Source organism: Nocardiopsis sediminis (assembly GCF_042650565.1).
Classification (GTDB): Bacteria; Actinomycetota; Actinomycetes; order Streptosporangiales; family Streptosporangiaceae; genus Nocardiopsis_B; species Nocardiopsis_B sediminis.
In genome coordinates, this window is sequence record NZ_JBHSBH010000004.1 from 148,589 (window position 1) to 206,259 (window position 57,671).

Sequence of the window (57,671 nt, forward strand, 5' to 3'; positions counted from 1 at the left end):
GGCCGGCCTGCTCGACGGCCGTGAGAACCGCCGCGGCATCGACCCGCCGGCGGAGTGGGCCAGCTACCTGCTCGCCTTCGTGCCCGACACCGCCGAGACGGCGCTGCCCCCGCTCAAGGCGTCCCTGGCCGAGGCGGCCCCGGCGCTGCCCGGCCAGGCACCGCCCCCGCTCGGCACACCGCAGCACGACGTCCTCTCCGCCGAGCTGTTCGCCATCGGCATGCTCGCGGCCCCCGACGACGCCGGGGCCACGGTCGCACTGGCGCACGAAATGGCATCGGGCCACCTCTACAACGGGTTCGCCGCCGCCATGGCGCTCACCGTCATCCACGGGGAGAAGACCCCGGAGGAGTGCCTGGTGCGGCTGCGCGCCGCTGGCCGGACCAGCGTCGGCTACCCGGCCCTCTTCGACGACTCCTGGCCCCACTGCGGTGAGAACACCCCTGCGACGCTCGGCTTCCTGGCGCTGGGCCGCGCGGGCGAGCGGGCGCGGCCGCTGCGGCTGGCCATGCTGCCCAAGGTGCTGGCGAGCGCCGAGGGCACGGCGCGGGCGGCCGTCGCCGCGACCGCGCTCGAAAGCGTGCTGGGCCCCCGCTCGGCCGCCGAGGCCCCCGATCCCGAGGCCGACTTCGACGACGACACGCTCAAGGTCTTCTGGGCCATCGCCGAGCTCCCGGCCGATGGCTGGGACGACGGGCTGCCCGATGCACTCGCAGCGTGGGGCCTGCCCACCGGGCGCGCCGACTTCCGGGCCTTCGCCGGGGTCGAGGACGACGCCGGCGACGAACCCCCGGCCGACGGCGCCCCGGCGCAGGCCCCGGCCGGCGCGGCGCAGCAGCGCCCGCAGGGCGGCCTGTTCAGCCGCCTGTTCGGCCCCGGGTCCTGACCCGCGCGCCGGACCCGGGCACGCGTCCGCCCCGGCCCGCCGTAAGGGCGGGCCGGGGCGGTGGCCGGCCGGGCTTCCGGCGCCCCAAGACGCGAAAACGCCGGGGGCCGCGTCCGTTGCGGACACGGCCCCCGGCGCCGGGTGGGCGGCTGTGCCGCCGCCCTGGGCCTCTTAGCGCATGTACTCGTCGCGCACGCGGGCCAGGCGCTCACGCAGGGACGGGGCGCGGTCGCCGGCCTCGTCCGAGGCCTTGGCCAGAGCCGGGCGGCGGAGCTTGGTGACGATGACCGCCAGGGCCAGGACCGGCAGCACGGCCGCGGTCACCGCGCTCGCCGCCATCGGCAGGTCGGTACCGGTGATCCCGGTGCCGGGCACGCCGGACTGGATCCCCACAGCGGCGCTGGTCCCGGACCCGCCGCCGTTGCCGGAGACGGCGTCGGTGCACTTGGTGTCGGTGCCCATCGGCTGGGGCGCGCCCTCGGTGCCGTTGCCGTCGCCCCACTTGGTGATGGTGTAGTCGACGTCGATGTGGCCCTTGTCGCCGGTGACGGTGAGGTCGGAGTCGTTCCACTTCTCGCCGGTCAGCTTGGCGAAGGTCTTGCCGTCGAGGTCGAGCAGGACGTTGCAGTCGCCGGCGGGGTCACCGGGGCCGCGGTCGCCGATGAAGAACTTCTCCTTCTTGCCGTTGTACTCGACGTAGCCCTCGGTGCCCAGGGGCCAGGACGGGCTGGCCGCCAGGCCCTCCTGCATGGGCTCGCCACTGGCAGGGGCGCCGGTGTCGCCGTTGATGCCCGAGCCGTCGTCCCAGAAGTAGGACGCCTTCAGGTTGCCGTTCTGGACGCTGTCGGTGCCGGCGGCGGCGGTGGTGGCGGGCAGGGTGATGTTCGGAGCAGTCATGGTGAGTCCCCCGTAGGTGTCGGGTGCAGGGCCGAGAGGGGCCCGGGGCATGGCGGGTCCGGCCGGTGTCCGGGCACGGCGGGGCCGTGGCCGGGTGCGGCGGTGTGCCATGGGGTCGCTCTGGCGGTGCGCCAGGCATGCGGGCGGTCAGCTGTGGTGACCTCGGTGGGGCGGCGCTGGAGCGCGGCCCGGCCCGCGTGAAGGGGCCTGATCTTCCCGGGCGGACGAAGTGCCCGGGCTCGGCTTCGGTGGTTGGTCTGCGGTTGACCGTCAGATCACGAACCGATCACGAACCACCCTAGTCAACGTGCAAGTAAATTGCGAGGGTGGGGCGGGTAAAACCGCAGATCAATCTGGGTGATTTCGGTGGTCCGGGGCTGGATGCCCTGCGTGCGCGGGGATCCGCGCCCTCAGTGGAGCTCAAGGAAATCCACCCGTAAACCCAAGCGACGGTCTGTTTTGCCGTGCTAGGGCAACGGTTCGTACAACAGCGATGGGGGTGGTGTCATTCCTGCGAGAGGACATTTTTCCGGGCTTTCTGAAACCCCTGCGCCGAGGGGGATCCGGCGGCCGGACGGGGCCGGTGCCGCCCCGATCCGGCGTCCGGGCCGGTGGCGGACGCGCTCAGCGCGGGGCGGCCAGCGCGTCGTCGACCCCGGGCTCGCGCGGCCCCAGGAACCGGGGTTCCGGGCGCAGGAGGGTGTCCGACACGGCCTTGAACGCCGCCGGGAGCTCGCGCACGTAGCCGTAGACGGTCGCGGTGGTGCGCACCCCGATGCTGCCGTCGCCGACCCCCTCGGTGTCGATCCCGGCGGCCCGGCACAGGGCGACGGCGCGCGGCAGGTGGAAGTTCTGCGTGATGACCGCCGCCGCATCGACCCCGAACACCTCGTGCGCCCGCACGCACGACTCCCACGTGCTGAAGCCCGCGTAGTCGCCGGCGATCTTGGCGGCGGGCACGCCGAGGGCGACCAGGTAGTCGTGCATGGCGTCGGTCTCGTTGTAGGACTCGACGCTGTTGTCCCCGCTCACGAGGACCGCCTCGATCCGGCCCCGGTGGTACAGCTCGGCGGCGATGTCCAGGCGCCGCGCGAGCAGGGTGGTGGGGCGGCCGTCGTCGCGCAGCCCGGCGCCCAGGACCAGCGCCACCGGGCGGGGATCGGCGTCGCCGACGGCGCCCCGCCGGTCCGCGGTCGAGACGGACAGCCAGGTGAAGGGCGCGACCCCGATCAGCGCGGTCAGCAGGCAGGCGGCGACCCACGTCTTGCGGTACGACAGCAGCTTCGTCACACCCTGGTCGACGCTCCGCGCCCCCGGCCGGGTTCCCGGTCCGGCCGTGATGTGGCGCCGGGATATCGCGGTCTGGGCCCGGCCGTGCCGCCGGGATAAGGTCCCGCCCATGGACGACTTTCCGGCGCGGCTGCGCGCCATCGCCGACCTTCAGGCGGCCGAGATGCGCGAGGCCGCGGGGCGCCACGAGTACGACGGCCGGATCACCGACCTCTCCCCTGAAGCCGTCCGGCAGGGGCTGGCCCGCCTTGGCCAGGGCGAACGCTTCGCCGACCCCCACGACGACGCCCATGCCACCGCCGCCGAGGACGCGCTGCGCGTGCAGCTGGGCGACCTGGAGCTGCACCGGTCCAACCCGCTCTGGCACATCGGGGAGCTGGACCTGTCGGTCTACGACAAGGACTACGCACCCGCCGAGCAACGGGACGAGGCGCGCCTGCGCCACCTGGCCGCGTGGCCGGATGCGGTCGGCAACGCGGTCGCCGCCCTCGACCGCGTGAGCGCCCCCGTCGCCGGCTCCCTGCTGGCCTCGGTGCGGGGGCTGGCCGCCGGCGTCCCCGCCGACGCGCCGCAGGACCTCCGCGAGGCCGCGCTGGCCGCGCACCGCCGCCTCGTCGGCCACCTGGAGGCCGCCGCCCGCGACGGCGACCCCAGCGCCGCGCTGGGCGGGGCCGCGCTGACCCGGCTCATGGGGACTTCGGAGGCCACAGCGGTCGACCTCGGCCGCCTGGCGGAGCTCGCCGACGCCGAGCGCGACCGGCTCGCCGGACGCATGGCGGAGTCCGCCGCGCGCATCGACCCCTCGCGCGCACCCCTGGACCTCGCCCGGGAGCTGGTCCGCGACCACCCCGACGCCGACGGCGTGCTCACCGAGGCGCGCCGCTGGACCGCGCACGCCATCGCCTTCACCCGCGAGCGCGATCTCGTGCCCTACCACGACGGCGAGTGCGTCGTCGGGGTCGCGCCGGAGTCCGCGCGCTGGGGGACCGCGATGCTGTCGTGGGCCGCGCCGGCCGAGGCCGACGGCAAAACGCACTACTACGTCACCCCGCCCGAACCGGAGTGGGAGCCGGCCGAAGCCGAGGAGTGGCTGGAGGTGTTCAGCGCGACCACCCTGCCCGCCATCAGCGTGCACGAGGTGGCGCCCGGCCACTTCTCGCACAGCCGCGCCCTGCGCCGGGCGCCCGGCGCGGTACGGCGCACGCTGTTCTCGTACGCCTTCATCGAGGGCTGGGCGCACTACGCCGAGGAGCTGTGCGTCGACGAGGGCTTCGGCGACTACGCCGAACAGGCGCTGGGCGACCCCCGCTTCACCTCGGCCCACTTCGAGCTGGGGGTGTGGCTGGAGGCGCTGATCCGCGTCACGCGCCTGGCCGCCGCCATCGGGGTGCACACCGGCACGATGACCGTCGAGGACGCCGCGGCGCGCTTCGCCGCCGACACCACGCTGGCCGGCCCGGCGGCGCTTTCGGAGGCGCGGCGGGCCACGTTCGACCCCACTTACGGCCGCTACACCTGGGGCAAGCTGGAGATCCTTGCCCTGCGCGACCGCGCCGAGGAGCGCTGGGGGTCCGGCTACACCACGCGGCGGTTCCACACGGCGATGCTCGACCTCGGGGCGCCGCCCCTGGGCCTGCTGGGCACCGCCGTCGACCGCGGCTGAGGGCGGGCGGGCCCCGCTGCCCCCGGCCGTGGCCGCGCCGTCAGCGCTGCCGGTCCTGGCCGCGCGGGCGGCGCTTGTCGTCGCCGATGCGCAGGCCCCGCACGGCGTCGTAGGTGGTCTCCAGGGCGGTGCGGCTGTCGGCGTAGCGGAGCTGGGCCAGGCCGACGAACAGGCAGTCGATCACGGTGAGCTGGGCGAGCCGGCTGGCCGTGGCCCCGGAGCGGAAGGTGGTCTCGCGGGCGGCCGTGGTCAGGATGTGGTCGGCCGCCTCGCTGATCGGCGACCGCGGGAAGTTGGTGACGGCCACCGTGGTCGCGCCGCGCCGCTTGGCCTCGGCCAGCGCGTTGATGGTGTCGATGGTGGTGCCGCTGTGGGAGATGGCCATGGCCACGTCGCCCTCGCCCAGGAGCGCGGCGCTGGTCAGCATGACGTGGGTGTCGGACCAGGCGAAGGAGGTCAGCCCGATGCGGTGCAGCTTCTGCTGGAGGTCGGCGGCGACGAAGGCGCTGGCGCCGACCCCGTAGATGTCGGTGCGGCGGGCTGTGGCCATGCGCTCCACGACCGCCTCCAGCACGGCGACGTCGAGCTGGGCCCCGGTCTCCTCGACCGCGCGGGCGTCGGTGAACGCGATCTTCTCCACGACCGTGACCAGGGTGTCGTCGGCGCTGATGTCGCCGGGGACCTCGCGCGTGCCGCCGCGCGCGCCGCGGGCCTGCCCGGCCTCGGTGGCCAGGGTGAGGCGGAGCTCGCGGTAGCCCGTGAAGTCGATGGTCCGGCAGAAGCGGATGACGGTCGCCTCGGAGGTGGCGCAGTCCTTGGCCAGCTGCGTGATGGACGAAGCGGCGACGCGCTCGGGGTCGTCGATGATGCGCTGGGCCACCCGCTGCTCGGCCGGGGCCAGCGAGGGCAGCAGGGAGCGGATGCGCAGCACCGTGGTGGGTGCGGGGTCGTCGCGGACCGCGGGCGTGCCGTCGTCGCCGTGCGCGCTCCCGCTCCCCTGGGACGTAGGCTTCGCCGTTTTCGCCATGTTGGAAAGTTTCTTTCGCTCTCTGCCTGTAGTCAATGCGTAGCCCGGAGGAATTCCCGGTTTCCGGCAGTGTCACAAGTACGACCGCCGGCCCCACCCGATTGCGCGGCCCGGTGCCGCCCGGCACTGTAGGGGGCGGACGCCGATCCCAGTGTTCGACCGTCCGGTCGCTGGTTCGCGCGAAGGGGGAGGTCCGTTTCCGGGGGCGACATTGTCAGACATCTCGTTCGCAGTGCTCGGGCCGCTCACCGTCCAGGCAGGTGACACCCCGGTCAGGCTGCAAGGCAACAAGCGCCGTGTCCTCCTGGCCACGCTACTCCTGCGGGCGAACCGTACCGTGCCCATCCCCGAGCTGGTCCAACGGGTGTGGGGTGATGTCGATCCCAGCGCCTACCGCAGCGCGCTCCAGGTACAGGTGACCCGGCTCCGGGCGGTCCTCTGCCCCCCTGGGCCCGGCGCCCCGGCGGGCGCCGCCCCGAAGCACGGGCCGCCGCTGCTGGTGAGCGGGCGGCACGGCTACCGGATCGAGCTCGACGAGCGCCAGCTCGACCTTGCGCGCTTCCGGCGGCTGGCCGCCGCGGCCGGGCGGGCCGAGGCCGACGGCGACCTTGCGGGCTGCTGCGACCGCCTCGCCCGCGCGCTGGAGCTGTGGCAGGGGCCGGTGCTGCACGACGTGGCCTCCGACGGACTGCACGAGCGCGACGTCGCCGCGCTCCTCGACGAGCTGCTGCGCGCGGCCGAGCACCACGGGACGGTCGCGCTGGCGCTGGGCCGCCACGAACGGGTCGCCGACGCGCTGTCGGGGCTGACCGCCAGCCACCCCCACCGCGAGGCACTGGTGGGGCAGCGCATGGTCGCGCTGTACCGCTGCGGCCGCGCCAGTGAGGCGCTGGAAGTCTACGGCCGCACCCGCCGGTTCCTCGCCGACCGCCTGGGCACCGATCCCGGGCGCGGCCTCCAAGAGGTCTTCCACGCGGTGCTGCGCGGGGACCTCGACGACCGGCCCCTGGTCCCGCGCCAGCGGACGGTGTACCGGCCCCCGGTGGTGCGGGCCCGCCTCGTCCCTGCCGAGCTGCCCGCCGACCCGCCCGGCTTCGTCGGGCGCTCCGAGGAACTGGCCTCGCTCGACCGGCTGTTCGCCTCGGGCCCGTCTTCGGCCCGCCGCGCGCTGGTCAGCGGACCGCAGGGGGCCGGCTGCACGGCGCTGGCGGTGCACTGGGCCCACGCGGCCGCCGCCGGGTTCCCCGACGGCCAGCTCTACGTCGACCTGCGCGGGGCGGGCGCCGGCCCCCGTTCGGCGTTCGACGTGCTGAGGCGGTTCCTGCGGTCGCTGGGGGTCAAAGGCGCGCTGCCCCCCGATACCGACGAGCGTGCGGCGCTGCTGCGCTCGGTGCTCGCGGGGCGCCGGGTGCTGATGGTGCTGGACAACGCCCATTCGGCCGAGCAGGTGCGGCCCCTGCTGCCGGGCGCCCCCGGCTGCGGCGCTGTGGTCACCAGCCGCTACTGGCTGGTCGACCTGATCGTCCGCGAGGGGGTACCGGCGCTGGCGATCGGCGAGCTGCTCGAATGTGAGGCGGTGACGCTCCTGCGCGACCTCGTGGGGGCGCGCCGCGCCGCCGCGGAACCGGGCGCGCTGCGCCGATTGGCTGAGGCGGTCGAGCGGCTCCCGCTGCCGCTGCGGCTGGCCGCCGCCTGGCTGGCCACGCACCCCGAGGCGCGGATCGCCGCGCTGGCCGGCAAGGTCGAGCGGCGCTGCGAGGACTCCGCGCTGGCGCGGCTGAAGGCGGTGCTGGGCGGCGATCCCAGGTTCCTCATGGGCGGCCGCCGGGTGAGGGAGGGTAGTGCCTGGCGAGAGTGAAGGTGCCCCCGTCCACCTCGCCAGGCACGCGGCGACCCGCATGCGGGCCCCCTCCCCCCACGAGCCGGCCGTCCTCCGGCCCCTGGGGAGCCAGAACCCGACGGCTCCGGCCCGCTTTGGAGGCGCTCACGGCCGCGGGGAAGTACCGGCCGGGAGACGCCCACGACAGACAGAGTGCAGGACGGTGCTTACAGTGCACTGGCGGTTCGCTTTCACAAAGCGAACGCCGCTCGGTTTCTCCGGTTCCGCTTCCGCGGGCGCGCGCTACGGAGCGGCATCGCGTCGTCGCACGGACCCCCGTTTCGGCGGGTGCCCCGTGCGCGCATCGGATCGGCGCGGCGCACCCCCGGAAAGGGTGTCGGCGGGCATGTCCGGTGAATAGCGGATGGAACGGAGATAAGCCGAGGAGCGCCATCATTCATCGCTTTTGCCGCACGGGGCCGTCCGGCCGCGGCACCGCACGGCGGGGGCACCGGCCGCGCCCCGGTCGGCATTCCGCCGGCGGGACCCGGTTTCGGTCGCGACCAAATGACCGGCTTCTTCCGCGGCTCGAGCGTGACTCGAATCGCGGCGCGTCGGTTTCAGGCGGTCCCGGGCGGCCGCGCACCGCATCCGGAAACCCGGCGCCACGCGGCCGCCCCGTGCCCGGCTCCCTCGGGGGTTTGCGGGGGCGGAACGGCTAGGCTGCCCTCCATGACGCGTCATGTCGTGATCGGGGTGGACGCCGGCGGGACATCGACCCGCTGCGTCGTCGCCACCCTCGCCGGCGAGGTGGTCGGTTACGGGCGCGCCGGCGGCGCCAACCGGTTCTCCAGCTCCGACCCCGAGGCGTCGCTGACGGCCGCTCTGGGGCAGGCGCTCGCCGGGGCCGCCGATATCACCGTGGACCAGGCCGTGTTCGGGCTGGCGGGGGCGGCCTCGGGGCGCGACCGCGCCCTGGACCTCGCCGGGCGCGCGTGGGCCGCGCACGGGCTGCCCGGGCAGCCCCACGTCACCGACGACATCGCGGTCGCCTTCGCCTCCGGCAGCGCCGCCCCCTCGGGCAGCGTGCTCATCGCCGGGACCGGCGCGGTCGCCGCCCGCGTCCGCGACGGCGCCGTGGAGCGCCGCTGCGACGGCCACGGGTGGCTGCTGGGCGACGAGGGCTCGGCGGTGTGGATCGGCGTGGCGGGGCTGCGCGCGGTTCTGGCCACGATCGACGGCCGCGGCCCGGCGACGGCGCTGGGCGCCCGGCTGGCCGCCGCGCTCGGGGCCGGCCCGGGCGACGCCGGGGCGCTCGTCCGCGCGGCGCACGCCCGCCCCCCGGCCGACCTGGGCGCGCTGGCCCCGGAGGTCACCGGCGCGGCGGCCGAGGGCGACCCCGTCGCACGCGGCATCGTCGCCGATGCGGCCGGGCGGCTGCTGGCCGACCTGGAGGCCGTCGCCCCGGACACCGGGCAGGGCGCCGGCCCGGGGGAGCCGGTGGTCTTCGCCGGGGCGCTGCTGGCCGGCGGCCCGGTGGCCGACGCGGTCCGCTCCGGCCTGCACGAGCGGCGCGGAGCCGTCCCGGTGCAGGCGGTCGACGGTGCGCGGGGCGCCGCCGGGCTCGCGCTGCGCCGCGCGGGCGGCCCCGCCGAGGCGCACGCCGCGGTGTTGGCGGCGAAGGGCCCGTCCCTGGAGGGCCCGCCGCCCGAGCGCGTGGGGTAGGTGGGGTTCGCCCTGGTGGGGCCGGTAGCGAGGGGCGATCGAGGCGGGTGCGGAGGCGCATGCCCATGACCTCTCACGGCCCGTTGCCGCGGTTTCTGCGGTGGCCCCTGCGGATGGGGTGAATCATGGTGATCCGTAACTACCGGGGGAGCGCAAACGGGTCAGAGTCGCTAGTGTCAGCACATGCCCGACAACAATGTGAACGAAGAGCCCCAGCCCGACCCCGCGGGGTCGACCACCATGTTCCGCCGCTTCGTGGCGGACAACAACGAGCCCGAAGTCGCACCCAAGCGGCCCGTCACCCCCTATGTCCTGGCCGCCGTCGGCGCGCTGGTGGCCATCGGCCTGATCGTCGCCGTGGTCGTGATGTGGTCCTGATGCGCCTCCGTGCGCGGCCCGGACCGCCGGCCCCCCACCTCGCATGGGCGGGAGTGGGGGCCTATGCCCGGAAACGGTTCGCGGCGGCCCTGCGGTGCTGCTAAGGTTGTGCACGTCGGAAGGCAGGGCGGAGTCCGCCCGCACCGGCGAAGCGGTCACAGCACGCCGCGCGCCATTAGCTCAATTGGCAGAGCAGCTGACTCTTAATCAGCGGGTTCGGGGTTCAAGTCCCTGATGGCGCACATTCACAACCCCAGGTGAAATCCCGCCTGGGGTTTTTCTTATGCCCCGGCCGCCCGCGCCGCCGAAACATTCGGGCGCCGACACGAAACGACCCCGGCCGGGCATCCGCCGATGCCCGCCGGGGTCCTCTGCCTGGTCTCGTGTGCCGGTTCTTCGCAACCGGCGGTCGACCGCCCCATGATCGATGAAACGCCCCGGTGACCATGGGACGGCCGCCCGGTTGTACCACCCCCGGCTTCCACGGCCCGGCTTGTGCCGGGCCGCCGTCCTTGGAAGGACGAGGGTGCCATCTTCCCGCCGTCGCCTCGGCCGTCTCCGGCCGGGCACCGACGCGGGTATCTGCGCGAAAGCCCTCTACTTTGCGCCCGTTATGTATGAGCCTGGACCCGTCCGGCTGGAAAACGGTTGGAAGACGGTTGAGGGCGAACCCCGATTCCTGCAAGTCTGGTCGGCGGTGCCGTTCGGTGCCCGCGGCCGCGCGACCGAGAGGGCGTCGGCGGCCGGCCCCACACGGCCGATGACCCGCCCCGGCATCGGTCCAAGGAGAAGACGACATGGAGTTCGAGGTCCTCGGGCCGCTACAGGCGCGTGACCACGAGACCGCGGTGCGGCTCTCGCCCAAGCTCGCCGGCCTCCTGGCGGCGCTGTTGTGCCGCCCCAATGTCACGGTCGCCGAGGAGCGCCTGATCGACGCCGTATGGGGCGAGGAACCGCCCCGGTCGGCGGTGAAGAGCCTCCAGATCTACGTCCACCACCTGCGCCAGGAGCTCGGCGACCCCGGCAGGGTCGAGCGCGGCGCCATGAGCTACCGGCTGATCGTCCGCCCCGGCGAGCTCGACGCCGGCCGGTTCGAGCAGGCGGTCGGCGACGGGCGCAACGCCCTCGCCGAAGGCGACCCCGAACGGGGGGTGGACCTCCTGCGCGACGCGCTTGCGCTATGGCGCGGGCCGGCCTTCTCCGGGCACGAGACCATGCCGCTCGTGCGCGAGGAGGCCGCCCGCCTCGACCAGCTCCGCCAGACGGTCATGGAGGAGCGCTTCGAAGCCGAGCTCGCCCTCGGCCGGCACAGCGGCATCATCGCCGAGCTGGCCGCGCTGGTCGCCGAGTACCCGTTCCGCGAGCGGCTGCGCGCCCAGCTGATGATCGCCTTCTACCGGCTGGGCCGGCCCACTGAGGCCCTGGAGACCTACCGGCAGGGCCGCGAGGTGCTGATCGGCGAACTCGGCCTGGAGCCCGGGCGGGAGCTGGTCCGGCTCGAACAGGCGATCCTCACCAACGACCCCTCGCTTGACGCGCCCGCCACCGTCCCGCGGCGCCGCACCGAGCCGGGCGCCGGTGCCGCCGCCGAGCCCCCCGGGTTTCCGGTCCCCGCCCAGCTCCCGCCCGACATCGCCGATTTCACCGGGCGCGGGGACCTCATGGCCGTCCTCGCCGAGCGGCTGGCCGGCGCCGGGGCGCCCGGCAGGCCGGTGGCGGTCACGGCCATCGCCGGCATGGGCGGGGTCGGCAAGACCGCCCTCGCTCTGCACGCGGCGCACGCCCACGCCGGCGCGTTCCCCGACGGCCGGCTCTACGTCAATCTCCGGGGGGCCGAGGCCGACCCGGTCGACCCGGCACAGGCCCTGTACGGGTTCCTGCTGGCCCTGGGTGTCGAGGGATCGGCCGTGCCCGACTCCGTGGACCAGCGCTCGGCGCTCTTCCGCAGCCGGCTGGCCGACCGCCGGGTGCTGGTCGTGCTCGACAACGCCGCCTCCGAGGCGCAGGTCCGCCCCCTCATCCCGGCGGGGGCCGGCTGCGCGGTGCTCATCACGGCGCGGACCCCGCTCACCGGGCTGGAGGGCGCCCGCCTGATCGACCTGGACGTCTTCGACCCGCCCCAGGCGGTGGAGCTGCTGGGGCGGGTCGCGGGAGCGGACCGCGTCGCCGCCGAGCCCGAGACCGCGGAGGAGATCGTCCGGCTGTGCGGCCACGCCCCGCTGGCGGTCCGGATCGCCGGCGCGCGGCTGGCCGGGCGCCCGCAGTGGACCCTGGAGCGGCTCTCGCGGCTGCTGGGCGACGAACGGCGCCGGCTCGACGTCCTCGCCGCCGGCGACCTCGCGGTGCGCGCCAGCTTCGCCCTGAGCTACGCCGGGCTGGCCCCCGCCACCCGGCGGGCCTTCCGCCTCATGGGCGCCCTGGAGGTCACCGACGTCGCGTCGTGGGCCGCGGCCGCCCTCCTCGACGTGTCCCTGGACGAGGCCGAGCACCACATCGAGGCGCTCGTCGACGCCCGGCTGCTGGACATCGCCGGGACCGACACCACCGGCGAGCTGCGCTACCGCATGCACGACCTGGTGCGCCTGTTCGCGCGCGAGCGCGGCGAGGACGAGGACACCCCCGAGGAGCGCCGGGCCGCCCTGGGGCGGGTACTGGGCGCCTGGCTGTGGCTCGCCGAGCAGGCCACCGAGTACATCCCCGGGCCCTGCTACGCCACCATGCACGGGCCGGCCCCCCGCTGGCCGCTGCCGACGGCCCACGCGGCGGCGCTGCTCATCGACCCGATGGCCTGGTTCGACGCCGAGGCCGGGCACATGGCCACCGCGGTCGGCCACGCGTGCGCGCTCGGCCTGGACGACCTCGCCTGGGACCTCGCCGGCTGCCTGGAGAAGTACTTCGACGTCCGCGGCCGCTTCGACGACTGGCGGTTCACCCACGAGACCGCGATCGCCGCCTGCCGGGCCGCCGGCAACGTGCTCGGCGAGGCGGTGCTGCGCCGCGGCATGGCCGACCTCATCACCTGGACCACGCCGCAGGCCCCCGGCAACGCCATGGCGGGCATGTTCGACCAGGGCGAACTGGTCCTGGACCTCTTCCAGTCGGTGGGCGAGCGGCGGGGGATGGCCGACGCCCTGGTCATGCGCACCTGGGGGCTGATCTCCCGGGGCGCGCTGCGCGCGGCGGTGGAGTCGGCCGAGGCGGCGCTCGACCTGGCCGAGTCCGAGGACTACCTGGGCGGGCGGGCCCGGGCCTACCAGGTGATGGCGGTCGCGGCCTACAGCGACGGCAAGGCGGCCGTCGCCGTCACCCACCTGACCCGGTGCCTGGAGCTGGCCCGGCTGCTCGGCAACTCCCGTTACGAGGCCACCGCCATGCAGTTCCTCGGCGCCGCGCAGTGCGAGGCGGGCCGGGTGGACCGGGGCCGCGAGAACCTGCTGGGCTCCCTGGCCATGACCCGGGCGATCAAGGACCGCTACGGCGAGGTGTTCTCCCTGCTCTACCTCGCCCGCCTGCACATCCGCCTGGGCGAGCCGGAGGCGCTGGCGACCGCGCGCGAGGCCGCCGGGCTCAGCCGCAGGCACGGCATGAACCACCACCTCGCCGATGCCCTGGGGCTGGTCGGCGAGGTCCTGCTCGACCAGGGGCGGGTGACCGAGGCCGTGGCCGAGCTGGAGGAGTCGGTCCGCGTCTGGCGCACGCGCGGCTGGCCGTCCTTCATGGTCCCGGTCCTGCGCACACTGGCCCGCGCCCACCAGGCCGCAGGCGACCACGAGGCCGCCCGCGCCGCCCTGGCCGAGGCCGACGCCCTCACCACCCACCCCGCCGAGGCAGGGGCCGATTGAAGGGACCGGGGCGGCGCCCGTCCGCCCGTGAGCGGAGGACCTCCCCGGATCCGGTAGAGTCATGTCCGTCGCCGAGGCACATACGCGACACGCGCCATTAGCTCAATTGGCAGAGCAGCTGACTCTTAATCAGCGGGTTCGGGGTTCAAGTCCCTGATGGCGCACCTGAAAGTCCCCCGGGTCTACAGGGCTTCGCGCTCGCCGTCGTCCGGGGTTGCGTGTCGGATCGTCTTCAGATGCGCTCCGTAGCCGCAGAACCTGGCTCAAGGAACCCGGATTCCGCTTCTACCGGTGTGCCCAGCGCACTCGCAGGGGGAGTTCTTTGGCGCCGATGGTGTGCCGGGGATCTTCGAGTTTCACTCCGTCCAGGACGGTGAAGTCGCTCCAGCGGCGCAGCAGTGCCTCCATGGCGACCCTGAGTTCCAGGCGCGCGAGTGGGGCTCCGAGGCAGTAGTGGATTCCTCGTCCCAAGGCGAGGTGCCGGTTGGGGGAGCGGTGGATATCGAATCCGTCGGCCCTGGGAAAAGCGGTTTCGTCGAGGTTCGCCGATGCGAGCCACGCCAGGACGATCTGGTCGGCAGGGATCTTCACCCCGCACAGAGTGGTCGGCCTCGTCGTCCTTCTGGGGGCGGCAGGGAGCTGCCCCCTGTAGCGCAGCACCTCTTCGATCGAAGCCGGCACGGCATCTGGATCCGCTCGCAGCTCCGCCGCCTGATCCCGGTGCTCCGCCAAGAGGAGGACGGCACTGCTGAGCAGCATGGTCGTGGTGATATGGCCCGCGACCAGAAGGAAGCCGCACACTCCGAGGATCTCCTCGTCCGTCAACCGCTCCCCGTCGCTGATCAGGGTGGCCAGCCTGCTGACCAGGTCGGTGCCGGGACGCTCCCGACGCCGCCGGATGATATCCAGAAAGTAGGCGTTCATCTCACCAATGGTCGGATCGATGGAGCGCAGCATTTCCGGAGTCGCGACGATGACCGGCTGGTCGGTTCGGCCTTGGAAGAACAAGGCGTCAGACCATTTCCTGAAGCGTGAGCGGTCGACGGAGGGTATCTCAAGGATATCGACTATGACGGCCAGCGGCAGGGGGTAGGCGAACCGGTCGATGAGTTCAATCTGCTCTGCTCCCTGAACCGCGTCGAGCAGGTTGTGCGCGATCTCCGAGATACGCGGCTCCAGTTCGGCGATCATCCTCGCCGTGAACGCTTTGCTCACCAGGCTGCGAAGCCTCTTGTGCTGGGGCGGGTCGAATCCGAGAAAAGCGCCCTTAGCGACCTTGGCGAATTCTTTCGGCTGGGGGGTCAACTCCCGCATGTCGGAAGAGAATACACCGTGGTCGTTGAGAACCGCCGAAACGGCGTCATAGCGGAAAACGTGCCAATATCCCAGGGTCCTGTCATAGTGGATGGGAGCGGTGCCGCGCATGTGCGCCCACCACGCGACCAGATCCTCGTATCGTGCGGGCTGGTCGGCCAGGCTGAGACCGGATCGTCGACTGTCGATCATCGATATCCTCTGTTCATGGAGCGGTCCTGTCTGCCGCATGTCCGGCCTCCGGCCGTCGCCTGAAGGCATTCGACGGCGGCGTCGATATCGTCGGCCGAGTTCAGCACGCCTGGCGCGAATCTGACCGCGCTGCTGCGGTAGGGCGTCTGGCCCGCCATGATCCCTGCGTTCTCCAGGGCGGCGACGACATCGGCCGGGTCGAGGCCGGCGACGTCGAAGCAGATCATTCCCGAACGCAGCTCCGGATCCGCGGGGGTGCGGACCGAGACTCCGTTGACCTCCGCCAATTTCTCCCGGCAGTAGGAATTCAGATCGGAGATGCGGGCGGCGATCTCTTTTCGGCCAATGGCCAAGTGGAAATCGAACGCCTCGGCCAGCGCCCACCGGTGCTCATAGGCGGGGAATCCGCCAGGCGAGCACAGACGTGCGCGAGGGGCCTCGTTCTCGGGGACGCGCCCCAAATACCAGGGCCAGAACACCTCGACATCGAAAGAGGTGGTGGTCGGATCGATAGCGTTCCAACCCTCCTGTCCTCCCCATACGATCCCGGTTCCTCGGGGACCGAAAAGCCATTTATGGCAGCCTGCGACAAGGAAATCGCAGCCGAGCTCCTCGACCTCGAAGTCTTCGACTCCTAAGGCGTGAACAGCGTCGATACAGAGAATGATCCGCCGTTCCGGTGGGCGGATGGAATTGGCGGCCGAGACCACGTCGCCGATCCTCTTGATGGGGATCTTGACGCCGGTTCCGGAATGGACCCAGGTAAGGGCGAGAACGCGGGTGCTCTCCCGAAGTTCGCGTGTGATGGAGGTGATGATCTCGTCGCCGGTGGCGCCGGGGGCGTGCTCGTAAAGTCGTATGCGGCGGTGGTCGGCTCCACTGGCCGCCGCCTTGAAGCGCAGCAGTTCAGAGGCCGCGTAGTGCTCGTGTTCCGTGCTGAGGATCTCGTCGCCCGGCTTCAGCCTCATCCCGGTGTAGACCACGGCCAGACCTGCCGTGGTGCTCTCCGTGAGCGCAATGGAATCAGGGGCGGTGCGCAGATATTCCGCCGCCTTTCCCAGGACCCGTCGTACGTTGGCGTCTCTCTGGTGGAAGTGGAGTGCGGGGTTGGAGTCCAGTGCTCGGCGGTGGTGCTCGATCGCGTCGCGTACGGGCCGCGGGTGAGGGGCGAGCATGGACAAGGCCAGGTGGACATACGAAGGGTCCAGATCGAACTGCTCACGGGTCCATTCCCAGAGCCGGGAGGACCCCGGGCGGCGTGTCCCCGGCGGAGGCTTGTCAGGGGGCACGGCCGTCTCCATCGTGTCGGTCGAGGCGAAGCGGCCGGGTGCCCGGACGGCGCGCGATGATGTACATCACCGGTACCCGAAGCACGACGCGGTCGGGATGCTCGCTCCGAGAACGCGCCTCGGTCGCGATCTCCTGCTGGACGCGCCTGTGTTCGGCGGCGGGGACCTGCTCCCATAGCAGGCGCATTCCATGGGTGCGCGTCCACCGCAACAGCTGGTCCGTCGAGCCGGAGCTGATGAACGCGGGCTCCTCCACGACGTTGACGGAGGTGAATCCTGCGGCCAGCAAATCGGAACGAGCCTGCTCCGCTCCGCCGAACGCCTCGGAGTAGGGGTAGGCCCCTGATCCCGAGCCGTAGGCGGACACCATTCGCGCGATGGAACGCAGCCCGAAGACCTCGGGCCGTGGGTGGTCGACGCTCACCGGTGCCGACAGTCCCAGGCGGCCTCCCGGGCGAAGGAGCCGGAAATAGGAGCGGAAAGCGGCGGCGACGTCGGGGAAAAGATGCACGCTCATGCTTCCGGTGAGCACATCGAAGCTCTCCGGGGGAAAGCGGGGGGCCTGCGCGTCCATGACCGCGGCGTCGATCCGGCCGAGGCCCGAGTCGCGGGCGTCCTGGCGGAGCGAGGCGACCATGCTCTCGGACAGGTCGATTCCGGTGACGCTTCCGCGAAGCCCGGCGGCGCGGGCCGCAGGGAAGAGCGCTGCCCCTCGCCCGGATCCCACGTCGAGGACGGCATCGCCGGGCCCTACATCCGTGAGGCTGACGAGGCGTTCGCCCACGGGGGCGAAGAACTCGGTACCCGAACGGTCATAGTCCGGCGCCACCTCTTCGAAGAGGACACGCATGTCCCTTCCCTCTCGCTGGTCGGCCATGGGTTCCTCACCTGATCCTTGAGTGGTGCCGTCAGCCCCGGCACACGGGAGCCCCGGCGGGACGATGAGACGGGTCTCGTGGCGGTGGCCTTCCTCTGGGGGTTCGTTCCCGACCGCCCACGGGGCCGGGGTCGACCCCCAGGAGCCAGGTGCGTCCGGGAGTCAGGCGTGCGACTTCTCCGCGTCCATTACGGCGAACAACTCGTGGTGCAGGTCTCTCAGCAGGCTCTCCTCGCCCGGATCGTCCCCGTTCAGCAGGCCGATGCGGTCGGCCTTCTCAAGCAGATCCCGTGTCTCTTCCATGCCGTAGTGGGCGAGGATCCTGCGGACGGGGCCGGGATAGCGCCCGAGGGCGATTCCGCCAGGAGCAGCCGGCGGCTCGGTCCTGCCGTAGGCCGCCATGTCTGCGAGCAGTTCGGGGAGCACCTTCATGGTCCGGCTGTAGGTGGCCCACTCCGGCACCTGGTATTCCATGTCGCCTGCACGCCCGAGCACCTGGCGGCACACGTCGGCGAAGTGGTCCTCGCGCATCCGGGCGAACTCGTAGGGGTTGTCCTGAGGGGTGGGCAGGTAGTCCACGTCGACGAGTCCCCCGTTGCGGTCATCGACGTAGTAGGGGAAGCCGTCCCAGCGGGGAACGACCACGGGGACCCCGCAGGCGAGTGCTTCCAAGGGGGACTTGCCGTACGTCTCGAAGATGCTGGTCGCCCCCGAGACGAAGAGGTCCGCCGCGTTGTACAGGTCGACCGTCTGCTGCTTCTCCAACCGATGGAACAGCACCACACCCTGCATTCGAGGTGCCAGGCGGTTGTAGTAGGGCGGATCGATATGGGTGGCCGAGATCACCAGGAGGTGCCGCGGATCCGCTGCGCGCAGCCGCTGGAAGCCGGCCAGGAGGTGCCCCAGCCCTTTGTCGTTCATGAAGCGACCGGTGTACACCAGGATGGTGCGGTCCTGCGGAAGGCCCAATGCCTCTCGGCACCGGCGTTTGTCCTTCTTGTGGTAGATGGAGTCCTTGATGCCGAAGGTGCAGATGCTGTTCGCGCGGATTCCCACCATGTGCTCGTAGGCTCTCTTCGCGTTCTGCGATCCGCATATGACGAGGTCGCCCGGGTGACTGCGTTCGGCGATGAGCAGGAAGTAGAAGAGGATCCCGATCGGGTAGGGATTGGTGTGCGGAATCATGAGGGCGGGGCACGAGTACCCGTCTTCGCGCATGAAGTACAGCAGCGGAAGCGATTCGATGTACTCCGCGACCACCACATCGATCGTGGAGAGGTCGCAGGTGGACTTCAGCGTCCGGTAGATCTCCTCGAAGCGCTCGTAGGTGTGTTCCTCGGCGGGCAGTTGCCGCATCCTGAAGAGATACGTCTCAGCCTGTCCGCAGAAGTTCTTGATGTCCTCGGCCGAGTCGCTCAGGGCGAGGATTCTGTGCATTGCGCCTCCTGCCGTTGGGTTGCAGGTGGAGGGCGCCGCCTTTGCCGCCGCAAGGACCGGGGCGCCCTCTGAATCAGTCGCCGGGCAGCGTCTCGAAGTACATCTGGGCGTTGGGGAGCTCGCTCCAGCGCTGCGTGTCCTGAGCGCGTCGGGCCGCCCCGACCACGCGCCGCACGCCCTCGCGCACGTCGATCTCATGGCGGAACCCGAGGACATCGACGGCGCGGGCGGTGTCGGCCCACAGCCGCTCGGCGTATATTGCGATCGGTACGCCGACGTATTCGGGCTCGACCTGCCGGCCGAGCTCATCGCCGATCATGGACAGGACTTCGTTGAACGTGGTTTCCACGCCCGTTCCGACGTTGAATTCCTGAGTCGGGAGATCGCGCTCCAAAGCCGTTTGGAAGGCGCGGCCGGCGTCCTCCACGTAAATGAAGTCCCTGGTCTGGTTCCCGTCCCCCCAGACTACCGGTTTCAGGCCCTCCAGCATGGCCCAGGCGAACAGGGAGATGATATTCGCGTAACCGCCCTTGCTGAACTCATCGTGCCCATAGACGCTGAACGGACGAAGGCCGATGGCGGTCATCCCGTAGCGCTGCGAGTACTGCCGTGCGGCCTCTTCGTTCCACTTCTTGGATAGGGCCTTGAGGTCAGGTGGGATCAGCTCCATTTCCTCGACGTAGGGGACGGGGTTCCCCTCGTAGACGGCGCTGGTGCTGGCGTACACGAGTTTTCCGATGTCGTTCCTGCGCATGGACTCCAGCACGTTGAGGAGGCCGTGAGTGGTCACCGAAGCGCCTTCGACCGGGTCCTCCTCGTACATCAGGAAAGAGGACGGGGCCGCCAAGTGGATGACGGCATCTTTTCCTTTTACGAGTGGAAGCAGCGCGTCGAGGTCGCGGGTGTCGCCCTCGACCCATTCGACGTGGTCGCGAATGTCGCCGGGGATGTGCCTGCTCCCGCCGATCTTGAAATTGTCCAGGGAAGAGACCGTGTAGCCGTCACGGAGCATGCCACGGATCATGTTGCGGCCGATGAAGCCGGCACCCCCGGTGACCAGGATCTTCTTGGGCGTCATGCCTCTCCTTGTGCTGGTGTGAGGTTCGGGGGCGCAGCCGCCGCTACAGGGCGGCTGCGCCGCTCAGGTGGCGGTTCAGGAGATCCGGACAAGCTGGTAGTCGGCCGCGACCGCCTTGCCGTCCTCGGCCGGGGCCCACTGGACTCGCTCGGGTGCCCAGGCGGTGCGGGCGGGGGCCCACTGGGCGCGCTCGGGTGCCCAGGCGGTGCGGGCCGGAGCCCACTGGGCGCGCTCGGATATCCACATGCTCTGCATCGATTTCTCCGTTTCCGGGGAGAGATATGTCCCTAATTACGAAGAGCGGGATAGGTCGAGTCCGGCACCGGTGCGGTGCGGTTGCATGACCTGATAACCGTGCTCATGAGGGATGGGGGCCGAGGCTGGAGAATCGGTTTCTCCAATATTACTAAAACCTCTTGTGGCCTTCATTCATCGACCCGTTGGACAGCATGCAACACGTAGAGTGATCAAGTCAATACGCGGTTGGAATTCTTTTGAATCCGCTGGTGTCGTGGTGATTCCGGGTTTCTCCATGGTCCGCGGAGATGTGACCGGAGTTGGTGAACGAGGGTGTTCATGTGCGATTTCGGTCCCCAGGGTAAGTGGTGCGTCCTGGGTTGAATGATACTCGTGTGAATCGTGTTATGAAGATGAGTGATGGGAATCCCCGGCATCCCCGGCTCGTCTTTTATCTGCGATTATCCATCCTGCGCTGATTTCGGGATTGCGTCGGGCGGATGGTGGTGTTTCACTGGGTGGGATGTGCTCGCGAAAGCCGGGACTCGCCGGGGGCGTCGTTCGCACATGTAGCCGAACGAATGGGAGTTCGTGTGGAGCGTGGCCTGTCGCAACCGGGTCGAATGGAGAAAGTCGGCAGAGTTGCGTTCGTCAGTATGGTGGGAACCACGATTCAGTATTTCGAGTTCGTCAGCTACAGCCTTGCCGCTGTTCTCGTATTCCCGGACGTGTTCTTCCCCTATGCATCGGCGGCATCCGCCACACTCACAGCCTTCGCCTCGATCGGCGTCGCCTTCGTTGCGCGCCCGCTCGGAGCGCTGCTCTTCGGCCACTTCGGCGACAGGTACGGGCGCAAGTCCGTGCTGGTGGTATCGCTGGTGACGATGGGGGTCGCCACCTTTCTCATCGGTCTTCTCCCCGGGTTCGCCACTGTCGGCTGGGCCGCACCGGTGCTTCTCGTCCTGCTACGGATTCTGCAAGGGGCCGCGCTCGGTGGCGAAGGAATGGGGGCCACCGTCCTGGCGATCGAGCACGCCCCTCCGCGGCGCCGCGGACTCTACTCGGCGTTTCCGGGCGCGGGGGCGGCCCTGGGAGCGCTGGCCGCCAACGGATGCTTCCTCGCCCTCTCCGCGGGGATGGCCGACGACCGGTTCCATGACTGGGGCTGGCGTGCCCCGTTCGTGTTCAGCGCGGTACTCGTTGCCGTCGGCCTGTACGTGAGGCTGTCGGTGTCGGAGACTCCCGTGTTCACCTCGGCGATCGCCAGGCAACGAGCGCTTCGGGTGCCGATCGTGGAAGTGGTCCTGAATCGCCCAAGGGCGCTGCTCCTGTCGGTCGGAGCGCTCGTCGTCGGCAACGTCCTGTACTTCGTGACCCAGACGTTCGCGCTCTCGTACGGCACCGAGAGCCTTGGCATCTCGGACACGACCATGCTGTACGCCGCGCTCACCTCGATCGGCGTCCAGGCGGTCGCCGGGTTCGCCTCGGCCGTGTTCTCCGACCGGCTCGGGCGGCGGAAACTGTGCGTGCTGGGAGCCGTGCTGTGCGCGCTGTGGGCCGTGCCGTTGATCTGGCTGCTCCAGACCCGGCAGCCGACGCTGATCGTGCTCGGCTTCTCGGTGGCGATGCTCGTCTATGCGGTCTACTCGGGGCCGCTGAGCGCCTACCTGGCCGGTGTCTTCGACACGCGCTTCCGCTTCACCGCCGTTGCCTTCGCTTTCAATACCGGTGTCATGCTCGGCGGCGCTCTGGCGCCGACGCTCGCCGATCGTCTCATCGCCGTGACCGGCAGCATCTGGGCGGTGGCCGGAATGGTGGTGGCCACGGCGGTGCTGAGCATCGCGTCGCTGGCGGGGCTGCCGGAGACCTTCCCGGACCACCTCGGCCGGCGGAGCGGCGGCCCTTCCGAGCCGCCTGAAGAGGCGGCGGAGGAGGGGATGGGAAACCGAGATGACCGAGGGCGGACCGGAAACCCGCAGCACCGTCCATAAAACGGATACACGAGGAAGAGACGAAATGGAACCCGCCGAAGAAGAGCGGACCATGTCCGCGGTGGAGCAGGTCTCACGGATGGCGACGCTGTTCACTCCTTGGGCGTTGCGCGCCGCGGTCACGCTGCGTCTTCCCGACCTGGTGGCCAAGGGGGTCGTTCTGCCGGAGGAGCTGGCGAGGCGTTCGGGCGCCAACGGCGACGGTGTCGTGCGACTGCTGCGGCACCTGGCCAACCTGGGTGTGCTGACGGCGGAGGAATCGGGCGGCTATGGGCTGACCGACCTCGGACGGGTGCTGTGCTCCGACCACCCGTCGGGGATCGCGAGGGCCTTGGACCAGAGCGACGCGTGGGCCCGCGCGGGCGATCGGGTGCTGTTGGGGCTGCCGTACTCCGTCCGCACGGGCAGGCCGGCATGGGAGGAGATCTTCGGCCACGGCCTCTGGGACGCTCTGGCGGCCGACGAAGAACTCGGGGCGGCGTTCGACCGGGCCATGGCGGTGCATGCCGCCAACGTCGGTCCGTGGCTCGCCGATGCCTGGGAGTGGTCCTCCGTCGGCCACGTGGTGGATGTCGGTGGTGGAACCGGAGGGGTCGTGGCCACGCTGCTGCAACGCCACGGCCACCTGCGCGGCACGGTCGTCGACCTGCCTGCCACCGCCGAACGCGCCTCGGCCCTGCTGGTGCCGGCCGGGGTCTCGGACAGGGCGGAAACCGTCGGCCAGAGCTTCTTCGATCCGCTGCCCGCGGGAGCCGACGTGTACCTGCTCGCGCATGTCCTCCATGACTGGCCGGCCGAGGACGCCTCGCGCATCCTGCGCGGCTGCGCCGAAGCGCTCAGCCGGCGAGGGCGGGTACTGGTCGTGGACCGGCTGGTTTCCGCGGGAGGGCGGGCGCCCTTGTCCGTCACCCAACGGGACATGGCCATGCTCGTGGTGCTGGGGGGACGGGAACGCACCGCTGAGGAGTTCCGGCGGCTTGGAGGGCAGGCCGGTCTCCGGCTCGTGGCGGCACACCCGTCCCCCGAAGAGGGGCTCTACCTGATCGAGTATGCGCCTGTGCGGTGATCGGCCTCGCCTCCCCCATGCGGTGGCCCGGCCTTCACCGCACTATCCGTTCCTTGCCCGCACGGGACCGGACGGCGAGCGGGCTGAGCGCGAGCCCCAGCGCTGCCGCCGTCGCTGCGGCGGCCGGGATCAGGCCGGGGCCGACGGCGATCACGGCGCCGCCCACCGCGCCGCCCAGCGCCGCCCCGATGTAGCCGGCGCTGCTGTGGACCGCCATCGCCGGCGACGCGGCCCGCATGCCCGCGCGGGCGAGCATGAGTGCCTGGAGGCTGGGCGGCACCGCCCATGCGGCGGCCGACCAGACCACGAGCAGGACCGCGGCGAGGGCGACGGGGATGGGCCGGAGGACCCAGAGGAGGGCGAATGCGGTCATCGTGCCGCAGAACACCGTCCCTGCGAGGAGGAAGGTGCGCATCGGCCCGAAGCGGTCCACCAGCCGGCCGGACGCCTGTGTTCCGAGAATGCCCCCTGCTCCCGAGCACACCAGCAGTGCGGCCAGCATGGTCGGCGTCACGCCGGCGAGTCCGGAGAGGAGCACGGAGATGTAGGTCTGGAAGGCGAGGTTCCCGGCCACCGTGAGGACGGTGACGGCGAGGACGGTGGCCGTGGTCGTGTCGAGGAGCGGGCGGAGCAGGTCGGCGAGCGTCGCACGTTCGTCCTGTGCGCCGTACCCGGCCGAGGGCAGTGTGCGGGCCGCGAGAAGGAGGGCGGTGACGCCGAGCAGCCCGCCGAACGCGAAGGTCGCCTTCCAGCCGAGGACCGCTCCGATCCACGTGCCGGCGGGGACACCGATGAGGACCGCCCCGGTCATACCGGTCATGACCATGGCCAGGTAGCGGCCCTTGCGCTCGGGCGGTGCCTGGGTGCTGGCCGCCGCCAGAGCGGTGGGCAGCACCACGGCCGCGGACAGCGCGGCGACGACCCGCAAGACCATGAGCAGGGGGTAGGTGGTCACGAGCAGTACGGCGAAGTTGGCGGCCGCGAAGACGGTGAGCGCGCAGAAGAGGGTCTCCCTGCGCGGGAGGCGGGCGAGCAGGAGCGCCCAGAGTGGTGCGGTGAGAGCGTAGATCAGGGAGTAGACGGTGACCAGCTGACCGGCCGCTGACTCCGAGGCGCCTGTGCCGGAGGCGATCGCGGGAAGCACGCCGATGATGATGAAGTCGTCGGTCTGCACGGCGAACGCCGCCAGCGTCAGGGCGGCCAGCCACAGGGGCGGGCGCTGGGAAGAGCTCATGGAATAAGGGTAACAATCGTTTCCCTTATGGGTCTGGGAAAGTGTGAACCCAGGAGGTGGTGCGCCCGTGCCCAGAACGGTCGATCCCCGGCGCCGGCGCGAGGTGATCGACGCGGTGATCGAGCAGCTCACCCGTACCGGTATCGCCGATGTCTCGCTGCGTACCCTCGCCCAGGGGCTGGGGCAGAGCACTCGCGTCCTGACGCACCACTTCGCGGACAAGAGGTCATTGCTCACGGCGGTGTTGGAGCGATTGGACGAGCGACAGCACGAGGCGCTGCGCTCCACCCCGGGATGGGACGACCCGTCGATCGGTGTGGGCTCCATCGTCAAGGGCTCCTGGGAGAGGAACCTGGGACCTGAGGAGCTGGCCATGACCCGGCTCATCCGCGAGATCGAAGGGCTCGCAGCGGGCGGCAGGCTCTCCCTCCCGGTACCGGGCTTCGTCCGGGGACGGGCCGAGTTCGTCGCCTCCTGCCTGGTCCGGCGCGGTCTGGGCCGCGCCGATGCCCTGGCCAAGGCGACCCTGCTCAACGGGGCGTTCAGCAGCCTGGAGGCCGACTACCTCACCACTGGAGACAGGGAGAGGACGGAGGCCGCACTGGACGATCTGTGCGCCTGGATCGACTCCTGCGTCGAAGCCGTCTGCTGATCCGGCCCTATGGTCGTCCGTCGGTCCGCCCCTGGGGTTCCGGTGTTTCCGGGGCCTGCCCGCGGCTCAGGCCCCGGGAGGAGCCCGCGTGCATCAGAACAGCAGCCCCGGAGGCGGCGAGGCGGGGGTGGGGCGGGAGCGGCCTTCGAGGGCGAGGAGGAAGCGCTTGCGCTCCAGGCCGCCCCCGTAACCGGTGAGGGAGCCCGTGGAGCCGACGACCCGGTGGCAGGGCACGATGACGCCCACCGGGTTCCTGCCGTTGGCCAGGCCCACGGCGCGTGAGGCGCCGGGGCTGCCGATCTCCTCGGCGAGCTCGCCGTAGGTGGTCGTCTCGCCGTAGGGGATGGTGCGCAGGCCGGTCCAGACGCGGCGCTGGAACGGGGTTCCGTGGAGGTCCAGGGGGAGGTCGAACCCGGCCGGGTCGCCGGCGAAGTAGGCGGTGAGCTGTTCGGCCGCCGCCGCGAATACCGCGGCCGTCGTGGGTACGCGGTCGCCGAACGCCTCCTGCGGCGGGCGGTGGCGCTGGCCCTCCATGTAGAGGCCGCACAGGCCCGTGGGCGTTGCCACCAGGGTGAGCGGGCCAACGGGGCTGTCGGTCACGGCGTGGGTGTGAGGGGTCATCTCGGGCTCCGGTCCGGTGCGGCGGGGGTATGCGGTGGTCAGGCGGCGGGCAGGCGGTTGATGGCGTGGGCGCCGGTGGCCCAGAGGTACTGGGTCGCATAGGCGCGCCAGGGGCGCCAGGCGGCCGAGCGTGGGGTGAGGGCCGCCGGGGTCTCGGGCAGGCCCAGTTCACGGGCGGCCCGGCGGATGCCGAGGTCGGTGGCGATGAAGGCGTCGGGGTCGCCGAGGGCGCGCATCGCGATCGACTCGATGGTCCAGGGACCGACGCCGGGCAGCTCGGCGAGGCGGGCGCGGGCCTCGGCGCGGTCGGCGCCGACACCGAGGTCGAGGGCGCCGTCGGCCAGGGCCGCCACCAGCGTGGTGAGCGTGGTCCGGCGCGTCTGCGGGAACGCCAGCGCCTCCGGGTCCAGCCCGGCCAGCGCAGCGGGGGTGGGGAAGAGGTGGGTCAGGCCGCCCGCGGGGTCGTCGACCGGGTCGCCGTGTGCGGTGACCAGCCGTGCGGCGTGGGTGCGCGCGGCCGCGGTGGACACCTGCTGGCCGATGACCGCCCGCACGGCGAACTCCGGGCCGTCGGCGCTGCGCGGGACCCGGCGGCCGGGGGCCTTGTCCACCAGCGGCGCCATCACCGGGTCGGTGCGCAGCTGGGCGTCGATGGCGACGGGGTCGGCGTCGAGGTCCAGCATCCACCGGCACCGGCTGACCGCGATGGGCAGGTCCCGCAGGTCGGTGAGGGTGAGGGTGCAGGCCACGTGCTCGGGCAACGGGCGCAGCGCGACGGTGCCGTGGCCGCTGGGCAGGCGGAGGGTGCGCCGGTAGGCGCCGTCGCGCCACTCCTCGACCCCCGGGACGGCCGTTGCGGCGAGGTGGCCGAAGAGGTTGTCGGGGAACAGCGGCGAGCGGAAGGGCAGCCGCAGCGACAGCGCCCCCGGCCCTGCGGGCGGGCGCCCGCCCGCGGTGCGCTCCCGCAGCCCGGTGGGGGTGAGCGCGAAGACCTCGCGCACGGTGGTGTTGAACGCCCGGATGCTGGCGAAGCCCGCTGCGAACGCCACGTCGCTCATGGGCAGCCGCGTGGTCTCGATCAGCAGCCGCGCCGTCTGCGCCCGCTGTGCGCGAGCGAGGGCCAGCGGGCCCGCGCCCAGTTCGGCCAGGAGCTGGCGTTCGATCTGGCGGGTGCTGTAGCCCAGGCGGGCGGCGAGCCCGGGCACGCCGTCGCGGTCGACGACGCCGTCGGCGATCAGCCGCATCGCGCGGGCCACCACGTCGGCCCGGTGGTTCCATTCGGGCGACCCGGGACTGGCATCGGGGCGGCACCGCTTGCAGGCGCGGAACCCGGCCTGCTGGGCGGCTGCGGCGCTGGGGTAGAACCGCATGTTCTCCGGCTTGGGCGGCACCACTGGGCAGCTCGGCCGGCAGTAGATGCCGGTGGTGATGACCGCGGTGAAGAACCACCCGTCGAAACGCGCGTCCTTGGACCGGACCGCCCGTACGCACTGCTCCCTGTCGTGGTGCATGTGTCCAGCATCGCCGATGCTCACCGCGGGGGACCGGCCGAAATCCGACATGACCCTGACCCCGCGGCCGCGGGCCGACGCCGTCGCACGGTGGTGCGGCCGACGGCGGGCATACTCGCGAAGGCCGATCATCTTCGGTGATTGACTCGTGACCCTATGTGGTCAACTCTGGTGTGGCGCGGGGGAAAGGAAGGGCCATGGCCGGAGAGAACGACCTGGGGCGCCTGCTCGGGGAGCTGCTGGACGCCGGGGACTCCGTCGAAGGGGACGGCGGCGACGAGGGCGGACCGTCCGGCGACGTCCTCGGCGACCTGCTCAGGGAGCCCGGGGGGATCGGCATCGCGATCGGCACCGAGCTGATCGAGGACCTGATCCAGCAGCTGCGCCTGGGCGGGCTGGGCGAGCAGGCGCGCTCGTGGGTGAGCGCGGACGCCAACGAGGCCGTCAGCGGCGAGGAGATCGCCCAGGCGCTGGCGCCCGAAGAGCTCGACGAGGCGGCGGAGCGGGCCGGGATGTCGGCCGCCGAGGCCGCTGAACGGCTCGCCCGGATCCTTCCCCAGGCCATCGACGGGTTCACCCCCGAGGGCGATCTCCCGGAGATCTAGCGGCGGACCGCGGCGGCGGGGCGAGTGGCCCTGCTGTGCGAGCCGGCGGACTCGCACAGCAGGGGGGACGGCGCGCGCTGAACCCGGGCGCCGTCCGGGGGAGGGGACCTAGTTGGCCATGCCGGTGGAGGCGTAGCCGGCGACGAAGCGGCGCTGGAGCAGCAGGAACACCAGCAGCATCGGCGCCACCATGATCATCCCGGCGGCGCTGACCAGCGCGTAGTTGATCGCGTAGCCCTCCTGGAAGGAGAACAGCGCGATCGACGCGGGCAGCGACTCCCGGTCCTGGAGGAAGGTCACCGCGAGGAGGAACTCGTTGTACGCCTGGAGCCCCGCCACCAGCGCGGCGGTCAGGATGCCCGGCCAGATCAGCGGAAGCACGATCCGGACGAACACCCTCAGCTCCCCGGCGCCGTCGATGCGGGCCGCCGCCTCGTACTCCGGCGGGATCGCGATCAGGTAGGAGCGCAGGAGCAGCGTCGCGAACGGGCTGTAGAGCGCCCAGTAGATGACGATCAGCCCGAACTGCGTGTCGTAGAGGCCCAGGGTCGTCCACCACGACAGCAGCGGCACCAGCGAGAGCTGGATCGGCATCGTGGTGACCACGAGCAGGTACAGCATGATCACGCCCGGCTTGGGCAGATCCAGCCGGACCAGCGCATAGGCGGCGAGGCCGGAGATCACGCACACCCCCAGCACCGTGCCGAGCACGATGACGGCGCTGTTGAGCAGCCCCGTGTCCATGCGGGCGTCGGTCCAGGCCGTGGCGAAGTTCTCCCAGATGAACTCGCTGGGCCAGCTCAACGGGGAGGCGCTGACCTCGGCGGGCGACTTCACCGCGCTGAAGAACAGCACCAGCATGGGGCCCATGGCATAGACCGCCAGGACGACCAGCATCAGGTGGACACCGGGCCGGGCGGCCTTCCTACGGGTGCGCTGTGCCGCGCTCACACGTCCCACCTCATCCGCTTGCGCAGGATCAGGTAGCCGCTGACGGTGACGGCGCTGATCAGCGCCATGACCACGCCGATCGCCGACGCGTAGCCCGCCTGCTGCGAGCCGAAGGCCGAGCGGTACAGCAGCGTGCTGAGCACTTCGGTCGAGCCCGCCGGGCCGCCGTTGGTGAGGATATAGACGTAGTCGAACACCAGGAACGACCAGATGATGGTCATCAGGAACAGGAACACGAACGTGGGCCTGATCCCCGGCAGGGTCACGTGCCAGAACTCGCGCCACTTCCCGGCGCCGTCGAGGCGGGCGGCCTCGTACAGCGAGGGGTCGACCCCCTGCATCGCCGACAGGAACAGCAGCATCAGAAAGCCCCACCACTGCCAGTTGTTGATGACGGCGATGGACCCGAGGGCGAGGTCCCCGTTGCCGAGGAAGTTCACGTCCCCCGGAACGGGCAGCCCCATCCGGTTCAGGGCGCTGAGGACCCCCTCATCGGGGTCCAGCAGCTGGCGCCACACCGACGAGGCCACGATCGTCGCGACCACGTAGGGCACGAAGAACAGCAGCCGGAACAGCATCTGGAAGCGCCGGATCTGGGAGAGCAGGTAGGCGCCCAGCAGGCCCATGGCCATGGGGACGACCAGGAAGAACGCCGTCCACAGCAGGTTGTGCCACAGCGCCGTGCGGAACAGCTGGTCGCCGAACAGGGCGGTGTAGTTGTCCAGCCCGATGAACGACGGGGTGCTGAGCCCGTCCCAGTCGGTGAAGGAGTAGGCCACCGACATCGCGGCCGGGCCGGCGATCACCAGGACGTTGACCGTGAACAGCGGCAGGATGAACAGCCAGCCCACCAGCCGCCGGCGCGGGCGCCCCCGCGACCGCCCCGGCGCGGCGCGCGCCGGGGTGCGGTCGCTTACAACGAGCAGACTCATCGACGATCCGTCCCGGTCAGCCCTCAGGGGTGAACGGCGTGGGAACCGCCCGCTCGCCGACCTCGGCGGTGAACTCCGCGGCCAGGCCCTCGCAGTACGCCCGCGGCTCGACGTCGCCGGTGATGACCCGGTCGAACTCCTCGAAGAAGTAGGCGTTGCTGCGCGGCGGCAGGAAGGTCCAGCTGGTGTAGCCGAGGTTGGCGCTCTCGGGGATCGCCTGGTAGAGCCGGACCGAGCGCTCGTCGGCGTCCTCGGGGAACTGGTCCTCGGTGATGTTGATCGGCGGCGGGTTCTCGCCGGTGGCGGCGAGGTAGGACAGCGAGCGCTCGGGGTCGTTGACCATGAAGTCCAGGAACTCGGCGGCGCTGTCGCCGTTCTGGGTGCTGGCGGAGATCGACAGGCTGGTGCCGATGGCCAGCGGGAAGACCCCGGGCTCGACGTCGGAGCTGAGGGAGGGCAGCGGGGCCCAGTCCCATTCGGCGCCGTCGGTGAAGAACGTCGACATCGAGCCGAAGCTCCAGGTGCCGCTGATGTACATGGCGACGTCGCCGTTGGCCAGGCCGGTCAGCATGTCGGGGTCGGTATTGGTGAAGTAGCGCTCGGTGTCGCCGCCCCACCAGCCGTTGTCCAGCTGCTCCTTGTACATGGTGATCGCCTCGACGACGGCGTCGTTGTCCCAGTCGAGGCCGCTGGTCAGCGTCTCGTAGAGGGTGATCGGGCCGACCGCCATGTTGAGGAAGGCGGTGAGGTACCACTCGGTCTGCGCCTGGTAGCCGCTGTTGCCCGCGCCGACGGGGATGAGCCCCTCGCGCTTGGCGTCGGCGCACAGCGCCTCGAACTCCGCCTTGGTGGTCGGCGGCTCCCAGCCGTGCTCCTCGAACGTGGCCGGGTTGTAGTACAGCACCATCGACCCGTAGCTGGTCGGCAGCGAGTAGAAGGTGTTGTCGACCTGGCTCAGCTCGTAGGCCCAGGGCAGGAGGGCGTCGCGCCAGCCGTAGCCGCCCGCGTAGTCGTTGAGCTCGAGGATCTTCGCCCCGGCGGCGTAGCCGACCACGGTCGAGGGGCCCGGGCTGTAGACGATGTCGGGCGCCTGGCCGGCCGAGACGGCCTGGTCGGTCTGCTGCGCCAGCTCGGTGAGCTGCCGGACGCTCATCTCGACCTGGTTCTCGTCGGAGATGGCGTTGAAGGCGTCGATGTAGTTCTCGCGGAAGTAGTCCTCGGTCTCGGTGCTGGGGAACGCGCCCCAGTACTGCACGGTCGAGGAGGACGAGGAGCCGCCGCAGCCGCCGAGCAGGACGGCACCGGCGAAGGCCGAACCGCTTGCTTGCAGGAAATTGCGGCGGGTGAAGTGTCGGGACATGGGTGCGCTTCCAATGGCCAGGGGATGTGACGGATTGCCCGGGGATACCGGACCGTGGGGTCTATGAGGACTCACGCGGGATGAGCCGGTTGGGTAGCACGACGTCGCGGGGCGGTCCGTCGTAGCCGTCGGCGAGCCGGTCCAGCAGCAGGCGGGCGCAGGAGCGCCCTATCTCGCGGGCCGGGTTGTGCACGGTGGTCAGCGACGGCGAGAGCAGTGCGGCCGCCTCGATGTCGTCGTATCCCGTGAGGGCGATGTCGCCCGGGATGGACAGGCCGCGCCGGCGGAGCGCGTCCATGGCGCCGACCGCGATGAGGTCGTTGGCGCAGACGATCGCATCGGGCTGCCGCGCCCCGCGGCGCAGGAGGCTCTGGGCCCCGTTCATGCCGCCGTCGCGGGTGAAGGTCTCGGTCTTGACGAGGTCCTCGTCGTAGTCGAGGCCGGCCTCGCTCAGCCCGCGCCGGTAGCCGGCGATGCGCAGCCGCCCGGGCTCGGCGGTGACCTCGCCGTTGATGAAGGCGATGCGCCGGTACCCGCGCTCGACCAGGTGCCGCACCACGCCGGCGACCCCGGCGGTGTCGTCGGAGCGGACGATGTCGCCCAGGCCGTCGTCGATCGAGCCGCTGAGGCGGACCAGTTTGGCGCCGGACTCCGCGATCCGGGTATGGTGCATCGGAGTCGCGAAGTGGGGCGCCATCACGATGCCGTCCATGCGGCGGTCGAGCAGGTGCTGGACGACCGCGTCCAGGCTGCGGACGGGCAGTGCCGCGTCGCTCACCGAGATCAGGTAGCCCTCCGGGTGGAGGATGTCCTGCATCCCGGCCGCCAGCTGCGGAAAGAACGGGTTCGTGATGTCGGGCACCACGAGGGCGACGTTCTCGGTGCGCTGGATGCGCAGGCTGCGCGCGCTGGGGTCGGGCCGGTAGCCCAGCTTGCGGATGGCGGCCTCGACCTGGGCGCGGGTGGATGCCCGGACCGGGCGGTTGCCGCTGAGGACGTGTGAGACCGTGGTGGTGCTCACCCCTGCTGCGGCGGCGACATCGCCGATGCCGACGCGACCGCCTACTTTCGGCACGGACCGTCCTCCTACGCAAATCGTTTTGGCTTTTTATCGGATCCGATACTGCCGTTCATGGGCCAGGGCGTCAATACTGAGGGCGAAAGCGATGAACGTCCCGTAGTGCCCCCACAAGTCCCATATGAGGTTATGAGTACGTGGACACCATGAACCGACACCGAACACCGCACGGAGCCCCGCCGACGGACCGGTATCAACGGGCCCGCGGCGCGCTGCTCGGCCTGGCCGCGGGCGACGCGCTCGGCGCGCCCACCGAAGGCATGACCCTCGACGGCATCCGCGCCCTCCACGGCCGGGTCACCGGGTTCCTTAGCGAGGACGCCGCCGGCACCGACGACACCGAGTACGCGGTCCTGTGCGCCCGCGGCCTCCTCCGGCACGGCACCGCGCTGACCTCCGACGACGTCGCCGCCCTGTGGCTGGAGGCGGTCGAGGGGCAGGTGGGCGGCTTCCACGGCGCCGGCTTCAGCGAGATGGCCGCGATCGCCAACCTGCGCGCCGGCGTGCGCCCCCCGGTGAGCGGCTCCGACAGCTACGAGTCGTGGAGCGACGGCGCCGCCATGCGCGTCGCCCCGATCGGCGTGTTCCACGCCGGCGACCCCGAGGCCGCGGCGCGCACGGCCGCCGAGGACGCCCGGGTCAGCCACGCGCGCGACGGGGTCTACGGGGCCCAGGCGATCGCCGCGGGGGTCGCCGCGGCGATGACGGCGCACGACCACGGCGACGTGCTCGCCGCCGGGCTCGCGGCGCTGCCCGCGGACTCCTGGTCGGCGCGGCTTGCGCACCGCGCGGTGGGACTCGCCGGGAAGGCCGGGAGCCCGGAAGAGGCCGAGGAGGTCCTCTACCGCGAAATCCCGCTGTTCCACTACCCGTGGGCCGACGCAGCCCCCGAGGCCGTGGCGCTGTCGTTCGGGATCTTCGCCGCGACCGGCGGCGACCTCACCGCCGGCATCCTCAGCGGCGTCAACATCGGGCGCGACTCCGACACCATCGCGGCCATGGTCGGCGCGATGGCCGGCGCCCTGCACGGCGAAGGCGCCATCCCGGCCCACTGGCGCGAGCAGGTGACCAATGTCACGGGCCGCTGCATCACGGCCACCCGCGGTACCGACCTGGTGCGGCTGGCCGACGACCTGTGCGCCGCCGCGCCGGGGAACGGGAAGGTGGACCGATGACCGTCGACCGACACGATGCCGCCCGCGGAGCGGTGCTCGGGCTCGCCGTGGGCGACGCCGCCGGGCTGCCGGCCTGGTTCCACCGCGCGGCGCGGTCGGGCTGGAGCCGCTCGATGCTCTGGCGGCTCTCCGCCGACCTGGACGCCCAGCAGGTCTCGCGGCCGCTCCTGCCGTTCAGCCCGGCGGCGACCGGGCCGCAGCCGCTCTGCGGGACCGACGACACCGAGACCATGGCCGTCGCGGCGCTGGCGCTGCTCGACGGCGCAGCGCACGACGTCCCCGAGCTGTTCGCCGCCTGGCGCCGCTACTACGCCGACGACCCCGGCGTCTGGAGCGGGATCGCCGAGCGATCGGCCATCCGCAACGCCCGGAGCGGCCTCGTCCCGCCGGTGACCGGCGCGGACAACCCCGTGCACTGGGACGACAGCGCCGTGGCCACCGGCGTCGCCGTCGGGGTGCGCTACGCCGGCGACCCCGACGGAGCGGGCAGGGTCGCCGCGGGCTATGCGGGGATCACCCATGCGGAGGACGGCGTGTGGGCCGCCGAGGCGATGGCGCGCGCCATCGCGGCGCTCATCGGCGGCGAGACGTTGGAGGACGCCGTCGCCGTGGGGGTCTCACAGGTCCCGGAGGACAGCTGGCTGGGGCGCAATCTGCGGCGCGCGCAGCGGATCCGGGAGAGCGCGGAGTCGGCCTTCGCGGCCGTGCCGGAGATGACCCGGGTGCTGAGCCCGGACCGCTACAGCCACGCGGGGGTCGCTCCGGAGACCCTGCCCGTGGCCTTGACCATCGCCCGGCTCAGCGATGGCGACCCGGCGCAGGGCGTGCAGTCCGCCGCGCTCATGGCCCGCCAGTCCGACAGCGTGCCGGCCATGGTCGGTGCCCTGTGCGGTGCGGCGCGGGGGGCCGGTGCGCTGCCCGAGGCCTGGACCGCCGAGATCGACACGGTGCGCGGCGTCCTGGTGCCCGCGGTCGCGGGGCTGAGCCTGAGCGACCTGGCCGACCGGCTGGTCCGGCAGGGGAGCCCGCTCATCGGGGGGTGAACGGGCGGCGAGCGGGGGCGTGGCCTGGAGAGGAGGCCGCGCCCCCGCGCCGTGTCCCCTGTGGTGCGCTTCGAGGCGTTCGGGATGGTCGCCCGATTTCCGCTCCGCACCCCTCTGACCTGTGTTTTTAGGCCTAAACCGAAAGTCGTTGCCGGGTCGTTCGGGCGCGGGAAGAATCGGCGTGACGCCGGTTCCACGCGAGGAGGGGTCCATGGAGCAGAGCGTGTTCGGAGTGGTCGGCGCGGCGATCGGGCGCCGCGGCGTGCTGTGGGAGTTCGCCGGGGGCGGGCGCGGCTGACGGAACGGCGAGCCGATGAGCGAGCGGAGGCGGCGCTGCCTGTGGCCGGAGGCCCCGCGCAGGGCCGTTGGAGCGGAGTGAGGAGGGGAGCGTGACCAGGGAAATCGGAACGGCGAGCCGATGAGCGAGCGGAGGCGGCGCTGCCTGTGGCCGGAGGCCCCGCGCAGGGCCGTTGGAGCGGAGCTAGGAGGGGAGCGTGACAAGGGAAACAGGCAGGGTGGAGCCCGTGGCCGCGGGTAAGCGGGTGGCGGGAGGAGAGGCGCAGCCGCCGCCGTCCCCGCCCGGTGCCGTCGGCGCGGATGCCCGGGCGGCGACGCCCGCCGATCCCGGCCGGGAGACGCCGCCGGCGCGCGAGCCGGCCCGGGATCCGTCCGTGCGGCTGCGGGTCTGCTTCCGCCGCAGAACTCAAGGTGTGCGGCCCGGCTGACGCCGGGCCGCCGGTGCGGACACGGCCCCGGCGTCGGCCGGGGCCGGCCGGCGCGGCGGGGCCGGTGCCGTGGGCGGCGGCGGGGAAGGACGGTCCCCGCCACCGCTCCCCGGTGCGCCCCGCTGCCCGGCGGTACGGCGGCACTGCCGCCACAGGTCGCCCCCGGTGTGTGCGCCGGGGGCGTTCCGCAGGCCCGGCGGGTGCGCCCCGGTGACGCGGCGCACCGGCGCGGCGGGCATGGCACGGAGTGGGAGGAATGTTACGTTAAGTGAACGCATCCCCCGTGCTCGTCGGGGAGGGGTCATGGGGACGGTCGTTCACACCTGCGGCGGCGCCGTCGAGGGCTTCGACGATGACGGGACCGTCGCGTTCCTCGGGATCCCCTACGCGGCGCCCCCCGTCGGCGAGCTGCGGATGCGTCCGCCCCGCCCGCCCCGGCAGTGGAGCGGTGTGCACCCCGCCGACACGTTCGGCCCCACCGCCGTCCAGACCGCCCAGCACCCGCCCTACGACACCCTCTTCCCCTCGCCCGACGTCCCCGGGGACGCGTGCCTGAACCTCAACGTGTGGACCCCCGCCGCCGACGACGGCGCGCGGCCGGTCATGGTCTGGATCCACGGCGGGGCCTGGAACGAGGGCTCCAGCGCCGTCCCGCAGTACCGGGGGCAGCCCTTCGCGCGCGACGGGATCGTGTTCGTCTCGGTCAACTACCGGCTGGGGGCCGAAGGCCTCCTCTACACCGGCGACGACGACGCCAACTGCGCGCTGCTCGACATGGTCCTGGCGCTCAACTGGGTGCAGAACAACATCGAGGCCTTCGGCGGCGACCCCGAGCGGGTGACCGTCGCCGGGCAGGCGTCGGGCGCCATGAGCGTGGCGACCCTCATGGCCATGCCCCGCGCCAAAGGGCTCTTCGCCCGCGCGATCATGCAGAGCGGGTCGGCGGAGTTCACGATGACCACGCGGCAGGCCCGGCGCATCACCCGGCTGTTCGCCGACGACCTGGGCATCCCCGCCACGCGCGAGGCCTTCGTGACGGTCGCCCCGCAGCGGCTCGCCGACGCCCACGACCGGCTCGCCGCGGAGGTGGCGTCGTCGATCGACGTGGCGCGCTGGGGCGGGGTCCTCGCCAGCCGGATGATGTTCCAGCCGGTCACCGGCACCCCCACGCTGCCCGATCCGCCGGCCGACGTCATCGCCCGCGGCGACGCCGCCCACATCGGCCTGCTCATCGGCACGACCACCGACGAACAGCGGGCCTTCCTGGTGCCGGACGGCGGGATCGACCGCGTCACCTGGCCGGTGCTGATCGGTGCCGCGGCCGAGTACGGGCTGGGCCCGCTCGGCATCCGGTACTACGTCGGCACCGAGCACGACCGCGCGCCCGGCGACGTGTTCGCGGCCATTTCCACCGACTGGTTCTTCCGGGTGCCCAGCGTCCGCGTGGCCGACGCGCAGGCCAAGGCGGGCGGGGGACCCGGCGTCTACATGTACGAGTTCGCCTGGCGCCCGCCGACCTTCGACGGTCGGCTGGGCGCCTGCCACGCCCTGGACCTCGGCTTCACCTTCGACGGGCTCGGTGCGCCCGGCGTCGCGGAGCTGGCCGGCGACCGCCCCCCGCAGTCCCTGGCCGACCTCATGCACCGCGACTGGGTCTCCTTCGTCCGCGACGGCCGCCCGGCCGACGACGCGTGGCCGCGCTACGACGCGGTCGACCGCCCCGTGCGGGTCTTCGACGCCGAACCGGGCGTGGCCTACGACCCCTACGCCGACCGGGTGCGGCACTGGCACCACCGCTGACACCGCCCCCGCTCCAGGGCCCGGGCGCCGGTGCGGGCCGGCGGCCGGGGCGGCGGGTCAGCCGGTGCGGGTGGGCTGCGGGGTGCGCGCGGTGCGCAGGTGGCCCGTGTGCGGGCCGCGGGCGGTGTGCGTGGCGCGGGTCGTGCGGTCGATGACCGCAAGGGAGCCGGTGATCCCCTCGCGGTCGCCGATCTGGTGGAAGATCGCCAGCGCCGCGCGGAAGCGCGCCAGCGCCGCCGGGTGCGCCCCCTCGGCCGCGCGGAGCAGCCCGATCTCGTGCAGCACGTGCGCCTCGCGGTGCCGGTCGCCGGTGTCGCGGCTGAGGTCCAGGGCCGCCGACAGCCAGTCCAGTGCGGTGTCGGTGTCGCCGCGCGCCCGCCACAGCCGGCCGATGGACGCCCGGATCAGCGCCTCGCCGTGGCGGTCGCCCGCCGCCAGCGCACCCTCCAGGGCGCGGTGGCAGTGCTCCATGGCCTCCGGGTAGCGCCCGCGCATCCGCGCCACCGTCGCCAGGCCGCTGAGTGCGATGGACTCGCCGTGGCCGTCGCCGCACGCGGCGAACATCCGCCGGGACCGGTCGAACAGGTCGGTGGCGCGCTCGTGGTCGCCCTGGTAGGCCCGCAGCTGGCCCAGGCCGCGCAGCAGCGCCGCCTGGCCGCGGCGGTGGCCGGCGGCCTGCACGGCCGCCAGTGCGCTGCGGTGGGTGCGGTACCAGTCGCCGTAGTGCCCGTGCATGTCGAAGTAGGGGACCAGGGCGGCCGCGAGCTCCCAGGCGTGGTCGGCCAGGCCCGCCTCAGCCGCGCGGGCGACCGCTTCGACCAGCGCCGGGCGCTCGGCGTCGAACCAGGCACGCGGCCGCTCCGCCGCCCGCCGCGCGGCGGCCCCGCCGGGCGGGCGGCGGCGGGCGCCGCCCAGGCGGGCGACGAACGGGCTCACCGGCATCCCCGCATTGGCCGACTCCACCAGTGCGAGCCAGCCGCCGGCCACGCGCTCCAGGCAGGCGCGCCGCTCGGCGCGGTCGCCCGGCGCGTCGGCGAGCTCCCGGGCGTAGAGCCGCACGAGCTCGTGCATGGTGAAGCGGGGCTGGTCGATCGCGTCGACCCCGGCGGGTTCGATCGCGTGCGCCTCCACCAGCGCGTCCACCACGTCCTCGGCCTCGGCGTCGTCGCGGTCCACCAGCGCCCCGATCGCCCAGGTGGGCAGGGAGGACGCGGCCCCCAGCGCGCCCAGGGACGTGAAGGCCGCCGCGGCCGGGCCGGGCAGGTCGCCGAAGGCGGCGGCGAAGCCGGGCCGGACCCCCAGCGCGGTCAGCCGGCGCGGCTCGTCGGCCAGCCGCTCGGCCAGTACGCGCGGCGGCCAGGCGCGCCGGCCGGCCAGCCGCCCCCCGGCCTGGCGGATCGCCAGGGGCAGCCCCCCGCAGGAGCGCATGATGGCCTCGGCCGCCGCGGGGTCGGCGGCGGCCGCCCCGGGGGCGCCGGACGATTCCAGCAGGGCGCGCGAGGCCGCGGCGTCGAGCATGCCCAGTTCCAGAAGGCGGGCCCCCGCAAGGTCGGAGAGCCGGCGGCGGCTGGTGACGATCACCGCGCACCCCTCGGCCCCCGGCAGGAGAGGGCGCACCTGGTCGGCGCAGGCCGCGGCGTCCAGGATAAGCAGCATGCGCCGCCCGGCCATCCGGGAGCGGTAGAGGGCGGCCCGGGCGGCGACCCCGGAGGGCAGGGCGCGGCCCACGACGCCGAGCCAGCGCAGCAGGTCGCCGAGCAGGTCGTGGGCCGACGCGGGCTCGGGGCCCGTCCCGCCGAGGTCGAGGTGGAGCTGGCCGTCGGGGAACCGGTCGCGCAGGGTGTGCCCGGCGCGGGTGGCCAGTGCCGACTTGCCGACGCCCGGCGGCCCGGCGACCACCACCGCCGGCGTGCCGCGGCCGTCGCCGGCCAGGTGCCGCAGGTCGCGCAGGGCGGTGTCGCGGCCGTGGAAGTCGGGCAGGTCGCGGGGGAGCTGGCAGACCGCGGGGACCACGTGCGGCAGGACCGAGGCGAGCGCGGCGGCGACGGTCCTGGCGACGGGGTCGCCGCGGAGGACGGAGTCGTGGACCTGGCGCAGCTCCGCGCACGGCTCGACCCCCAGCTCGGCGACGAGCAGCCGGCGCACCTCGGCGTAGGCGCCGAGCGCCTCGGCGCGCTGGCCGGACCCGTAGTGGGCGAGCATCAGGTGCAGCCACAGCCGCTCGCGGAAGGGGTGGTCGGCCAGGAGCGCGCGCAGCGGGGCGATCGCCGCGGTGTGGCGCCCGAGGGCCAAGTGGAGGGCGGCGTGCTCCTCGGCGGCGGCCACGCGGCCCTCGGAGATCCGCCCGATCGCGTCCTCCCATGCGGCTCCGGCGGGCAGGTCCTCCAGGGGGCGCCCGCGCCAGTACCCCAGCGCGTCGTCCAGCAGGCCGAGGGCCTCCTCATGCCGGCCCGCCCCGCGTGCGGCCGCGGCGCGCCGCACGAGGTCGTCGAAGGTGTGCAGGTCGAGTTCGCCGGGTTCGACGCGGATGGCGTAGCCGCCGACCTCGGAGCGCAGGCGGTCGCCGCCGAGGGCGGAGCGCAGCGCGCTGGCGTAGGTGCGCACGTTGGCGACGGCGGAGCGGGGCGGGCGCTGCGGCCACAGCGCCTCGACGATGGTGTCCAGCGGCACGACCCGGTCGGCGTCGAGGAGCAGGGTGGCCAGGAGCATCCGCGGCTTGACCGCGTTGAGCTCCACGGCGCGCTCGCCGGCGTGGACCCGCAGCGGCCCCAGGACTCCGAACCGCAATTCCGGATGCGACATGATCGACCCTCCGCGACGGAACAGGTCCCCCCGGGACGAAGGTACAGGGGACGGCGGTGGAAGAAGAGGGTGGTGTGGTGGCTTTCGTCCCGAATGTGACTTCTTTGGTCCTGCCGGCCGCGCCGCCCCCGATGTAGCGGCGCTGTATGCCCGAACGCGATTCTGTCGGCCATGCGGATGATTGCGCGGACGAAAGCGCGGATGAAAGCGGTGGCGGCGACCGGTGTCGCGGTCCTGGTGGGCGCGGCCTGGCTGCTGGCCGGCGCCGCACCCGCCCAGGCCGCGGGGCCCCGGCCCGCCTTCCAGCTCCCCTTCCCCGCCGGCCAGACCTGGACCGGCAACTCCAGCAACAGCAGCGCCCACCGCTCCTACGAGATCGACTTCAACCGCGGCGGCACCCCCGATGCCGACTTGGGCGACACCGTGGTCGCCGCCGCGGCCGGGACGGTCATCACCTCGGCCCACCAGGGCGACACGAACGGCTACGGCAACCTGGTGGTCATCGACCACGGCGGGGGCTGGCGGACCTACTACGCCCACCTGCGCGTGCGGTCGGTGTCGGCCGGGGCGACAGTGGCCGCGGGGCAGAAGATCGGCGAGGTCGGCAACACCAGCCGGCCGGGCAACAACATCTCCCCGCACCTGCACTACGAGGTGCGCACCACCGACACCTCCTACCCCGCCAACATCGAGCCCGCCTACTTCAACGGGGCCCGGTTCGGCTACCCGAACCAGACGCTGACCTCGCGCAATAGTGGCGGCGGCAACCCCTACACCCCGACGGCGGTGTGCGGGTCGGGCTACTCGGTCATCGACTCCCAGGCGCTGGGGTCGGCCGGGACCGCCTACCTGCTCTACAACGCCTCCAACAGCTACAACTGCGCGGTCACGATCAAGGCCAGTTCGGTCGGCACGGCGTCGGCGACCTCGGCCTTCCTGGAGGTCCAGGGGGAGGCCCGGGTCACCGACTCCGGCTCCTTCGCCTACTACGCCGGCCCGGTGCGCCGGGCGGCCCCGTCGACCTGTGTCAGCTGGGGCGGGTCGGTGGGTTCGCAGAGCTACACCAGCCCCTTCGAGCACTGCGGCTGACGCGCCGCACCCGGCCGCGCCGCCATCAGGCGGCGGCGCACGGGCACGGCCACCGCGGGGGAACGGATGGCACCAGCCCTCCGCGGCGGCCGGGCCCAGTCCTTACTGCGGCCGAGCCCCGCACCGGTCCTCGCGGCGGCCGGGCCCCGCACCCGTACCTGGCCACGGCCACGGCCACGTCCCCCCACACGTGGCCGTGGCCGGGTGCGCCCGTTCCCGGGAGCCCGTCGGAAGACGGGCTCCCGGGCGCTTTAGAGCCAGCCGGACACCGAATCGGACAGCTCCCGGACGGTGGCGGACTGCGCGATCTCCGCCAGCGGAAGGTCGACCAGGCGCGGGTCCAGGGCGCGCAGCGACCGGGCCAGCTCCAGGCTCTTCATCGAGTGCATGCCCAGCGCCATCAGCTCCTCGGACGGGTCCAGCCGGACGTCGGAGGCGAGGCCGAGGGTGTCGGCGAGCACCAGGGCGACGGCCGCCGCCGGATCGCGGTGTATCAGCTCGGCCGCCCCCACCCGGTCGGCGTCCCCCTCGGCGCGCGAACGGTCCCACGCCATCGGTGGCAGCGTCGCCACCGGCGCATCCCGCGGCACCGCCCCCTCGGGGACGGGCCCGCGGGTGTAGAGCTCGGCGGCCTGCGCCACCAGCGCCTCGTACTCGTCCTCCACCGGTTCGACGGGGGTACGCGCCGGGCGCCGGGGATCGGACGGCCGGCGCGCCGGCACCACCGCGCCCGGCCAGCCGCCCTCGGAGAGGACCGCCTCGATGTTGGGGCCCACGATGCCGCGCGGGCCGACCTCCAGGAAGACGGGCTCGGTCCGGTGCAGGTTCTTGGCGTGGTCGGCGGCGAGGGTCAGCGCGTCGAACATCCGGACCCGGCCGCGTGCCTGGGCGGTCCAGTAGTCGGTGTCCAGCTCACCGCCGTCGACCGCGCGGCCGGTGTAGGAGGAGATCATGGGGGTCCGCACCGGCCGGGGGGCCATGGGCGCGAGGGCCTCCCGCAGCTCCGGCAGGTGGGGGTCGAGCAGGGCGCAGTGGCCGGGCGGGACATCGGTGATCCGCCGGGTCCACACCCCCTGCTCGGCGAGGCGCGCCTCAAGGGCGTCCAGTGCGGAGACGCGGCCGGAGACCACCGTGGCGGAGGGCCCGTTGTGGACCGCGAGGGCGAGGTCGTCGCCGTGGCCCTGGATCTCCTCGAGCGCCTGCGCGGGGGTGAGCGCGGTGACGAGCATCGCCCCCGTGCCGGCGGTCCGCCCGATCTGGCGCGACCGGGACACCACCAGGCGGGCCGCGTCGCGCAGGGAGAGCGCCCCGGCGACGTGGGCGGCGGCCACCTCGCCGAGCGAGTGCCCGATCACCGCGCCCGGCTCGATCCCCCACGAGCGCCAGACCGCGGCGAGCGCGACCTGCATCGCGAACACGCCGTGCTGCTTGGCCACGAACGGTTCGATCGAGTCGCCCGGTGACCACGGGTCCTCGGTGAACTCGCCGAGTGCCGCCCGCACCCGCTCCAGCTCCTCGGCGAAGGCGGGCAGACGCTCGGCCAGGCGCATCCCCATCCCCGCCCAGTGCGTGCCGTGCCCGGGGAAGACGAAGACGACGGGAGAGGCCAGGGCGGTGCGGGCGAGCCGCCGCGGGCGCAGGGTGAGCCGCCGCGGCCCGGCCAGCGCGGGGTGGGTCCGGCCCTCGGCGAGCGCGCGCAGGGCGTCCGCGGCCTCCGCGGGATCGGCGGCGTGCACGGCGGCCCGCGCCGCATGGTGGTCGCGGCCGTGCAGCAGCGTGCGCGCGGTGCCGGCGAGATCGGGCCGCGCGCCCACGGGCCCGGTGAGCCGGGCCGCGGTCTCACGCAGGGCGGCGGGGCTGGGCGCCGACAGCGCGAGGAGTTCGGGGCGCCGCTCCGCCCGTTCCCGCACCGGCCGGTCGGCGTCCGCCGGTACGCCGCGCAGTACGACGTGGGCGTTGGTCCCCGAGAAGCCGAACCCGGAGACGCCCGCGCGGCGGGGCCGGCCGCGCTCGGGCCAGGGCACCGGCTTCGTCGGCACCTCGAAGGGCAGGCGCCGCAACTGGGGCCGCTTCTCGTCGTGGTTGATGGTCGGCGGGATCTCGCCGTGGTGCAGGGCGAGCGCGGTCTTGATGAGCCCCGCGATCCCGGCGGCGCCCTCCATGTGGCCCAGGTTGGACTTCACCGATCCGACCAGGACCGGTGCGGCGGCCGGGCGGCCGGGGGAGAGGGCGTCGCAGATCGCGGTCGCCTCGACCCGGTCGCCGGCCGCGGTCGCGGTACCGTGCGCCTCGATGTAGTCGACCTCGCTCCGGTCGATCCCGGCGCGGTCGTAGACCTCGGTGAGCAGGTCCCGCTGCGCGTCGACGTTGGGGGCGTGCAGGCCGAGCCCGTTGGAGAAGCCGTCGGAGTTGACCCGCGAGGCCTCGATGAGCGCATAGGTGCGCAGGCCCCGCGCCACGGCATCCGCGTGGCGCATGACGATCACGGCCCCCACGCCCTCCCCGCGCACGTAGCCGTCGCCCAGGGTGTCGAACGGGCGGCATCTGCCGTGCTTCGACATCACCCCCGGAGCGTCGAGGGAGGCGGTGATGCGCGGGTTGGAGAGGATGTTGGTCCCGGCGACGATCGCCGCGGACACGTCGCCCGCCTGGAGCGCACGGCACGCCTCATGCGTGGCGACCAGCGAAGACGAGCAGGCGGTGTCGGTGGTCGTGCTGATGCCGCGCGCGTCCAGGGCGTGTGAGATGCGCCCGGAGAGCAGCGCCATGCCGGCGCCGGCGGCGGTCTGCATGTCGACCCGGCCGGTGCCGCCCAGGGTCAGGGTGGCCTGGTCGAACGATGCGGCGCCGACGAACACACCGGTGTCGGATCCCGCCAGGGAGCTGGGCCGGATGGCGGCGTCGGAGAGGGCCTCGTGGACGACCTCCAGCAGGATCCCGTGCTGCGGATCCATCTGGTCCCGTTCGCGGGGGCCGATGCCGAAGAAGGAGGCGTCGAACTCGTGGTCGATGATCCCGGCTGCGGGTGGGCTCGTGGGACGCTGGGTGGGGTCGATGAGGGGGGCGGTGCGTTCCCACCGCTCCGGGGGGTAGGTGCCGATGAGGTCGCGGCCCTCGGTGAGCGCCTGCCACAGGTCATGGGGGGTGGTGATGTTCCCGGGGAACCGGACGCCGATCCCCACAATGGCCAGATGGTCGCCGTCGGTGACGGTTTCCGCCATGGTGTGCCTCTCCGTTCGCCCGCGCGCCTGCTCCGCGCGCGGGGCCGACCGATTCGGCGCGGCCGGGTAAGGCCGCGTCGCACAGCGGAGGCCGGACCCTGAAGGCCGGGTCCGGCCCCACGTCCTCAAATGGCCGGGATCACCGGCCTGGGCCGCGGCCCTTCGCACTCCACAGCGCCATCGCGCCGCGCAGCTCCACGTGCACGTCGTCGAAGCGGCTCGTGAGCTCGCGTTCCAGGTCCTCACGCGAGTCGGAGAGGTTGGCGAAGACGCCCTGGTCGTTCATCTTGACCAGCAGGCGGCGGCCGAAGCCGCTCATCGGGACGTCGGCGCCGATGCGGTCCCAGCGCACCACGGTGGTCCCGAAGAAGGTGCCGCCCTCTTCGAGAACGGCGGCCACGTTGTCGAAGATCGGTGCCTTGGAGGCGATCCCGCCGCCGCCGATCCCCCGTACGCAGTGCAGCAGGTTCGCCGCTGCCACCGACTGCACGGTGCCGATTCCCGTGGGGAACGGGGCGAGGACGTCGCCCTGGTGGCGCTTCGGGCTGTAGCGCGCCAGCCGGCGCTCGCTGACGTCCAGTGACCCCTCGTGGAGATCGAGCAGGTGCACCTCGGGGGCGTCGCCGGGCAGGCCGACCTTGTTGGGCAGGTAAGCGGTGCCCGGCGCGACTTCGAGGTGGCGTTCCCGCAGGTTCTCCCGGTAGAGGGCGGCGATGTGCGGCCACCGGCACCCCCACGCCGCCCAGTAGGTCCCGTGCACCACCAGCAGGTCGTACAGCCATTGCATGTTCCGCCGGCTCCAGACCTTCGGCCGCGGGGTCGATCGCTGGGTGTGCGGTTGCTGGGGGTGGGCTCCCGGCATGGGGGCTCTCCTCTACTGGGGGAAGACAGGAGGGTCGGGGTGGGTCGGGGTGGGTCGGGTTACTGGTGTTGTGCGAGGAATTCCATTGCGGCCTGCTCGGAGAAGAACCAGCCGTAGGTGGAGGGGTCGTCGAGCCCGTGTGCGTAGGCGGCGGCGACCTTCTCGTTCTCGACAGCGGCCGCGATGATGGCCTGGAAGAACGCGGGGGGTTCCCCGTTGTCCCAGATCCCGTCGAGTGCGGCGCTCAGCAGCGCGGAGTGCTGTCCTTCGGCCTCGTAGTAGGCGTCGAACGTCTCCTGCATCCACGCGGCGTCGAACGGGCGGTCGCCGTGCGCGAGGATGCGTTCCAGGTAGATCCGCGCCGACATGGTCGACACGTTCCAGCCCTGGCCCGAGATCGGGTCGGTGGTCATGACGACGTCGCCGATCCCCAGGACCGCGCCGCCCGACGGCAGGTGGCTGACGGGCTTGCGGACCACGGGCGAGCTGGTGGTGACCAGCCCGCTGTTCTTCACCGGCTCGATGTGGTCCATCCGCGCCGCGGTCGCGGGGGCGTAGGTCCCCAGGGTGGTGCGGATCCACTCCGCGATGGCCTGGGGGTCGGGCCCGCGGTGGCCGCCGCCGGAGTCCGCGAGGTGCCCGCCGTCGAGCACGCCGCCCGGCTTGTCCAGGACGGTGATCGAGTGGACGAGCGTGTCGATCTCGTCGGTCTGGATGGGGGCGATGATGACCCGGCCGATGGGCGAGGAGATCACGTCGGCGTAGGCCCTGCCCGCGGGGCTGGGGGTGAGCCCGCGGACGAACACCTGGGTCACGACGCGCTCGCTGGCGCCCGAGAACCGTTCGCGGTCCGTGTCGAACAGCGCGCCCAGTTCGCCGCCGCCGGTGGCGATGACGATGAGGTCGTACATGCGGGTGAAGTAGTCGAGGGTGTCGATGGTGACACCGTTGATGACCACCTTGCCGCCCTTGTCCTCGAACATCTCCAGCCAGTCGGCCAGCTTGACGCGGGCGTCGACCGCGATCCCGAACGCGTGGTCGGGGAACGTCCCGGTGATCGCCAGCGGCTCCGACACGGGCTGGCGGAGCCCGATGATGCGGGGTGCGAAGCCCGACCACCGGTCGAGGTCGAGCCGCTGCTCGTCGCGCAGCGCCCGCGGCAGCGAGAACTGGGTGATGCGCGGCGTCCCCGTGCGCACCTCGTCGCTGGTCTTGCCGTTGATCAGGGTGACGTCGTAGCCCCCGTGCAGCTGGAGGCCCCTTGCCAGGGTCACCCCAGCCTGTCCTGCACCCACGATCAAAATCTTGCGCATGCTCTGCCTTCCTTTTTGGGGGTTGGGGGTGCGGATGCCGACCAGGAGGCGAATGACCTCGTCTGAGGCTTCACGTCCCCCGGAGGTCACGCGTGACAAACCAGGTCATCCCGGGTGATCCAGAGCACCTGTCGCACCATTGCACGTCTGGTCTCCCAGGGGAGACGAGCGCTCATACGCAATCCCGCCGAGCTGAAGAACGGGTATTTCCCCAGGTAGTAGCCGATATCGGCCATGGGGACCGTTTCAGGGCAGGGCTTCGGTGAGCGCCACCACGACCCCCTTCGCACCAGGGCACACCACGTGCCACGGTCCCGCGAAATCCTAGAATCTACGCGCGTTGAGAAGGGTAATGGTCGAGCCATGATCATCAAACATGACATGTCCGAAAAGCCGGTACGACACCGGCGTCCGCGTACGCGCGCCCGTGCGTGCGGGGGGTGGGAGCGGGCCGAACGGCCGCGCTGTCCGAGTCAAGATCGTTAGGGACCCTGGTCGCGCCGCCGCGTCCTCGGCACGGATGGGCCGGGCGATGGGTTCACCGTCGGTCCGGTGCCGTCCCGGTCGCGGCATCCCCCGGAGGCCGATTTCCCGGTTTTGGATGTCCTCACCGGAGGACGGGGCGGGACGGCGCCGGCCCCGGGCGCCGCGGAGTACGAGGGCGCACCGGAGCGCGGGCGCGGCGGATCGGGCCGGGCGCTTTTCGGGGTCCGCCCGCGGGCGTTGAATAGGCCCGGTTGGTATTCGCCGATCCCTTGGGCTTTTATGCGGGACCGGCGAGTTCGCAATGGGCTTCAAAACGATTGCGCGCGGAAGTGGTGTCCACAATCGGCCGCGGCCGCGCCGGCGTAACGCGTGGTCCCCCGCGGGGCGGAGGCGTGGAACCAGCGGGAATGGCCCGCGGCCTGAATCGGCCACGTGGGAAAAGCGACAGCGTGAGGCGAGTAGGGAATGGGTAGCGTGGTACGCAGGGAAGATGCATCGAACGCTGGCTGAGGTTGGTCGCGATGTTCTGCAACGTCAGGCAGATCACAATGCCGGAACTGCGAGCCTGGGCACGGGAGCATGGTGTGGAGATCGCCGAACTCGGATCACGCGACCTCGGTGGTAACCGCATCTTCTCGGCCACCCATGAAGATGAAACGCGCGTGGCGAAAATCCCCGCCGACGAGGCCCCGGAAATCCGTGCAATGTGGGACGCGCAATTGCGCGCAGAACTCGACCGGATGCCCGAATCCCATCTCCGCCGCCTGTTCATGGAGCCCCCGGTCCACGGGTGCGCCGGTCCGCCGGCCTGAGGCCGCGCCCGCCGCAAGAACCTCCCCGGCCGTTCGTGAGGGCGGACCTGCCGGGGGGACACGGCCCCGGGAGGCGTTCCGGCCCCCGGGGCCGGTGCGCGCGGACGCTTCCGGCCGACGCGGATGCCCGCGGGGACCGGAGACGGAACCGGCCGGCGCGGGGGCGAGAGGAGCCCCCGCACCGGCGCGGCGGCCCGGGCCGCGCGCGAGGCACGGCCGGGGAGATGGGGGCGGCGGCCGTGTGACGGGGGGAGGTGCACACGGCCGCCGCGGCACGGACGCCGGCGGATCGCCGGGAACCGGTGAAAGGCCGGCGCCAGTGCGTCAAGGGGCGCGGTGGCGGGGTCCCGGGCTCCGCCGAGCCCGGGACCCCTTGCGGTCGCCGCCCGACGATCGGCAGGCGGTTCCGCGTTAGGGGCACACGCGCGGGGGTGTCGATCTAGGATCTGCGGATCCCCGGGCGGGCACCGTCCGTGGCGCGCCCGGGTCGGCAGCGGGAGAGACGGAAGAAGTGGCAGGGGCGGGCCGGGGGCGACGCGGGCCGCGGCGGCGGGCAGCCGCCGTGCGGTGCCGGTGCGTCCATGCCGACCTCCCTGGCGAGCGGTGACAGCGGTCAGTGGCCCCGGCGCGGATCGGTGGGTCCCTCAGTGCCCCCCGGCCCCGTTTCCGCCGACGACCACCATCGTCGGCGCGCGCCGTGCGCGATGCATCCCGGAAACCATGTACATCGCCCCACGACATCACCGCACGTCACACGGGGTCCCCGCTGTCGTCGCGCAGGTGGGCGGCGAGCGCCGTGCGCGAGGAGACCCCGAGTTTGGCATAGACCCGGGACAGGTGCGTCTCGACCGTGTGCTCGCTGATCACCAGCGCGTCGGCGATCTCCCGGTTGGTCCGCCCCCGTGACGCGAGGGCGGCGACCTCGGATTCGCGCGGCGTCAGGTCGCCGCCGCTCTCGCGCGACCGGCGCGGGGCGCCCGGCCGCGGTACCCGTCGCCCCAGCCGGCGCTGCCGCCGCACGGTCTCCAGCAGCAGCCGCTCGGCCCCGCAGGCGGTGAACGCGCGGGCGGCGCGGTCCAGCTCGGCCAGGGCGGCGGGGCGGTCGCCGGCGGCCTCGCAGGCGCTCGCGGCACCCAGGTGCGCGACCCCGGCGGCGGCCACGGCCCCCGCCCGGCCGAACGCCTCGACCGCCTCCCGCGCGGCGTCGAGCGCCCGGTCTGCCGCCCCCCGGGCCGCCAGCACCATCGACCGCGCCAGCCGGGCGAACCCGGCGCTGCACGGCAGCAGGTCCGGGGGGCCGCCCGCCTGGGCCTCCCCGGCGAACCGCTCGGCGTCGCCGAGGTCGCCGGAGCGCAGCGCCGACGCCGTGAGGACGGCGTACAGGCAGGCCCGCAGCGGGTACTCCGGGAGCCGCAGCAGACCTCCCGGACCGGAAACCGGAGCCCGGTGCAGGACGGCCTGCTCGCCGGCCGCGAACCGCACGGCCCCGGCGGCGAACTCCGCGAGGGGCCGGAAGAGCGGCTGCCGGGCCCCGGTGATCAGCACCGCCTCGTCGCCGTGTGCCCGGGCCCCCTCGATGTCGCCGCGCGCGGCGAGCACGAGTGACCGGTGGACCAGCCCGGTGACCAACGGGGTGTCGGCGCGCATCCGGCGGGCGGCGTCGACGGCGTCCTCGGTGCACTCGGCGGCCTCCCGCAACCGGCCGAGCCACGTCAGCGCCGAGGCCTTGCAGGTGAGCAGGTCGCTGACCGCCACGTCCCGGCCGGTCGCCCGCGCGACGCCGAGTCCGCGCTCGACGTGGCGCAGCGCGTCGCCGAACCGTTGGAGCAGCCCCTCGGCCCACGGGAGCCACATGACGTCGTCCAGGACGGCGGCGGTCTCGGCGTCGGTGAGGCCGTCGACGAGCCGTGCGGCGGCCCGGGTCTCGGTGTCGGCGGCGGCGATCTCCCCGGCGGCGGCCAGGCAGTAGGCGATGACGCTCGCCGCGCCCGCCGCCCCGGCGCGGTCGCCGCACCGCTCGGCCAGCTCCCGGGCCCGCACCGCGGCGGTGCGGGCGGTGGTGGAGTCGGCGCGGTGGAATTCGGTGCGGGCCAGCTCACGCCACAGGGCGGCTGTCCCGGGCCCGCCGGACCGGTGCGCGGACAGCTCGTGGTGCAGCAGGTCGGCGGCCGCGTCCAGGCGCCCGAGCAGGCGCTCGGCCGCCGCGCACATCCGGATCGCCTCGGAGCGCCGCCCTCCGTCGCCGGGGGGCAGCAGGTGCAGCACGTCGTGCAGTGTGTCGCGGGCGGCCGAGGGGTCCCCGCTCGCCAGCAGCACCCCGGCGAGGTCCAGCTGCACGCCCGCCCGGCGCGGGTCGGTCCGGTCCACCCACACCCCCAGGGCCGACCGCAGCAGTCCGGCCGCGGCCCCCGGCGCGTGCAGCGAGGCGGTGCGCGCCGCCCCGATCAGCAGCTCGGCCGCCGTGTCGTCGCCCACCCGCGCCGAGCGCGCCACGTGCGGCGCGACCACCTGGACCGGTGCGCCCTGGGAGCGCAGCAGCGCGCCCACGCGGGCGTGGGCGCCGCGCCGCCACAACGGATTGGCCGACGCGTAGACGGCCCGGCGCAGCAGCGGGTGGCGGAACCCGACCCCGCCCCCGTCCTCGCCCGCCGGGGATTCGCGCAGCAGGTCGGCGGCGAGGAGGTCGGCGGTGCCGGCGAGCACCGCGGCGGTGTCGGTCTCGGCCGCTGCGGCGATCAGCTCGGGGTCGGAGGGGTGGCCGATGACGGAGATGGCCTGGGCGACCAGCCGCGTTCCCGCCGGCAGGAACCGGAACTCCTCCAAGAGCCGGGTGTGCCCCCATTCGAGCGTGGCGGGCCCCCGTTCGGCAGCGGGGGGTTCGGGTGCGCGCGCCAGCACCTCCAGGTAGAGCGGGTTGCCGCCGCTGGCGGCGTGCAGCTCGGCGCACCGGGCCCGCCCGGTGCCGGGCCCCAGCAGCCGGGCCACGGTCGCCCGGTCGAGCGCGTCCAGTTCGATGCGCCGCGTGGCGCCGGGGGCGGGGGGCCCCGCGTGGGGGCCCGGGCAGCTCCGGGTGCGCCGGACCACCACGACGCGTACCCGCGGCAGCGGCGCGTGCCGGCGGAGGTGGCAGATCAGCTCGGCCGAGGCGGGGTCGGCCCGGTGCGCGTCGTCGAGGACCAGGAGCAGCCCGCTGCGGGGCGCCAGCGCGCTCAGCAGACCGGCGAAGGCGCGGTGCAGCACGTAGCGGTCGGCCTCCGGCGCCGGGGCGCCATCGGGAAGGGCGCCGCGCAGCGCGGGGAAGACCAGGGCGAGCTGGTCGCGGTGGCGGGGTTCCAGGAGCTCGGTGGCGCCGGGGCGGTCGGCCAGGTGGTCGTCGAGGGCGTCGATGAGGATGCCGTACGCGGAGTCGGCCTGGAACCGGCCGGCCGCCCCCCACGCGGTGGACCACCCCGCCGCACGCGCCCGGTGGCAGACCTCGGCGACCAGCCGGGACTTTCCGATCCCGGGTTCGCCGGCGACCTCGACGAAGCCGCACCGGGAGTCGCGGGCGAGCAGGGAGTCGAAGGCCGCGAGTTCGGGGTCGCGGCCCAGGAGCGGCCAGGAGCCGAACGCGGCCGTGCCGCCGGCCAATCGACAGACCTCCTGCCCGGTTCTGGTGCTCGCGGTCGTGGGGGGCGGCCCGGATACTGCGGATAAGAATAACCGAGTGCGATTTCAGCCAGGAAGTGTTCGCGGCGAAGAGGCGGAGCGAAGGGAAAAGGGGAGAAAGGGCGGAAACGCGGGATTTTTCGGCGTTCGCAAAAAAGGGGTTCCGCGTCGTATCAGGCGGTTCAGTCGATGAACGCAACGGTGGCCATTCCGACGATGTAGACGACGAACATCGCGACGCCCTCGAAACCGATTCCACGCTCTTGGCGCCGGATCAGCCCGGCCGCCACGAGCAGGTTGAGGATGATCCCGATCGACGTGACCAGGATCACCTCGCGGTTGATCGCGGAGAAGATCGACCCGTGCCGGTAGGCGATGTCGGCGGCCGACAGGAACAGCACATCGAACCCGTTCCCGCCGATGATGTCGCCGATGGCGAGGTGGAGGGCGCGGATCCGCACCGCGTAGAGCACGGTCACCAGCTCCGGGGTCGAGGTCACCACGCCGGTCACCAGGGCGCCGACCAGCCCGCCCGACAGCCCGGTCTCGGCGGCCAGCGCGAGCCCGGCCTCACCGATCGCATACCCCGTGCCCGACACCACCGCCGCCATCACCGCGAAGGACACCCACATGCGCGCCAGCGACTCCCCGGCGCGCTGGGACGCGGGATCGGGCACGTCCGGGCGGGTCTGGGCGGTGCGCTCCAGCCGCCACATCGGATGCTCGCGGACCTGCTGGGACAGGTGCAGCCACGCCCAGTACAGGAACACCAGCAGCACCGACGCCGGGTGGACGCCCAGCAGTGACGGCTGCGGGCCCGCCCCGGCGGCCAGCACGGTGGCCAGCATGATGGACAGCCCCACGGGGGCGAGGAGGTTGGGCAGCGACGCGGCGGCGTGCTCCAGGTTGGCCCGGCGGTAGAAGAGGTCCGCGAGCGCGATGAACGTGGTCTGCAACGCGATCCCGCCCAGGGCGTTGTTCATCGCGAACTCGGGGTCCCCGCGCGCCGCCCCCAGCACACTGGTGACGAGACCGGGGAGCGCGGTGACCGCGCCGACCAGGATGAACCCGGCCAGCGTCTCGCCCATGCCGGTCCGGTCGGCGAGGCGGTCGACCAGCCGGGTGAACGGCCCGCCGACCACCACCAGGACCACAGTGGAGCCCGCCAGGACCAGCACGCTGACCCACGCCCCGCCGCCGATCATCGGACCCCCGCTCGCCCCGTGCCGTGGGCGCTGCACTACCCGGAACGGGCCCCGGATCACGCCCGGGTCCGGCCGCCGCCCGCCGATCGCCGTGTTTCCCGGAGCGGGCGGTGCGGGCGGTGCGCGGATCCCCTTTCGGGCGGGGCGGAAAACCACTGGGAATTCCGGTGGAATTGCGCTCCCGGAATTCCCCCTCGGATGGACGGCGGGCGGCCCGGATTCGCGGACCCCCCGTGCACGGAACCGAAGGCGAATCAGCGGCGGCGGGACGGACGGAACCGGCGGGCGGGCGGAATACCGTCGACGGACGGAAATCCGCCGTGGGCCTCCCGGATTCCCGCCCTTGCGACGGCGGGCTCAGGGGCGGCCCGGTCCGGTGTTTCGGCGGACGCACGCGCCCGGCCCCGCCCCCCGGCCGGCGCCGTTCCGCGTCACCGGCGCCCAGGAGAGGTCGAAGAACATGCCGGGCGGGTCCACGAGAGGCCCCCAGAGGTCGGCGATCGCGTCCACCAGGACCAGCCCGCGCCCCCTCTCATCGCCGGGGCCGGCCGCCATGCGCCGCGGCGTGGAGGTGGCCGAACCGCCGTCCTCGACCTGCACCCGCAGCGTCGCCGGTGACAGGTGGACGCGCACCGTGAACGCCCCGTCGCACCCGCCGCTGGCCGTATAGCGGACGGCGTTGGTCGCCACCTCCGAGAGCAGGAGCACGGCGTTGGACCGGGACTCCGGGGGAGGGCCGGCGTCCCCGGAACCCGGCGGGAACAGGCCGGCCAGCCAGTGCCTGGCCTCGGCGATGCTGTCCGGCACGCCGGCGAACCTCTTCGTGAACCGCTGAACCCCCATGATCCCCTCCTGCCGTCCCAACCGACCGGATCAGTGGCCGCCGCCCCCATTGGAGGCGGCGGAGGGCGCTGAGGGGAGCGCGCCCGGCTCGGGGCATCTGTCCGGCAAACGCTGATCTCGGCCATCGACCTCCTCCGATCGGGCCTCACGCGGGCGTGCTGCTGCCTGGTCACACTCGCCTTCTCGCTCTGCTCCAACGGCCCCGCGAGTCGGGCCTTCGGCCGGGGTGCGGCGCCGCCTCCGCCCGCTCGTCGGCTCGCCGTTCCGATCCACAAAGGGGCACACGGATCACGGCCGCGGCCGGTTCGAAGGAGGGGAGGCCCGGCGCGCCCCGGGGAAAGCGCACGGAGGCCCGGAACAGGGGGTGGAGGCCTCCGCTGAGCGGGCCGGGTCCGCCCTCGTCACCGCCCTTTTCCCGTTATCGGCGGATGACGGCCGGAGACCGGCTTTCTCCCGGCCCGGAACAACGGAAGAATTCCGTCATGCTGACGTCCATCCGGACCGCTGAACGGCGCCGCCGTGTGCGGACCGTGCTTCTCGCCGGCCTTTCCCTGATCCTGATCGGCACCACCGCGACCGTGCTCCGCTCGACCCTCCTCGGACCGCTGCCCGGAGACGGCCCGGCCCGCGGCGACTTCGTCCCCATCGGCGACGTCCCCGAGGGCCCGCCGCCCGCCGCGCCCGGCCCCGACGCCTCCACCGGGTCGTTCACCTCCGAGTGCGGACGCAACGAGGAAGGCCACTACAACGCCGACAACCCGGTCCTCACCCCCGGCGTCCCCAACGCCGCCCACCACACCCACGAATACGTCGGCAACCTCTCCACCTACTTCGGGTCCACCGACGCGACCCTCGCCGCCGCGGCCACGACGTGCGCGATGGCCGACGACCGGTCGACCTACTTCTGGCCCGTCCTGCGCCGCCTCGACCGCACCGGCGAGGACCACGAGCAGCCCGGCGGTGGCAGCCACGGCAACATCGGCGAGATCCTGCCCCCCTCATCCGTGCGCCTGGAATTCCAGGGCAACGCGGTCAGCGACGTCGTGGCGATGCCCCGCTTCCTGCGCTCGGTGACCGGCGACCCGCTGGCGTTCACGGAGGGGACCGGGCCGCCCCCCGCGCAGTGGAGCTGCGCCGGCGAGCCCGAGCGGATCACCGACCGCTACCCGCTGTGCGAGCCCGGCAGCCGGGTCCTGCGCCTGCTGGACTTCCCCAGCTGCTGGGACGGGCTGGCGACCGACAGCGAGGACCACCGCGCGCACCTGGTCCCCCCGCAGGCCGGCGGCGCCTGCCCGCAGCGGACCTTCCCGGTCCCCCGGCTGCGCGTGGAGCTCGGCTACGACGTGCCCGAAGGGGTCGCCTACGCCATCGACTCCTTCCCCGAGCAGCGCCGCTCCCCGGGCACCGACCACGCCATGTTCGTCAACGTCATGAGCGAGGAGCTCATGGACCAGGTCGTCGAATGCATCAATTCCGGCCGGAGGTGCTGATGGTGTTCGGACGCCACGAGGACACCCCCTCAGGTTCCGCGGGGTTCCGGAAATCCGCGCGAAACCGATTGAACCGCCTGCTGTCGCCGTCCGTGTGGGGGACGGAGCCGACACGGCTCCGCCGACGCGCACGGCGTCAGGAAGGAGGGGGTCCAGGGATGGCACGAGCGTTGTCCCGCGGTCGAAGATCGGCCGGCGACGAGGCGCTGATCCGCTCGTTGTACAACGAGCACGGGCGCTCACTGCTCGCCTACGCGACCCGGCTGACCGGTGACCGGGCCGCCGCCGAAGACGTGGTGCAGGAAACGCTGATCCGCGCCTGGCGCAACCCCGACGTCCTGGTCAACGGCAAGGGCTCGGTCCGGGGGTGGCTGCTCACGGTGACGCGCAACATCGTCACCGACCGCGCCCGGGCGCGCGACGCCCGGCCGAAGGAGGTCGCGGAATCGCCCGCCCACACGGCGGTCGAGCGCGACCACGCCGACGCGGTCGTGGACTCGGTGGTGGTGCTGGAGGCTCTGGCCACCCTGTCCGATGACCACCGCGACGTACTGATCGAGGTCTATTTCCACGGTCGCAGCGTCAGTGAGGCCGCGAAGGTGCTCGGGGTGCCGCCGGGTACGGTCAAATCCCGGTCCCACTATGCGCTGAGGGCGCTGCGCACGGCGTTCCGTGGTGACAAGACCGCATTGAGGGAGGTGATGGGATGACGACCGATGGGCACGGGGACGCCCGCCTGCTCGGCGCCTACGCGCTGGGGACGCTGGACCGGTGGGAGAGCCTGACGGTGGAAGACCATGTCGCCTCCTGCGCACTATGCCGAGAGGAACTGGGCGAACTACTGCTCATGAAGGAAAGGCTCGGCGACCTGCCGCCCGAGGCGCTGCTCGACGGCCCGCCGGACAACGGTGATCTGATGTTGCAGCGCACCCTGCGCCGTGTACGCAGGGAACAACGGGTGGACGACCGGCGGCGCGCCACTGTCCTGACACTCGTCGCCGCCTCGGCGGCGCTGGTCCTGGTCGCGGGGGGAGCGGTGGTCGGCCGGGCGGTGGCGCCCGATCCGCCGCCGGTGGCCCAGCCCGATCCCTCGCAGTCGGCCGATCCGCCGTCGGGGACCGTGGTCGCCTCCGGCGACGACCCGGCAACGGGGGCCCGGGCGACCGTCATGGTCACCCCGGCCGACGGCTGGGTTCGGGTCAACGCCGCGGTCACCGGCATCCCCCAGGGGGAGGAGTGCCGGGTGGTCGTGGTCGCGGCCGACGGCACCCGCGAGGTCGCGGGGAGCTGGCTGGTTTCGGGGGAGGACGAGGGCACCAACATGGACGGGTCCGCGCTGGTGGACCCGGAGGACGTGTCCTCCGTCGTCGTCGAGAACGTACAGGGCGACCAGTTCGTCGAAGTCCCCATATGACCCCGTGCCCCGGGGGATGTACGTGGGGACCCCGGGGCGCGGTAAGACGCACCACCCCCCGATCCGATGCCCCTGGCCTTGGCCGCCGGGGGCATCGGCATGTCCGGGGGCCGGGGCCGGGGACGCCCGGCCGCCGGGCCGGTGGGCCGCAGGCGCGGGCCGGCGGGGCCTCACCCCGCGGGCGGTTCCCCGAGAGGTGGGTTCGTGGTGTCGAGGGTGAGGGCGAGCCACAGCTCAAGGCGGTGGTGGGCGGTCAGAGGGCGGCCCGAGACGCGCTCGGCCGTTCGCAGGCGCGTGCGCAGGGTGTTGCGGTGCACGCCCATCGCCCGCGCCGTCGCCTCGATGTTGGCGTCGTGGTCCAGGTAGCGGTGGACCGTCGCGACCAGGTCGGTGCCGTTGCGGGCGTCGTGGTCGCGCAGCCGGCCCAGCACCTGGGCGACGAACTCCTCGGCGTCGCCGGGGCCGATCGCCCGGCGCAGCCGCGCCAGCGGGTCGGCGTCGTCCACGTGCCGGTAGCCCGGCCCCACCGCAGCGGCGCGTCCTGCCCGGAGCGCCGCCGTGCGCAGATCGGCGGCGCTACGAGCGGCACAGGCACCGGCCGCCTCGGGCACCGGAGCGGTGTCGTCGTGGCCCGGACGGCGGTCATGGCCGGCCGGGCGGTCGGCTCCCGCGCCCTTGTCGATACCAGCGCCCCGGTCGGCACCCGCGGCCGGATCGGCGCCCAGGGCCGTGCGCAGTTCGGCGAGCAGCCGGGCGCCGGCGCGGGGGCGGGCCCCGGTGTCGGGCACCACCACGACCAGCGCGTCCGGTGTGGCGCACATGGCCACCCGGTCGGCGTCGTCGTCGGGCAGGACGTCGCCGACCGTGTCGGCCGCGGCGTCGAGCAGCGCATCGGGGCGGGCCGAGGGGTAGACCGCGACCTCCATCGGCGGCGCCGGCAGCGGGAGCAGCCGGCCCGCGTGCGCGATGACCCCCGGGGCGGCGTCCGCGTCGAGCAGCAGCCCCAGCACGTGGGCCCGCTGCCGGTGCACCGCGCGCCGCGCCGTGCGCGCGCCGTGCAGGTCCACTGCGAGCAGCGAGGCCGCATGGTTGGCCAGCATGCGCGTGTGCGCCGAGACGGGCGCGGCGCAGCGCAGCGCGAGCCGCCCCAGCGCCGTGCCGCTCATGCTCAGGCTCTGGGAGAGGATCGTCGCCCCGTCGTCGGACAGGACCGTCATGCCGCGCGGGCGCCCGGCCCCGGCCGCGGCCCCGGAACGGGCGAGGCCGTGCCAGGGGCGCTCACCGGTTCCGGAGGTCGCGCGGGACGTCCCGTTGGCCCGGAACAGGACGGCCTCGCCGCCGGTGGCCGCGGCCAGCTCGCGCAGCACGCCGTCGACCCCGGCGCGCAGCGACGCCCGCGCCATGGCGTCCTGCGCGGCGAGGACACGCTGCTGGGCGCGCAGCCGCGCCTCGGCGTGGTGGTCGGCGACGGCCTCGACGATGGCGATGAACGGCGTGGTGCCCGCCACCCGCAGCAGCGGCATGTCCAGCTCCGCCGCCTCTGCGAGGACCGCCTCAGGGATGGTCTCGATCCAGGTGTCCAGCGCGAACCCCAGGGCGGCGCACCCGGCGTCGTAGAGGCGCCGGACGTAGGCGCGCTGCTCACCGGGGGCGGCGCCCACCCCGTGCCCGACCGTCAGCACCAGTTCGCCGCCGCGCAGCCAGGGCACCGGGTCGGCCAGCTCGGTCACGTGCGCCCAGCGGACCTCGCGGCCCAGCCCGGGCCGCCCGGCGAGCACCCGGAGGTCCAGG

42 protein-coding genes and 2 tRNA genes (2 of these 44 running past the window's edge) are annotated in these 57,671 nt (G+C 73.0%); 20 read left to right on the forward strand and 24 right to left on the reverse strand.

The features are described 5' to 3' along the window. Positions 1-886, forward strand: partial view of a hypothetical protein gene (locus ACFOVU_RS04825; protein WP_378530154.1) — the 3' portion only. Its footprint begins 551 nt before the window's first position; 886 of the gene's 1,437 nt are visible here — the last part of the coding sequence; its start codon lies off the left edge, out of view; its stop codon occupies positions 884-886. Between the two features lie 171 nt (positions 887-1,057). Here the strand turns inward: ACFOVU_RS04825 and ACFOVU_RS04830 are convergent, their stop codons facing one another. Continuing rightward, a complete protein-coding gene (locus tag ACFOVU_RS04830) occupies positions 1,058-1,783 on the reverse strand; it encodes a hypothetical protein (RefSeq protein WP_378530156.1) in 726 nt (241 codons plus the stop codon). 624 nt (positions 1,784-2,407) lie between these two features. After that, positions 2,408-3,073 carry a SanA/YdcF family protein gene (locus ACFOVU_RS04835; RefSeq protein ID WP_378530158.1) on the reverse strand — a complete coding sequence of 222 codons (666 nt, stop codon included), beginning with the start codon at positions 3,071-3,073 and terminating at the stop codon, positions 2,408-2,410. Between the two features lie 109 nt (positions 3,074-3,182). On the opposite strand from ACFOVU_RS04835, the gene ACFOVU_RS04840 reads away from it, so the two are divergent. After that, entirely contained in the window at positions 3,183-4,736 is a 1,554-nt protein-coding gene (locus tag ACFOVU_RS04840) for a DUF885 family protein (protein ID WP_378530160.1), read from the forward strand. Positions 4,737-4,776: 40 nt separating this feature from the next. Here the strand turns inward: ACFOVU_RS04840 and ACFOVU_RS04845 are convergent, their stop codons facing one another. Further along, positions 4,777-5,763, reverse strand: a complete 987-nt coding sequence (locus tag ACFOVU_RS04845) for a MurR/RpiR family transcriptional regulator (protein ID WP_378530162.1) — start codon at positions 5,761-5,763, stop codon at positions 4,777-4,779. A gap of 211 nt (positions 5,764-5,974) precedes the next feature. Between ACFOVU_RS04845 and ACFOVU_RS04850 the strand changes: the two genes are divergently transcribed. The 6 genes from ACFOVU_RS04850 (at position 5,975) to ACFOVU_RS04875 (ending at position 13,691) form a co-directional block, all read left to right on the forward strand. After that, positions 5,975-7,621, forward strand: a complete 1,647-nt coding sequence (locus ACFOVU_RS04850; protein WP_378530164.1) for an AfsR/SARP family transcriptional regulator — start codon at positions 5,975-5,977, stop codon at positions 7,619-7,621. Between the two features lie 693 nt (positions 7,622-8,314). After that, complete coding sequence (locus ACFOVU_RS04855; RefSeq protein WP_378530166.1) at positions 8,315-9,307, forward strand: N-acetylglucosamine kinase; 993 nt, start codon at positions 8,315-8,317, stop codon at positions 9,305-9,307. 183 nt (positions 9,308-9,490) lie between these two features. Continuing rightward, entirely contained in the window at positions 9,491-9,685 is a 195-nt protein-coding gene (locus ACFOVU_RS04860) for a hypothetical protein (RefSeq protein WP_378530168.1), read from the forward strand. 169 nt (positions 9,686-9,854) lie between these two features. Then, positions 9,855-9,927 (forward strand) — tRNA-Lys (locus tag ACFOVU_RS04865). Between the two features lie 555 nt (positions 9,928-10,482). Next, positions 10,483-13,527 carry an AfsR/SARP family transcriptional regulator gene (locus ACFOVU_RS04870; protein WP_378530170.1) on the forward strand — a complete coding sequence of 1,015 codons (3,045 nt, stop codon included), beginning with the start codon at positions 10,483-10,485 and terminating at the stop codon, positions 13,525-13,527. Positions 13,528-13,618: 91 nt separating this feature from the next. Continuing rightward, positions 13,619-13,691: transfer RNA gene (locus ACFOVU_RS04875), tRNA-Lys, on the forward strand. Between the two features lie 121 nt (positions 13,692-13,812). Here ACFOVU_RS04875 and ACFOVU_RS04880 read toward each other — a convergent pair. From ACFOVU_RS04880 to ACFOVU_RS04905, 6 genes are all read right to left on the reverse strand, one after another. Then, a complete protein-coding gene (locus ACFOVU_RS04880; protein WP_378530172.1) occupies positions 13,813-15,033 on the reverse strand; it encodes a cytochrome P450 in 1,221 nt (406 codons plus the stop codon). Further along, a complete protein-coding gene (locus tag ACFOVU_RS04885) occupies positions 15,030-16,322 on the reverse strand; it encodes an aminotransferase class V-fold PLP-dependent enzyme (RefSeq protein ID WP_378530174.1) in 1,293 nt (430 codons plus the stop codon). Before ACFOVU_RS04885 ends, ACFOVU_RS04880 begins: the two co-directional genes overlap by 4 nt. Next, positions 16,312-17,172, reverse strand: a complete 861-nt coding sequence (locus ACFOVU_RS04890; protein WP_378530176.1) for a class I SAM-dependent methyltransferase — start codon at positions 17,170-17,172, stop codon at positions 16,312-16,314. The genes ACFOVU_RS04885 and ACFOVU_RS04890 overlap by 11 nt, the downstream gene beginning before the upstream one ends. Before the next feature lie 189 nt (positions 17,173-17,361). Next, positions 17,362-18,555, reverse strand: coding sequence for a glycosyltransferase family 4 protein (locus ACFOVU_RS04895; protein ID WP_378530178.1), 1,194 nt, complete (start codon positions 18,553-18,555; stop codon positions 17,362-17,364). A gap of 154 nt (positions 18,556-18,709) precedes the next feature. After that, positions 18,710-19,714 (reverse strand): NAD-dependent epimerase/dehydratase family protein, encoded by a 1,005-nt coding sequence (locus ACFOVU_RS04900; RefSeq protein ID WP_378530180.1) that lies wholly within the window; start codon positions 19,712-19,714, stop codon positions 18,710-18,712. 75 nt (positions 19,715-19,789) lie between these two features. Beyond that, complete coding sequence (locus tag ACFOVU_RS04905) at positions 19,790-19,969, reverse strand: hypothetical protein (protein ID WP_378530182.1); 180 nt, start codon at positions 19,967-19,969, stop codon at positions 19,790-19,792. Between the two features lie 575 nt (positions 19,970-20,544). Between ACFOVU_RS04905 and ACFOVU_RS04910 the strand changes: the two genes are divergently transcribed. Both ACFOVU_RS04910 and ACFOVU_RS04915 read left to right on the forward strand, forming a co-directional pair. Beyond that, positions 20,545-21,942: an MFS transporter gene (locus ACFOVU_RS04910; RefSeq protein ID WP_378530184.1), complete on the forward strand. Its 1,398-nt coding sequence runs from the start codon at positions 20,545-20,547 to the stop codon at positions 21,940-21,942. Positions 21,943-21,967: 25 nt separating this feature from the next. Then, positions 21,968-23,008, forward strand: coding sequence for a methyltransferase (locus tag ACFOVU_RS04915; protein WP_378530186.1), 1,041 nt, complete (start codon positions 21,968-21,970; stop codon positions 23,006-23,008). Between the two features lie 34 nt (positions 23,009-23,042). On the opposite strand, the gene ACFOVU_RS04920 is transcribed toward ACFOVU_RS04915, so the two are convergent. Continuing rightward, positions 23,043-24,242 carry an MFS transporter gene (locus tag ACFOVU_RS04920; protein WP_378530188.1) on the reverse strand — a complete coding sequence of 400 codons (1,200 nt, stop codon included), beginning with the start codon at positions 24,240-24,242 and terminating at the stop codon, positions 23,043-23,045. Between the two features lie 67 nt (positions 24,243-24,309). Here ACFOVU_RS04920 and ACFOVU_RS04925 point away from each other — a divergent pair, with 67 nt between their 5' ends. Next, on the forward strand, positions 24,310-24,894 hold the full coding sequence (locus ACFOVU_RS04925) for a TetR/AcrR family transcriptional regulator (RefSeq protein WP_378530190.1): 585 nt from the start codon (positions 24,310-24,312) through the stop codon (positions 24,892-24,894). A gap of 93 nt (positions 24,895-24,987) precedes the next feature. On the opposite strand, the gene ACFOVU_RS04930 is transcribed toward ACFOVU_RS04925, so the two are convergent. Next, on the reverse strand, positions 24,988-25,515 hold the full coding sequence (locus tag ACFOVU_RS04930; protein ID WP_378530192.1) for a methylated-DNA--[protein]-cysteine S-methyltransferase: 528 nt from the start codon (positions 25,513-25,515) through the stop codon (positions 24,988-24,990). Positions 25,516-25,553: 38 nt separating this feature from the next. Continuing rightward, positions 25,554-27,026, reverse strand: coding sequence for an AlkA N-terminal domain-containing protein (locus ACFOVU_RS04935; protein WP_378530195.1), 1,473 nt, complete (start codon positions 27,024-27,026; stop codon positions 25,554-25,556). A 197-nt stretch (positions 27,027-27,223) separates the two neighbouring features. Between ACFOVU_RS04935 and ACFOVU_RS04940 the strand changes: the two genes are divergently transcribed. Continuing rightward, the gene (locus ACFOVU_RS04940; protein ID WP_378530197.1) at positions 27,224-27,631 is read left to right on the forward strand and encodes a YidB family protein; all 408 of its coding nucleotides are present in this window, start codon (positions 27,224-27,226) and stop codon (positions 27,629-27,631) included. A 108-nt stretch (positions 27,632-27,739) separates the two neighbouring features. On the opposite strand, the gene ACFOVU_RS04945 is transcribed toward ACFOVU_RS04940, so the two are convergent. From ACFOVU_RS04945 to ACFOVU_RS04960, 4 genes are all read right to left on the reverse strand, one after another. After that, positions 27,740-28,582, reverse strand: a complete 843-nt coding sequence (locus tag ACFOVU_RS04945) for a carbohydrate ABC transporter permease (protein WP_378530199.1) — start codon at positions 28,580-28,582, stop codon at positions 27,740-27,742. Continuing rightward, positions 28,579-29,514: a carbohydrate ABC transporter permease gene (locus ACFOVU_RS04950; protein ID WP_378530201.1), complete on the reverse strand. Its 936-nt coding sequence runs from the start codon at positions 29,512-29,514 to the stop codon at positions 28,579-28,581. The genes ACFOVU_RS04945 and ACFOVU_RS04950 overlap by 4 nt, the downstream gene beginning before the upstream one ends. 16 nt (positions 29,515-29,530) lie before the next feature. Next, positions 29,531-30,874 carry an ABC transporter substrate-binding protein gene (locus ACFOVU_RS04955; protein ID WP_378530203.1) on the reverse strand — a complete coding sequence of 448 codons (1,344 nt, stop codon included), beginning with the start codon at positions 30,872-30,874 and terminating at the stop codon, positions 29,531-29,533. A gap of 61 nt (positions 30,875-30,935) precedes the next feature. Next, positions 30,936-31,949: a LacI family DNA-binding transcriptional regulator gene (locus ACFOVU_RS04960; RefSeq protein ID WP_378530205.1), complete on the reverse strand. Its 1,014-nt coding sequence runs from the start codon at positions 31,947-31,949 to the stop codon at positions 30,936-30,938. A gap of 149 nt (positions 31,950-32,098) precedes the next feature. Here ACFOVU_RS04960 and ACFOVU_RS04965 point away from each other — a divergent pair, with 149 nt between their 5' ends. From ACFOVU_RS04965 to ACFOVU_RS04975, 3 genes are all read left to right on the forward strand, one after another. Then, positions 32,099-33,127 (forward strand): ADP-ribosylglycohydrolase family protein, encoded by a 1,029-nt coding sequence (locus tag ACFOVU_RS04965; protein WP_378530207.1) that lies wholly within the window; start codon positions 32,099-32,101, stop codon positions 33,125-33,127. Then, entirely contained in the window at positions 33,124-34,170 is a 1,047-nt protein-coding gene (locus tag ACFOVU_RS04970) for an ADP-ribosylglycohydrolase family protein (protein ID WP_378530209.1), read from the forward strand. Before ACFOVU_RS04965 ends, ACFOVU_RS04970 begins: the two co-directional genes overlap by 4 nt. A 1,028-nt stretch (positions 34,171-35,198) precedes the next feature. Continuing rightward, the gene (locus ACFOVU_RS04975) at positions 35,199-36,695 is read left to right on the forward strand and encodes a carboxylesterase/lipase family protein (RefSeq protein WP_378530211.1); all 1,497 of its coding nucleotides are present in this window, start codon (positions 35,199-35,201) and stop codon (positions 36,693-36,695) included. 57 nt (positions 36,696-36,752) lie between these two features. Here ACFOVU_RS04975 and ACFOVU_RS04980 read toward each other — a convergent pair whose 3' ends face one another. Beyond that, positions 36,753-39,497: an AfsR/SARP family transcriptional regulator gene (locus tag ACFOVU_RS04980; RefSeq protein WP_378530213.1), complete on the reverse strand. Its 2,745-nt coding sequence runs from the start codon at positions 39,495-39,497 to the stop codon at positions 36,753-36,755. A 201-nt stretch (positions 39,498-39,698) separates the two neighbouring features. Between ACFOVU_RS04980 and ACFOVU_RS04985 the strand changes: the two genes are divergently transcribed. Next, a complete protein-coding gene (locus ACFOVU_RS04985; protein ID WP_378530215.1) occupies positions 39,699-40,586 on the forward strand; it encodes a M23 family metallopeptidase in 888 nt (295 codons plus the stop codon). A gap of 251 nt (positions 40,587-40,837) precedes the next feature. Here ACFOVU_RS04985 and ACFOVU_RS04990 read toward each other — a convergent pair whose 3' ends face one another. The 3 genes from ACFOVU_RS04990 to ACFOVU_RS05000 form a co-directional block, all read right to left on the reverse strand. Continuing rightward, positions 40,838-43,807 (reverse strand): type I polyketide synthase, encoded by a 2,970-nt coding sequence (locus ACFOVU_RS04990; RefSeq protein ID WP_378530217.1) that lies wholly within the window; start codon positions 43,805-43,807, stop codon positions 40,838-40,840. Between the two features lie 139 nt (positions 43,808-43,946). Then, a complete protein-coding gene (locus ACFOVU_RS04995; RefSeq protein WP_378530219.1) occupies positions 43,947-44,594 on the reverse strand; it encodes a hypothetical protein in 648 nt (215 codons plus the stop codon). A 134-nt stretch (positions 44,595-44,728) separates the two neighbouring features. Then, positions 44,729-45,982: a styrene monooxygenase/indole monooxygenase family protein gene (locus ACFOVU_RS05000; protein ID WP_378530221.1), complete on the reverse strand. Its 1,254-nt coding sequence runs from the start codon at positions 45,980-45,982 to the stop codon at positions 44,729-44,731. Positions 45,983-46,989: 1,007 nt separating this feature from the next. Between ACFOVU_RS05000 and ACFOVU_RS05005 the strand changes: the two genes are divergently transcribed. Next, positions 46,990-47,280 (forward strand): hypothetical protein, encoded by a 291-nt coding sequence (locus ACFOVU_RS05005; protein ID WP_378530223.1) that lies wholly within the window; start codon positions 46,990-46,992, stop codon positions 47,278-47,280. Between the two features lie 750 nt (positions 47,281-48,030). On the opposite strand, the gene ACFOVU_RS05010 is transcribed toward ACFOVU_RS05005, so the two are convergent. The 3 genes from ACFOVU_RS05010 to ACFOVU_RS05020 all read right to left on the reverse strand — a co-directional run bounded on the left by ACFOVU_RS05010 (position 48,031) and on the right by ACFOVU_RS05020 (position 52,976). After that, the gene (locus ACFOVU_RS05010) at positions 48,031-50,910 is read right to left on the reverse strand and encodes a helix-turn-helix transcriptional regulator (RefSeq protein WP_378530225.1); all 2,880 of its coding nucleotides are present in this window, start codon (positions 50,908-50,910) and stop codon (positions 48,031-48,033) included. Positions 50,911-51,110: 200 nt separating this feature from the next. Further along, positions 51,111-52,133, reverse strand: a complete 1,023-nt coding sequence (locus ACFOVU_RS05015; RefSeq protein WP_378530227.1) for a sodium:calcium antiporter — start codon at positions 52,131-52,133, stop codon at positions 51,111-51,113. A 357-nt stretch (positions 52,134-52,490) separates the two neighbouring features. Then, entirely contained in the window at positions 52,491-52,976 is a 486-nt protein-coding gene (locus tag ACFOVU_RS05020; RefSeq protein WP_378530229.1) for an ATP-binding protein, read from the reverse strand. 482 nt (positions 52,977-53,458) lie between these two features. On the opposite strand from ACFOVU_RS05020, the gene ACFOVU_RS05025 reads away from it, so the two are divergent. The 3 genes from ACFOVU_RS05025 to ACFOVU_RS05035 all read left to right on the forward strand — a co-directional run bounded on the left by ACFOVU_RS05025 (position 53,459) and on the right by ACFOVU_RS05035 (position 55,880). Beyond that, the gene (locus ACFOVU_RS05025; protein WP_378530231.1) at positions 53,459-54,466 is read left to right on the forward strand and encodes a DUF1996 domain-containing protein; all 1,008 of its coding nucleotides are present in this window, start codon (positions 53,459-53,461) and stop codon (positions 54,464-54,466) included. A 158-nt stretch (positions 54,467-54,624) separates the two neighbouring features. Further along, positions 54,625-55,176, forward strand: coding sequence for a sigma-70 family RNA polymerase sigma factor (locus tag ACFOVU_RS05030; RefSeq protein WP_378530232.1), 552 nt, complete (start codon positions 54,625-54,627; stop codon positions 55,174-55,176). Beyond that, complete coding sequence (locus ACFOVU_RS05035) at positions 55,173-55,880, forward strand: anti-sigma factor (protein ID WP_378530234.1); 708 nt, start codon at positions 55,173-55,175, stop codon at positions 55,878-55,880. The genes ACFOVU_RS05030 and ACFOVU_RS05035 overlap by 4 nt, the downstream gene beginning before the upstream one ends. A 170-nt stretch (positions 55,881-56,050) precedes the next feature. On the opposite strand, the gene ACFOVU_RS05040 is transcribed toward ACFOVU_RS05035, so the two are convergent. Further along, on the reverse strand, positions 56,051-57,671 hold the 3' portion of the coding sequence (locus ACFOVU_RS05040; protein ID WP_378530236.1) for a PucR family transcriptional regulator. It continues 35 nt past the right edge of the window; the window shows 1,621 of its 1,656 coding nt (coding positions 36-1,656); the start codon falls outside the window, past its right edge; the stop codon is at positions 56,051-56,053.

Excerpts from the sequence above, each read along its gene's own strand:
- ACFOVU_RS04890 (WP_378530176.1), bottom strand. The coding sequence starts at position 17,172 with ATGCGTGTCCTCTTCGAAGAGGTGGCGCCGGACTATGACCGTTCGGGT.
- ACFOVU_RS04980 (WP_378530213.1), bottom strand. The coding sequence starts at position 39,497 with ATGTCGCATCCGGAATTGCGGTTCGGAGTCCTGGGGCCGCTGCGGGTC.
- ACFOVU_RS04880 (WP_378530172.1), bottom strand. The coding sequence starts at position 15,033 with ATGATCGACAGTCGACGATCCGGTCTCAGCCTGGCCGACCAGCCCGCA.
- ACFOVU_RS04975 (WP_378530211.1), top strand. The coding sequence starts at position 35,199 with ATGGGGACGGTCGTTCACACCTGCGGCGGCGCCGTCGAGGGCTTCGAC.
- ACFOVU_RS05025 (WP_378530231.1), top strand. The coding sequence starts at position 53,459 with ATGCTGACGTCCATCCGGACCGCTGAACGGCGCCGCCGTGTGCGGACC.
- ACFOVU_RS04935 (WP_378530195.1), bottom strand. The coding sequence starts at position 27,026 with ATGCACCACGACAGGGAGCAGTGCGTACGGGCGGTCCGGTCCAAGGAC.
- ACFOVU_RS04845 (WP_378530162.1), bottom strand. The coding sequence starts at position 5,763 with ATGGCGAAAACGGCGAAGCCTACGTCCCAGGGGAGCGGGAGCGCGCAC.
- ACFOVU_RS04940 (WP_378530197.1), top strand. The coding sequence starts at position 27,224 with ATGGCCGGAGAGAACGACCTGGGGCGCCTGCTCGGGGAGCTGCTGGAC.
- ACFOVU_RS04985 (WP_378530215.1), top strand. The coding sequence starts at position 39,699 with ATGAAAGCGGTGGCGGCGACCGGTGTCGCGGTCCTGGTGGGCGCGGCC.
- ACFOVU_RS04860 (WP_378530168.1), top strand. The coding sequence starts at position 9,491 with ATGCCCGACAACAATGTGAACGAAGAGCCCCAGCCCGACCCCGCGGGG.
- ACFOVU_RS04930 (WP_378530192.1), bottom strand. The coding sequence starts at position 25,515 with ATGACCCCTCACACCCACGCCGTGACCGACAGCCCCGTTGGCCCGCTC.
- ACFOVU_RS04840 (WP_378530160.1), top strand. The coding sequence starts at position 3,183 with ATGGACGACTTTCCGGCGCGGCTGCGCGCCATCGCCGACCTTCAGGCG.
- ACFOVU_RS05000 (WP_378530221.1), bottom strand. The coding sequence starts at position 45,982 with ATGCGCAAGATTTTGATCGTGGGTGCAGGACAGGCTGGGGTGACCCTG.
- ACFOVU_RS04965 (WP_378530207.1), top strand. The coding sequence starts at position 32,099 with ATGAACCGACACCGAACACCGCACGGAGCCCCGCCGACGGACCGGTAT.
- ACFOVU_RS04920 (WP_378530188.1), bottom strand. The coding sequence starts at position 24,242 with ATGAGCTCTTCCCAGCGCCCGCCCCTGTGGCTGGCCGCCCTGACGCTG.
- ACFOVU_RS05005 (WP_378530223.1), top strand. The coding sequence starts at position 46,990 with ATGTTCTGCAACGTCAGGCAGATCACAATGCCGGAACTGCGAGCCTGG.
- ACFOVU_RS04855 (WP_378530166.1), top strand. The coding sequence starts at position 8,315 with ATGACGCGTCATGTCGTGATCGGGGTGGACGCCGGCGGGACATCGACC.
- ACFOVU_RS04970 (WP_378530209.1), top strand. The coding sequence starts at position 33,124 with ATGACCGTCGACCGACACGATGCCGCCCGCGGAGCGGTGCTCGGGCTC.
- ACFOVU_RS04895 (WP_378530178.1), bottom strand. The coding sequence starts at position 18,555 with ATGCGGCAACTGCCCGCCGAGGAACACACCTACGAGCGCTTCGAGGAG.
- ACFOVU_RS04870 (WP_378530170.1), top strand. The coding sequence starts at position 10,483 with ATGGAGTTCGAGGTCCTCGGGCCGCTACAGGCGCGTGACCACGAGACC.
- ACFOVU_RS05015 (WP_378530227.1), bottom strand. The coding sequence starts at position 52,133 with ATGATCGGCGGCGGGGCGTGGGTCAGCGTGCTGGTCCTGGCGGGCTCC.
- ACFOVU_RS04830 (WP_378530156.1), bottom strand. The coding sequence starts at position 1,783 with ATGACTGCTCCGAACATCACCCTGCCCGCCACCACCGCCGCCGCCGGC.
- ACFOVU_RS05020 (WP_378530229.1), bottom strand. The coding sequence starts at position 52,976 with ATGGGGGTTCAGCGGTTCACGAAGAGGTTCGCCGGCGTGCCGGACAGC.
- ACFOVU_RS04950 (WP_378530201.1), bottom strand. The coding sequence starts at position 29,514 with ATGAGTCTGCTCGTTGTAAGCGACCGCACCCCGGCGCGCGCCGCGCCG.
- ACFOVU_RS04915 (WP_378530186.1), top strand. The coding sequence starts at position 21,968 with ATGGAACCCGCCGAAGAAGAGCGGACCATGTCCGCGGTGGAGCAGGTC.
- ACFOVU_RS04900 (WP_378530180.1), bottom strand. The coding sequence starts at position 19,714 with ATGACGCCCAAGAAGATCCTGGTCACCGGGGGTGCCGGCTTCATCGGC.
- ACFOVU_RS04955 (WP_378530203.1), bottom strand. The coding sequence starts at position 30,874 with ATGTCCCGACACTTCACCCGCCGCAATTTCCTGCAAGCAAGCGGTTCG.
- ACFOVU_RS04990 (WP_378530217.1), bottom strand. The coding sequence starts at position 43,807 with ATGGCGGAAACCGTCACCGACGGCGACCATCTGGCCATTGTGGGGATC.
- ACFOVU_RS04905 (WP_378530182.1), bottom strand. The coding sequence starts at position 19,969 with ATGCAGAGCATGTGGATATCCGAGCGCGCCCAGTGGGCTCCGGCCCGC.
- ACFOVU_RS04995 (WP_378530219.1), bottom strand. The coding sequence starts at position 44,594 with ATGCAATGGCTGTACGACCTGCTGGTGGTGCACGGGACCTACTGGGCG.
- ACFOVU_RS05035 (WP_378530234.1), top strand. The coding sequence starts at position 55,173 with ATGACGACCGATGGGCACGGGGACGCCCGCCTGCTCGGCGCCTACGCG.
- ACFOVU_RS05030 (WP_378530232.1), top strand. The coding sequence starts at position 54,625 with ATGGCACGAGCGTTGTCCCGCGGTCGAAGATCGGCCGGCGACGAGGCG.